This is a genomic window from Vibrio sp. G-C-1 (genome assembly GCF_021728015.1).
GTDB classification, from domain to species: domain Bacteria; phylum Pseudomonadota; class Gammaproteobacteria; order Enterobacterales; family Vibrionaceae; genus Vibrio; species Vibrio splendidus.
In genome coordinates, this window is the sequence record NZ_JAKKCR010000004.1 from 288,069 (window position 1) to 345,739 (window position 57,671).

The window sequence follows — 57,671 nt, forward strand, 5'->3', positions numbered from 1 at the left end:
GTACTGATCGTTGAGCAGAATAATCGCCGTCGCAAATGCCCCTAGCAACAAGTTGACCGCCATACCCGCCAATACAATTGGCAAGCCGCTCATGTTTTTGATGCCAACAATGGAAACGATAAGCCCCATCGCAAGCAGCGCACCAATTAGAGCAAACCAAACTGAATACTGAGCGACCAACATCGGCGCAACCACATTCAGAATAACCAGACCAAGCCATGCACCTGACGATGTACCTAAGGTTAGCGGGGACATCATGCGATTTTGTGTCAATTGTTGAAACAAGCTGCCGATGGTACCAAGTGTTCCGCCAACCAAAATCGCCATGACCAAACGAGGTAAGTTGACATAAATTAACGCCATCAGCTCGAATGATTCATCGACCATTGAGTTGAATGTCGCGATATCACCAATCTGGGAGACTTGCTGGAACAACTCACTAATAGGGCCAAATTCCGACTGCCCTAACCATAAATGAACAAGGACAGCACAAAGCAGCGCAGCCCCCATCATAAAACCACTGGATTTCATTACTGCTCCGCTAGCGTCAACAACGATTGCGCCATGGCTTCTGCGTTATACAAAATCGACATGGCACCGCCGTAACTCCAACTTGCCGCGACTGGGCTAAATTGACCATTGCGAACGAAAGGCATGCTCTTCCAAACCGGAGAACGGTCTAGCTTGTCTTGATATGGGAAAGGTTCAAAATAAAGCGCAATCCCCTTCTTCACGTTCTTAAGCTCGGTCATGCGTTTTTGACTGATGCCCCACTGACTTGCAGGAAGATCCATAGCATTCTCAAAGCCTAGCTGTTCAAGTGCGTACTGTGGAATAGAGTTATCGCCGTAAATGAACACCGATGTAGTGCTCGCAAAACGGAAAGAGGTCACTTTCGGTTTGTCGCCCGGATACGCTTTATCCAGTTCAGCCTTAAGGACAGCGATACGCTCATCCATTGCGGCCAGCTTTTGGTTCGCTTGTTCTTCTTTACCAAGCAACTGTCCGATCTTCTTGAAGTTCTCGATAGCAGCCGCTGCATTGCTGTGCAGGTCACTGTACGTTTGGTAGTAAAGCACGGGCGCAATTTCAGAAAGTCGTTCCTGAAGATCTTTCTGAGGAGAAGCGATAAGAATCACATCAGGGTTTAGCTTCTTCAAAGCAGAAAAATTAGGCTCAGTTCGAGTGCCAATATCTGCCACGCCTTCTGGAATCGCAGGTTGAACAACCCAATCTGTATAGCCAGCGATATCAGGCACTGCCACTGGTGTTATACCGAGTTCAATCACTTGTTCGGCTATGTCCCAGTTCAGCGCAGCCACTCTAACAGGCTGAGCTTCAAGGGTTTTAACACCCTCACTGTCTTCAACTTGAAAGTTGGCCATCGCATTAAACGATAAAGCGCTCGCCAATACGGTTACCACCAGCTTTGCATTCAAGCTCTTTGCTTTAGAAAAATGGGAAGCTATTCGTTGTAAATTCATACTGTTGCCTACTTAATCTAAATTCTATATTTCTTCAAACGACAAAAGCAGCCCAGTGAAGGCTGCTTTAAAATTAATAACCCTAACCTAATTAGAATTCATAGTTGACATTGAATTCAACGGTTTGCTCTTGTCCGTACCAACAGTAGCTTTCATTCCAGCAAGTGTAATATTCTTCATTGAAGATATTGTTGGCAACAATGTTAGCTGTTGCATTCTTTAAAGAACTGTTCATCTCACCTAAGTCGTAACCAAGTGACAAGTCAACTAACGTATATGATGGAACTTTGCCTTTGTTTTTATCTGACGTGTCGTTTAGTACTGTTTCACCCACATAACGTACGCCGCCACCAACTCTAAGGCCATTCATGACACCGTCACGTACAAAGTAGTTAGCCCAAACATTTGCCGTATGATCTGGTACGAAAACAGGTGTTTGTCCAATGTTTGAAGCATCTTTATCTTCAGTTATTTCCATGTCGGTATACGTATAGTTGGCCAACAAGTCTAAGTTATCAGTTACTTGTGCACGTCCCTCTAGCTCAATACCTTGTGAGCGAATCTCACCAACAGCTGTCCATGGCGAAGCTCCGTCAGGACGAACGCCCACATTCTTTTTCTTAACTTGAAACAGAGCCATGGAACCTGACAACATGTTTTCGTATGAGTCATATTTAAGACCAAACTCTACTTGCTCTCCTGTCTCTGGATCCAAGTTATTGCCGCTAGCATCCAGCTTTGCACTAGGTTCGAAACTAGTCGCAAAATTTGCGAATGGGGATAAACCATTATCAAATTTGTATAGAGCACCTAAGCGGTACGAAAAGTTAGTATCATCGGTTTTAGTTTTACTTGGAGTGCCACCAAATACTGATACTTTTGTCGTTGTTTCGACTTTGTCAAAACGACCACCAGCAATGAACACCCAATTATCAATCAACATCTGATCTTGGAAGTAAAGACCAAGTTGACTCATTTCAATGTCGTCATTTTGATAATACACTTTTGTGAAATCGTCCGGATTCAGCTTATCGTTATTTGGGTTATAAAGGTTAATTCCATCAACACCTGCAAAAGCGTCGTAAGCTACATCACCTTCAATGTTTCGATAATCTAAACCAAAGAGTAGATAATGATCCAATGAGCCAGTGGACACTAAACCCGATAGTTGGTTATCAACACTGATGCCCTTAGAGCTTTCATCAGTACTATATGCCGAGCGTTCCAACTCTCCAGTTGATGCATCAAAATTGCCACTGCTCGTACTTTCTTGATAGAAATCAGCCTGCATATAGCGGAAGTTTTGTAAGAAAGCCCAGTTAGAGTTGAAGTCATGATTGAATTTGTAACCAGTAATCAAGAAATCTCTTTCGATAGTGTTGTAATTAACATCACCAGCAAATGTCGACGGTGAGATTTTACCTGATTCAATCGCGGCTAATGGGAGTGTCACGTTTTGACCTAGTGCGGGATCATTCTGATAATAGAGATTGAAGTTAATAAAGGTTTTATCAGACACATACCAATCAATTGAAGGCGCAATTACATAGCGCTCTTCCTCTACACCGTCAACTTGCGTATCTTTTTTACGACCAAGAGCGACCAAACGATAAGCAACGTTGTCACTCAAAGCGCCCGTGGTATCAATTGATGCTTCAACTAGGTTATCTAAACCCGTTGCTAAACCAATTTTCGTAGATTCTTCGAACTTAGGAGCTTTCGCAATGATATTTACCATGCCTCCTGGTGGCATACTTCCATAAAGAACAGACGTTGGACCTTTAAAGATTTCTAAACGCTCCATCGCAATTGGATCAATTTGAGGTTTTACATTCCAGCCAGGAAGAATTGGCAACATCATTCCGTCGTAATAGTTATTTGAAGACTCAAAGCCACGAATTTTAACCCAATCACTAAGAACCACTGCACCACCTTTGTTCTCAGTTGAAACACCTGGAGCATAACGAAGAGCTTGCATAACAGACTTAACACCACGTTGTTCCATCTGTTCACTTTCGATAACGTTGAGAGTCTGCGGCGTTTCTTCTGGATCTAAAACGGTTTTCGTTGCTGTATTACGATAGGCTTTACCCATAATAGTGACAGTTTCTATATTCGAATCTGGCGCAGTAACGGTTTCTTCCGCCAACGCTTGCGCTGAGAACGCAGTCAGCAACGCTACTGCCAATGATGAATACTTAAAACGAGTGTGAGTGGTCATAATTCCCTCGGTACCAATGCTTAATATAAATAATAATAAATCTCATTTGCATTGTATGTATCTAGAGGTGGGATAATTAACAATTTGGTGCAAATTCAAAAAGAACTTGACCTATTTTTAGTAGAAAACGGTCAATTGGTGATTAAAAAGACAATTGACCCTATTGATAGGAAGGCTTTGCTAGAAGGGAATGACGAGGATATGACTACGATTTAATAATAGGGATCCAGTACTCCATTTCTGCATTAGCGGCATGAGCTTGATAGCCAAATGGGTACACTTCAAGCTCATAACCATCAAGACCACGATAGCCGGAACTTGGCATCCAATTCAGCACAAACCAACTCAAGGTATGTCGCAGGTTCTCGATAGGCCCGCAGTGCTTCACCACCGCATAGGTTTGCTTGGGGATGGTCAGCACTTCTAACTTTTCAGAAATTAAACTCGGTAGTTGCGGGATTGAAATTCCTTCCTGAAGTTCTACCCCTGCCCAATAGTGAATATTAGTCCCGTCAAAGCAAGACTGAGTCAGGTCAACCACGCCAATGAACTGGAGCACGTTGTCGTCAGGGATCTCAACTTCACCTTCTAAACGTGACCATAGCTGAGGGACTTTCTGAGCGAAGTCTTGCGTGAGTGAAAACAAACCACTGATTTCTGATGTCATACCTTTCACTAGGAAAGACTCTCTTTCATCAATGCGCACTTCCACAAAGCTTAACGCCCCTTTTTCAGAAGTACTCGCTGTTTCAGATACTTGTATCGGCTTTCTTAGCCCGACTCTTTTTCCTGCTTTTCTATACTGACTTGGGCTAGACCCAAACATCTGCTTAAAGGAACGACTAAAACTAATTTCTGAGTTGAATCCAAGCCCGAGTGCAACATCAATCACACGCTCTTTTCCATCAAGTAGCTCTTCTGCAGCCTGACTCAGCTTTAGCTCTCTCACATAGTTAGCCACAGTAAGCCCAGTCTCTGCTTGAAACACTCTTTGAAGCTGCCAACGAGACCAACAGCTTTGTGTCGCAATATCTTCTAACGATAGCGAGGAGCTAAGGTTCGAATGGATATAGGTTAAAACGCGACTGATACGACCAAATGCAGGTGTGTTCATATTTAAGCTTTCATATTCTCTATAGTTGGCAGCGATATATTCGATTCACCAATACTTTTATCATTTAAAGCGGCTTTTATCACTCAAAAAAGAAGTACTCATATGTGTTCTATAAAATAGCCAAAAGACAGAGACACCGAGTAGATGCTCCATTTTGTATGGTTATCCTCGATTATGTCCGTTATGATAACGCTACTGATTCTCATTTAATGGTTTATGATGCTTTCCCAGCTGCACAATATTATCACTCGTCGGAGAGCCCCGTCTCTACATCAGAAAATCTTCGCTCACTCAAAACAAGTGACACCTTATTTAAGTGGAAGCTTTGGTGCTCTGCATAGCAAGAGCATTGCAATAACGAATGATGATAGCCATAAAGAAATCAAACGAGTTTACGATGGCCTTGCACAAAGCCACCCTGAAGCAGGCAAAGCCTATTGGTTAACCCGAACGTGGGATCTGGTTTGCTGGCAACCAATCTACGTGACCTTTATATCTATCTACGGCCTTCACTCACTGCCTGATATTAAGAATATCGGCCAGTTTAGGTACAAAGAATTTGTCACGGGCTACCGTTTCTTTAATGGTGATCATCAACACGGTTCACCAGAAGAACTGATTCCACAAGCAGGCGAAGCTATTCTTGCACTCACAGAGTTTTATCGTAACCAGATTAGTGAGTGGACACGTATTCGTCCGGGGTTTACCAATCATCTACTTGCTGATCTGTTACTAGGCAGCTTGATAAAACTACAGCAGCACGAGCCGAGCCTAACCAACGATTATATCACTGAACAAGCTAAGCTTTGGTTAGAAGCATGCCAGCTACCTGAAAATCATTTAGACAGCCTTAAAATAGACGCTGATTCGGGGATGCTAAAACTGATCAGAATCAGCTGCTGCTTAGTTTATAAGTGCGACTCTAGAAAGTATTGCGACGATTGCCCAAGACACCCCGACAACAAAAAAACAGCTCAATAACACCCTCTATTTTTAAAAGCCAATAAAGCTCGTTTAATTTCACTGAAGCGCTTTATTGGTCTAGGCACAGGACTGACATGTTTCTGCTTTCAAACATCAAAATTGTTCGTGATGAACGAACGATTCTCTCAATCGAAGACCTCACGATTCCGACCAACGAACTGACCGTCGTTCTTGGCCATAATGGTTCGGGTAAATCTACACTCGTTAATTTGCTCTCTGGGCAGATGTCACCGGATCATGGCAGCGTGGAACTAGACGGCACTTCCCTCTCTTTATTCAAAAGCAAAGACTTAGCCAAGCAGATTGCGTATTTACCGCAAAAGCTTCCCGCTTCTGCTGGCTTAACAGTCGAAGAGCTGGTTCGTTTAGGACGCTTCCCATGGCGAGGCGCACTAGGTCGTTGGAATTCAGAAGACAAATCGATTATCCGACAAGCGATGGAAAGAACCGGTGTCACTGAATTCTCACAAGCTTTGGCGGATGATCTATCTGGAGGAGAACGTCAACGAGCATGGGTCTCTATGTTACTGGCTCAGCAGTCACCGGTATTGATCCTTGATGAACCGACTTCTGCATTGGATGTTCATCATCAGTTTCAGCTCATGGGCTTACTGTCTGAACTCAACAAAAAAGAAGATGTTGGGGTGATCGTTATTTTGCACGATTTGAACCTAGCGCTTCGTTACGCGACGCATATTGTCGCCCTGAAAAAAGGTCAGATTGCGTTCGAAGGCAGCGCGGATAAGTTACTCGATGAAGAGGCTTTGTCAGCACTGTATGAGTCCCCTATCCGATTGATCGATCATCCAGTTCCAGCCAATACTGCAGCAAGTGAGAAGGTTGCAGTCGTCTGTGAATAGTTCGGGCATTTCAGTTTAAATCTAAGCGTTAAGCTCTAAGCTCTAAGCTCTAAGCTCTAAGCTCTAAGCTCTAAGCTCTAAGCTCTAAGCTCTAAGCATAATAAAGGCCATTGAAATCATAAACTTCAATGGCCTTTTCGTTTTTCGCTAGCTAGCTAGCTAGCTAAATAATTAAATAATTAAATAACTAAATAACTAAATAACCAGATAACCAGATAACCAGATAACTAGCTAACCAGATAACTAGCTAAGCTGGGACTCTCTCGCTTCTTGGCTACTGAAACCACGTAAAATATTAAACAGGGTAATCAGTGTGAACAACATGATGACAAGCGATAGATGCCACGCTTCTCCTAGCCCTAATTGAACTAGCCCCATACTCACCATTGAAGACACCACCATCTGCCCGCCGCCAGACATCGCAGCAGCCGCGCCAGCGTTCTTCTTATAAGGCAACATCACCAAGGCCTGAGCACAAGGTAACGCAATACCATTGCCAAGGATCATCAAGAACTGGCCAAGCATTAAATACAGTGGCTCAAGTGGGCAAAAGAAAAGCCACAACGCCGCAGCAACATGTAATACAGGTGTGCATAACAGAGTTTTCTTGTTACCCAACATAGGGCGAATACGGTTACATAAGCTTGTTCCGCCCAGCATGCCTAATGCAGGAATCACCGCCCACATCGCGTATTCATCTGACGTCATACCAATCTGATTTTGCATGATAAATGGCATCACTGATACGGTGGTGATCATCAAGCTAAAGTTAAGCCAGCCAATACTCGCAAAGCTCATAAAATAACGAGAAGTGAGTAACTCTTTATATTGAGAAACCATTTTCTTCGGTGAAGGGATAGCCGAAACCTGAGTGACGGTTTCCTTAAACTTGAACGCCAACACCACCCAAGCCAATGAGACATAGCCAAGTAGCGAGATAAACACCATACTCCAGCCAAAGTGGAAGTTAATAAACCCACCGATAACAGGCGCGATCAAAGGTGTTATAGAGGCAACCATCGCAATATAAGACATCGCCAAAGGTAAGTCTGCGCCGTTGAATCTATCGCGCGTCGAGGCACGAGCAAGTACAGCGCAACAGCCAGTTCCTAGGCCTTGCAGAAATCGCCCCATCACCATATTGGTAAACGAGTGGCTGAAGAAAATGATCATCAATAGTCCCAGCATGGCGATTAATAATCCGCTCAGCAGTACTTTCTTGCGCCCGAGAGCATCGGAAATAGGGCCATAAATAAACTGGGAAGGCCCAAAACCTAATAGGTACACGCTTACCAAAAGCTGGGCTTGCTCTAGTGACACATCGAAGTCTTTGGCGATCCAAGGTAGTGATGGAAACACCAGTCCCATACTGAGCTGACCGATACTGATGACCAAGCACGCAAGTAAGATCGATTTAAAATCAAACCGACGACTCATCGTTTAATACGTCCGTTCGAAGAAAAAACGTGCGTATCTAAGCCGCAACATAAAAACAGAGAAAATAGCGGAAACGCTGCTGGCGAGTTGTTCATAATGCTCCGACTGGATCAAATAGAGAAAGGCACAGTAAACATACGTGAGCTTGTATAATCATACAATAGGTGTTCAACTAAATATGTGAATAGTCACTTTTCGGCAACCTCAGCTTTCCGCCTGCCCACGACAAGCGCTAGACTAACACTAGACGCTCATAATCAAGGGACTTCAATGAACACTCATCACCGTATTTTTTCATGTGCTTTGGCGCTGCTTGCCCTTGCTCCTATAACGTCAGCCTTTGCGTGGCAGGCAGAGAAGATCACCGACGGACTCGTGATCCCTTGGGGGTTGGCTTATATCAACGACAACTCCATGCTAGTAACAGAAAAATCAGGCGTCATTAAACACATTGATTTAAAGACCGGTGATCAAAACACATTGTTCAGGCTGCCAAATGTTTGGGCGAAAGGCCAAGGTGGATTATTGGATATCGCACTCTCCCCTTTTGAAAACGGAAGGTTCTACGTCACTTATAGTAAAGACGTCGATGGTGAAGGTGTAACGACACTGGCTTCTGCTAATTACAGCAATAATGAAGTTACCAATTGGACAGACGTGTTTGTGTCAAAATCCAGAACGGACGCAGGGCGTCACTTTGGTAGCCGTATCACCTTTGATGAGAACCACCTGTATTTTTCAATCGGCGATCGTGGTGACAGGGACAACGGCCAAGACACCATGACTCATGCTGGCTCAATATTGCGATTAAATGCCGATGGAAGCACGCCAAGCGATAACCCATTCACTGACAACAACAAAGTACTCAATGAGATTTGGAGTTATGGCCATCGTAATCCACAAGGGCTGTTCTATGATGCTCCGACTCAAAAACTTTGGTCGATTGAACACGGCCCGCGCGGTGGTGATGAAATTAACCTAATAAAAGCAGGTGCTAACTATGGGTGGCCAGTCACCTCACACGGAAAAGAGTATTGGGGCCCTATCAGCGTTGGCGAGTCTAAAACCAAAGATGGTATTGAAGCGCCTAAAAAAGTCTACGTTCCTTCAATCGCTCCGGGGAGCTTGATTGTTTACCAAGGCGATAAATACCCAGAGTTAAAAGGAAAGCTGCTGGCTGGCGCACTAAAACTTACTCACATCAATATTGTGACAGTCAATGAACAAGGTGAGGCAATCAAGGAAGAGCGTATTTTAGAAGACTTAGGCGAAAGGATAAGAGACATCGAAACTTCACCAAGCGGCGACATCTTTTTCAGTACCGATAATGGCAACCTGTACCGCTTGAAAAAGTAGTCAAAAGCTCGCTCCAATAGACACATGATGCTTACCGTGAGATTTATAAATATAAGCCGTTAAAATTGGGCTCAGCACCCAGTTAGCGGCTTCTAATTTGCAAAAATAAATGCGCTAAAACCGTGCAATTACTCCAAATTCGTCATCAATTTCGACCACCTTTTTCACAAAAACTACAACAAATCACCATACAACTGTAACTCCATGATATTTAAGGAATGCAAAGTTTGACTACCCCCAAGTTTCTGCAACCTTTCACTATGGATTCGATTGACTATCCCCTGATTTGATTTAGACTTCATCTCGGCTAGAAAGAAAGTTCTTTGTATATAAACATTTCGTTGGATTACTAGTAACCCCGTTGTGTTGTACGCAATAGCAATAAACTTTTCCGCGCTATCAGTGCCACAATTGGCTCATAATAAAAATTTAATTTTAGGATATCATCATGTCTAACACAGTTACTGGTAAAGTAAAATGGTTCAACGAAACTAAAGGCTTCGGCTTCATCGAGCAAGAAAACGGCCCAGACGTATTCGCACATTTCTCTGCAATCACAGGCGACGGTTTCAAAACTCTTGCTGAAGGCCAACAAGTTGAGTTCACTGTATCTCAAGGTCAAAAAGGCCCTCAAGCTGACAGCATCAAAGTACTTTAATTTAGTATTTTAAAGCTTTCTAAAAATAGCCAGCCTCTGCTGGCTATTTTTTTACCCGCTATTCAGAGATTTAAGGTAACAAGGCGCCCTACCACCGATGAAATAGACCTGTTAAAAGAAGCACTAGAAGAGCGCGAGCAGCGCAGAGAAAATAAAATCCCCTACTCCATGCTTCTAGATTTCAGCATCCTGAGCTATATGAGAGTCAGCGAAGTCTGTGGTATTCGTTGGGAAGACTTAAACGAAGAACTTAGAACAGTGATCGTACGTGACCGAAAAGACCCACGTAAGAAAGAAGGTAACCACATGGTCGTTCCTCTACTTGGTGAAGCGTTTGATATTGTGATGAAGCAAGAGCGTAATGGTGAGTTAATATTTCCATATAACCCACGCTCAGTTGGCCGAGGCTTCGTTGAAGTGTGTCAAAAGGTTGGGATCGATAACCTACGCTACCATGACCTACGCCGTGAAGGTGCAAGCCGCTTGTTTGAAAAGGGCTTTACGATTGAGGAAGTGGCTCAAGTAACTGGTCATAGAAACCTAAACACATTGTGGCAGGTTTATACCCAGCTGTTCCCACATAAATTACATGATAGAATTCTTTAGTCTCAACTAAGATGATTCCAGAAGAAGTTAGTTAATCTGCTTTAGATTGCTATGATGTCCGACTTATCATATACTTTGTTCATATTAAGAACTCTAAAGACTAGTCATACATCACCTTCATAAGGGGGTTATATGAAATGGTTTGGAAGCAATCTAATGGGTAAATTCATTCGTAAGTTACTAGGTATTGAAGAGCTAGCTTCAGATACCGCTCAATATGAAATCACGCCAGATATGGCTAATCCTGATACAGTGAAGATGAACATTACATCTTTTCGTAACAGCGAAGCAGTACAAGCAGAGCTAAAAGCCGCTCAACAGCTATATCGTTCTTAACTCACATAATCTCAAAGAAAAGAGGTGCTATATGCATCTCTTTTTTTGTTTAAGTATTTTTTATGCCTCGTCCTACATCTTTACTACTAATTCTAGCTGTTTGCCTATTGGGTTACTGGCTTTTAAGCAACCATCCAAAACAAAGATACCCACTTCGTAGAGGAGCCGGTTACCATACATTTTTTGCTTCTGGAGGAATGGGGTTACTGTTATTTGTCCTAGCGACATTTGTCTATATTGTTTCAGACTGTGTCCTGACCGCATTAGGACACTACTTCTCCCTAGGAGATATTGTCCTTAATAGTGTTTTTCAAAGTAATCCGTCTTTGACATCTATCGTCCTTTTTGATGTCGTAGCCATTTGTGGTCCGTTAACCTTCATCATAATCAGAATAGCTACAGGTAACTCAGAAAAAAGAAAACAATATTTCTTAAAAGCTTTTTCTGAGGATAGCGAGAGTACTGAGTTTACAAAGCTGTTCTTCCATTCTTATCAAAAAGGAGAACCCATCCTTTTTACTATGAGTGACCACAAAATTTACATTGGATTTCCAACAGAGATCCATGCTGAGTCTTTTAACGATATCAAAGTATTACCGATATATAGTGGGTATAGAACTCCTAAAAAAAGAAAGCTCAAACTAGTAACTCCGTATAAAGATGTAATCGAAGAGTTTGTAAAGAAAGATGGGAATGGTGCTCGGAACTTTGAAAAGAAGCTAACCAGTGATCATGAGACATATATGATTTACTTACCGATACGAGAAATCCTTTACGCCCACCCTTATAGTTTTGAAACAGCTAGGAAAGCAGAAGAAGCTGAAAAAGAGCTTAAAAGCAACTCATACTCTGGTAAAAGGGTGATTAAAGATAAGTCTAAATCATTAAAATGGAAGAAAAAACTAGCTGAGTATCTATTAAAAAAATAGGAGCCAAACGGCTCCTTTTTCATCTAACTAATTACTACTTTCTACGTGACACCAAAGTTTGTCACACAGCTCGGTAAGGTCATCCGTTAACATCCATTCTTCAGGGTGGCCATTCATATAACGCACAGCTTCTTTACAGAAAGTAACTTTGTCACGAATTGTGCCCGTGTTGCTTTTCCTTACCTCTTCAAAAAAACTTTTTTCAAGCCCTTCTGGCTTCTCGACACATTGCTCCAAATAACGACCAATACCAACTTTTTTCTTTGCGTAGCTTCTTTGAGTGAATGAATCAAAGTTAAGAGAGCACCCTTTTTTTTGGTTCATCACATTTAACCGCAGCTCTGCAGTTTTCTTTATCACTTCTAAAGGGATATAGTTTTCAATTTCTTTCAACTCTAATTGATAGAACTGCTCTCCCAAATGGTCTGTCAAATTCTCTGTTCGGTCACCTTTCCAGTCAATATCTCCATCGGCTAACAAGAAAATTTTGTTATTTAATAAGTAAGCACTTGTTGTTTCATCGCCAGATTCATCATGATTAAAAGCCCAATGCGTAATATTAGAACCTTGGTATTCGACAAATACAAAATGTAGATTTTCATGATAGCTCTTTAAGCGTGCAACCCTCTCAGAATTATTTCCTTTATCTTCTAACTCTTTAAGAAACTTGTTCATATAAGCGCGAAGATAGAGCTTGTCAGTCACACCTTCAATCCAAATAGAGCAGTTGGCAAGTAAAACAGATGAAGCTCGCACACCTAACTCATCAAGCAAATCTGTTAGTTCAGCTGAACTTCGAGTCAGGGTTTTCCCTTCATGCTGAGACACTTGATGGGTAGCTACATCGTTCCGCTCTAAAGCCAGATCCAAAAAGTGGTTGGAATGAGTAGTCATAAAAAACATGTGATGTGGCAAGTCAGCCAATGCTTCAATCAAGGTCCGTTGCATGCCTGCATGCAAATACTTTTCAGGCTCTTCTATGAAAAAAACCGTTGGCTGCTCTGCCATGAATACTTTATATGTAAGAATTATGATCGCTTGGATGCCATCACCAAGGTCATAAATAGGATACTCGTCCTTAACTCCCTCTTTAAACCAAACTACGTTATCGTCAATTCTTGGAGTTAAAGAAATATCAGCGCCATAAAAAAATTTTTCACTTAAAAACCCCTCAAAATGCCTTACCTTCTCACGTTGCTTATGCGTACCCAATAAACGCCGCTTTAAGTCTTTGGCTATATCATGACCAGTGAATATATCTTCTTGCTTTATACCACCGTTTTTAAAGTAGTCGGCTACGGTTCTCTTATGATAAAGGTCATCATCAGAAATATGACGAAGGGTTCTCAACGTAGGAATGTAAACAGAGTCTGCAAAATTAATTTTAAATTCATTAGTAATAAAGCTAAGTTCTGGTTTCGACAGTTTATCGATCACAATATGTTTATATATACTGTCAGCCGTGACACTATCACCTTGAATCATATGATTTAGATTAAGCTGTGCTTCAATTGCTCTCGCTACTTTAGCGATCCCTACAGAAGGACAGGCCGCCTTAACTCTGGCAATACTCTCCTTCAACTCAATAGAATTATTAGAATATTGCAATCTCATATCACGAACAGCAGCGTCATCTAGATTGTCTACTACCGTTCTTACTGGTAAAAGTTCAGTGTCTATATCCCAACTTAAAACATCATGTGATAATATGTATCGTAATGCACGGCTTTTACCTGAGTTATTAGCTCCAACTAAGAAGTTAAATTTTTTAACATTAGATAAATCCCAATCACCAGAACCTGATTGAAATTCAAAGTTTTCATTATTTTCAGATTTGAAATTAATTCGGTCAATTACGTCTGAGATATCTGCTTTATATTCTTCGATTGATTTAATCATTCTATGCTCTACTTTTCGACTTCTTACTGCGGTTTTTCTTATAACTATCGCTTGCTGACTCTAGCCAACCATCTTGTTCAAGGTTTTTTAAGAACCAATTAATAAAAGTATGCGAGTATCTATGACGATTATCCAATTGATAATGAAAGTCCCCATAACTACCCGATTGAATTTTATGCTTTGTGATAACAGCTAAAAATGACCAACGCGTGATATTATATTTTGCCTGCCTAGAATTGATTTCACCTCTTGCAGATTCAAGATGGAAAGGATGCGTCATTGCTGCATCTTTTGTTTGATGGACAATAATTGTGTCTTTCCCGCCAGGGCCATTTGATAAAGATAAATCTGCGTCAGACTGTTTCTTTGTCAAAGCCAACTTATAGTCCACTGAAATCGCAAATACATCGGAGTTGTGCTCATTTGTTAGCTCAGTAAACTTACCGAGAAATTCTTTAACTTGATTTGCTGTTAACTCGCCGTAGTGCTCTTTAATCACCGCGACTTCCGGTTCGCTACCATCGACGATAAGGCTAAGTAAACCAACACTCTGCCCTTCAAGGGGGCTATTGCCCATAATATCTTTATAACGTTTTTGATAGTTCAACACCGTTGCTTGAAACAAGAGAGATAATTTAGGCTGAAGCTCTGGGATTAATAAATGGATAGCCTGGTCTCGTAAATCAATCATTACCTCTAAGTTCTTTATGAGGTCACTATTTGATAACACGCAGCGACTCAAAGCTTTTCTGACAGGAATACTAAAATTCCCATCTTCAAAAATGCTAGACGTTCCATCAACTTTAACTAACTCCGCTTTCAACATAAGTTCCCATGCATTGACCATCATGATCGTGAAAGCTTCAACTCGATTACCAAGTGTTGGTCGGTTATACATTTCTAAGGCCAAAGTAAATGCTTCATGGCTTCGTTTCATCAACTGGCCGAATAGCACTTCGTCTGGAGATTTAATTTTTGCATTGACGCTTTGAGATAAAAGGTTCAGAAATTCGTCATTGGAAAGCTTATTCAACCCATCACATTTCCAAAGTGAACGGGTAACTTGTGTTAAACAACGCCCTTTCAACTTTTCATTGAAATACTTGTTAATAGTTCCCGCTTGGTACTCACTACCGCTCGCTACATCTCCGGTAGTAAATTCTTTTCCACTAGCGCCTAACTGACGAAGTTTTTCGAGCAACTTAAGTTGCTTCTCTTTTCTATTAGCCAAGACCATTCTCCTGAACCACCTTAGTTATAACCACATTAAAATTAAGAGTATCAATAAGACATACAAAAAAGGCGACCCTGAGGTCGCCTTCGTTTTTCTAAATCACCGCCTTCATGACGGTGGTAATAACTTTCCCGATTACCGCGAACTCGTCGAGTTTCTCCTCATTCACGATAAACGAATCATATTCTTCTTTGTTGTCTGAGATGACGTTATAGCCCTCGGCCATGATGTCGTACTTCAGGCGCTTTATGTAAACATGCTTACCAATGCGAACAACATAGACACCATGCTTTACTGGGTGATCGAGTTCTCGCGTATCGACTAATACTTCATCGCCGTCACTCAAAGTATCTTCCATTGAGTCACCGTGGCAAATGATGATACGAGCATCTTCTTCTGTCAGGCCGAAACGTCTTAACCATAAGCAAGGCAGGAATTCGGTTCTAAGTTGGTATTCGGTATCGTTTTGAGCACCAAACCCACAAGACGCATAAACGTTGTACACAGGTACAGCGCACATATCGCCTATTTGAGAAGTGGCTTTCACAGACTTAACATTCGAAATCTCTGTGACATTGCCATCGGTGATGTGATGAGATTTACTTAACCAATTGTTTCTCATGGTTTTATCATTCCAACAGAAAATGGACTTTGCAATAGCCTCTCTCCACAAACTCACAACCCAGTCTCCATAAAGAGACTAAAGAGCACATTAAAGCGTATTACCCTAGTAACGAAGTCATCGCATAACAAACTATAGCCGCAGTTTAAGGTCGGTATTGTATATGACTACCTGCGATAAACTGCAAACCGCTAAGAACTATAACACGCCATTACGGTGGTGGATATGATGCTAAGCCTTTGAATATTAGACATGTGTTAGACGCTGCGTTTAATTTTCAATATTTTAGCTCTCTAAGCAATATTTGAGAATTAAGCTCACTGCAATCACAGCCAGAATAAATGCCGCTAAAGTCACACTGAGCACTGTTTCGATTCGTAAAGAAACAGAAGCGAACAGAGTGGTAAACATCTTTCTAAAAATAGCCAGCCTCTGCTGGCTATTTTTTTACCCGCTATTCAGAGATTTAAGGTAACATCCCCCCACTATTTCTATCTAAGACACCCTATCAATGGCTCTCAAACCAACAATCTATAAGTTTCGTATTTCTTTAACCGATATGAATCGCGACTATTACGACTCTTTTAATCTAACGGTTGCTCAACACCCTTCTGAAACAGAACAACGCATGATGGCTCGTATCATTGCTTTCTGTATCAATGCATCTCCTGAACTTGAGTTCACTAAAGGGTTGTCTAGCATTGAAGAACCCGATTTATGGCAGAAGTCGTTAGATGACCAAATCTTAGAGTGGATTGATGTTGGTGAACCCGATCCAGAACGCGTTAAGAAGGCGACTCGCTTATCTAAGTCTGTGAGCGTGTTCAGCTTCAACACTAAGTCGAACGTTTGGTGGGAGCAGAACAAAGGTAAATTTGGTTACCTGAAAGCTCAGATCGTTCGTCTAGACAACGATGGTATTGAGCAGCTAGCAGCGATGACACAACGTACTATGGACCTTTCAGTAATGCTGTCGGGTAACTCTGCGTTCGTAAACAGCGACACGCAATCTGCAGAAGTAACGTGGGAAGAGCTACAGAGTAATGACTGAGATCCAAACTCAGACTGAACCTCAGCGCCAAACTAAGCTCGAAGCGTGTTTGCAGCTCGCAGGTCTCGATTCAGTCAAAGCGCTGACGACTGGCTATGAAAAAGAGTTAAAGTCATTTATTGATGAAAACCATGCTCTGTTTAGACACGCTTGCGAGAACAAGCCGGACAACTCTGCACGTCAGACGTTGCTCGGCCTGTTAACCAAGGTACATATCGATGCAAGCTATCGCTTTGAAAGCAATAAAGAAGCGAATGAGGCAATGCAAAATGTATTCGATACTACAGTGGGCACTGAGCACAGCGACAAGTTTCAAAACTCTAACGCTCAGCAGTTACAGTTAATCACTCATTTGTGGTTGTTCGTTCAGGGACGACTAGGAATGGATTACAGCCTTGCTAATGATCACGCAGCAGTAGCCGCTTCGTTGCTATCTCGCGTATCAAGAAACACCGATGATGAGATTCGCGTAGAGTTCATGGCAAGTTTTTATGATGGTTTGAACCTCTATCAAGCTGAGAATAAGCCGTCCGGTTTTGTTCATTACTTTAAACGTTTGTTTAATCTTACTTAAGCATTCCACCAGCTGCTGTACCCAAATTTGCGCTTTATAGATTCTGTAGAGCGCATCTAATTTCCGGTCCAACCAACCCACATCGAAAATGCAGATTCCCTATTACGCTCGTTCCTCACTTTAGGGAATGACGAAAGTAACTAAGTCACTCATTCTGCAAGATCATCAGTGTTTGCTTCTAATAGGCTGGCGTAGAATACACTCTGAACCCCCACCCTCGTATTTTACTCACTCGCCGTCATCCTCGAGAAGGAGGAACGACTGAGTTGAGGATCTCATACCAAGTCAGAAACTACACAGACAAACAGATTCCCTATTACACTCGTTCCTCGCTTTAGAGAATGACGACATTCGCAGTCATTACAGTTTACTTCATTGCAGGCACAAAAAAGCCCCCACAAGATACCGCGCTTCAGCATTGTTGTTTATCCGATTGCAATCCAAAAACCATACGTTAGAAACGAACAAAGTCTTGTTGTGATAATGATACTACTCATAACACGACGAATTAAAGCTACGTATATGGCAAGGTTACTTTACAATTATAACTTATCAATTTATTCAAAAAGTGCATATTTTTCAGATAATTATTCTCAAATGGAAATATCAGTTATGTGACGAGCAGAAGCATTTTCTCTTATGATGATAAGTACACTGATTTTTATAAAATGATAATAAAAAACCTGCAAATACAACTAACGTTAACTTTAAATTATCTTGTTTTATAAGCGGAGAATTAAAATGAAAATATGGTCTGTATCCTTTCTTGCAACTGCAGTAGCTGTCGCTCTAAGCAGTAATGCGATAGCTTGTACTGGGCTTATTGTTGGTAAAGGAGCCTCGAACGACGGTAGCATTATGATTGCTCGTAATGAAGATTTTAGCATTAACAACTGGAACAAATACCTAAAGTATCGACCTGCGCAAGATAACCAAGAAGGTGACTGGCAGTTAGGTAACGGGTTAATTGTTCCGATGCCAAAGCACTTCTTTGCTTACTCTGCGATACCAGACTGGGATGCGGATACCGTTAATCGCGACGGAAAATTCTATGAAGAACGTGGGATTAATGAACACAACGTTGCCATTTCAGCAACAACCAGCGCAGAAATAAACGACAAAGTCGCAAAGGTAGATCCTTTAATCGACAATGGCGTAATTGAAGCCATTATACCTACGTTAATCCTTCCTCAAGCAGAAAACGCAAAACAAGCCGTAGAGTTACTCGGTCATTACATCGAAACCTATGGTGCTGGTGAAGGAAACAGTCTCTATATTGCAGACACCAATGAGGCGTGGTTATTTGAAATTGGTTCAGGTCACCATTGGATTGCTGTAAAAGTGCCTGATGACAGTTACGCCATGATTGCAAATGGCTTGCGTGTACATGGTGTGAACTTGGCAAACAAAGAGGTACTGCATTCAAAAGACATATTCGAGTTTGTAGAACAACACAAACTGCTTGATAACGCAGATGAAAAATCTTTCAATTTTGCAAAAGCATTCGGAGTTATTGGTGATGAGTATAATATCGATCGTGAATGGTTAGGCCAAAAAATACTGACACCTTCGCTGCCTCAACAAAGTCGCATGACGCAATACCCTTTATTTATGAAACCTGATACAAAAATCTCAGTTGAAAATGTGGCAGAGGTACTTAGCGCGACTTATAAAGACACGGTTTTGGAAGGAAAATCGAAACGACCAATTAGAGTTGAGCGTCAACTAGAGTCGCATATTATTCAGCTTCGCCCTGAGATGCCAGAAGAGCTTCAAGGTATTATTTGGCAAAGCTTCGGCGTGTTACCAGAATCTGTTTTAGTACCGTTATACTCAACCCTACAAGATTACCCAAAAGCGTACCAAGTAGGCGATGATAACTACAGTGATGACTCTGCTTATTGGCAGTTCCGTAGTTTAACCGCCCTCGCTTCTACAAACCCAGATAAGTATTTACCAGTACTAAAAGCAACTTGGGACAAAGAAGAAACTCAACTATACAAGCAGGTCGCACACTTAGATAAAACGTTAACAGACATGTATAAAGTAGATAAACAAGCGGCTCTGAACATGGCTGCAGACTACTCATACGGACAGCTTAAGCGTACCTTAGATATGGCAACTGAGCTTAGATACAAAATGATTACAGATTTGACTAAAAGCACAGAGAAGAAATACTCAGAGGAAGAGTTTAAGAAAATAGTAAATCTGTAGGCTTATGAAGCAACCAATAAAAACGGAGCATAATGCTCCGTTTTTTTATCTGAATAGGTTTAGTTCTAACGCAGGCCGTGTAAGAACTCATGGCGCGTTGCTGGGTTTGATCTAAAAATCCCCCCCAGAGCTGTTGTTGTCGTTTCACTGGTTGCGTCCATCACACCACGCGATTTCACGCAGTAGTGAACAGCATCCATGGTGACAGCAACATCATCCGTTTCTAGTAGCGTTTGTAATGCAACAAGAATTTGCTGCGTCATGCGCTCTTGAACTTGAGGACGCTGAGCAAAGAAACGAACGATTCGGTTGATCTTCGAAAGACCAATGATCTTACCTTGCGGAATGTAAGCCACTGCAGTTTTACCATCAATGGTGACTAAGTGGTGCTCGCATGTACTGGTTACGGTAATGTCTTTTACACGAACCATTTCACGAACACCCATCTTGTTTTCGATCACGGTGATTTTAGGGAAATTGGCGTAATCCAAACCAGAGAAAATCTCATCCACATACATTTTTGCAATACGTTGCGGTGTTTCTTCCAGACTGTCATCTGCAAGATCAAGTTCAAGGAGAGTGAGAATCTCACGCATATGGTGTTCGATTCGTTCCTTTTTCTCTTCTCGGCTAACCTGATTAGGACGCATTGGTGTCTCTAATCCGCGGCTTGCTAGCGCATCTTTAACCAACTTCGCTGATTCGCTAAGACCTGACATTGAACTTCCTCTTTTAATACCCCTTCTGGATGGCAAACAAGGATACTCGGAATTTTGAATAAATACACCCATATTTTAAGGGAGGTCATTATTTACGGGGCTTAAACTATGCTAAAGTGGCTGCAATTTCGTTGGCAAACAACCGTGATTTGATAATTATTGAGCCACCATTGCCAACCACTAAATCAAAATAATAACGACCAAAGGATTTCAATTATGGGCTGTTGCGACGCTCCGGGCTTGATGCCAATTGAAGAAGCACTAGATAAGCTGCTATCGCCAATTAAACCTATTCAAACGACCTTATCATTGCCATTAGCAGAAGCATTGGGTTACGTACTTGCTGAAGATATTCTATCCCCTATTTTCGTCCCTCCTTTTGATAACTCAGCAATGGACGGCTATGCATTGCGCTTAGCAGACTTAGAGAACGATAAAGTTCTTCCATTAGCAGGCAAGTCTTTTGCAGGCCAACCGTTCGAAGGTGAATGGCCAGCAAACACCTGTATTCGCATTATGACAGGCGCCAAGATCCCGGAAGGTTGTGACGCCGTAATCATGCAAGAAAATACGGCCGTAACTGAGGCTGGTATTGAGATTCAACAAGACGACATCAAGCCGAACAATAACATTCGCCCTACTGGTGATGATATCAAGCAAGGCGATATCGTACTTAGCCGTGGTGAGCGTTTAACACCTCGTGACATCCCAATGATTGCTTCGTTAGGTGTGAGCCACGTGACAGTGTTACATAAACCTAAAGTCGCTTTCTTCTCTACTGGCGATGAGCTAAAGCCATTAGGTCAACCGCTTGAAGACGGTCAGATCTACGACAGTAACCGTTACGGTATTAAACCATTAATCGAAGCATTTGGTTGTGAAGCTATCGACTTGGGTATCATCCCAGATTGCCCTGCAACGCTTAAAGAAACGTTCGAGAAAGCACAGCAAATAGCAGACGTGGTTGTGACTTCTGGTGGCGTGAGTGTTGGTGAGGCGGATTACACCAAAGATATTTTGGAAGAGATCGGCCAAATCGGATTCTGGAAACTGGCAATCAAACCGGGCAAACCGTTCGCATTCGGTGAATTAGATAACGCATGGTTCTGTGGCTTACCGGGTAACCCAGTGTCGGCAATGATGACCATGTATGTTTTGGTTCAGCCTATGCTGGCTAAACTGGCTGGCCACACCGCATGGACAGCACCAGAGTCGATCCCTGCTATTACCAAATCTGCATTCAAAAAAGGCCCAGGCCGTACTGATTACCAACGTGGTATCTACTCGATTGAAAACGGTCAGTTTGTAGTAGAAACAACAGGTAACCAAAGTTCAGGCGCTTTCCGCTCAATGAGCTTAGCAAACTGTTTTGTGGTACTAGAGCGTGAACGTGGCCGTGTTGAAGTCGGTGAAACGGTTCAGATTCAACTGTTTAACTCGACGCTTTACTAACGAGGCTTGATGATGGAAATACTGTCTGATGCTGAAATGCTTCGCTACAACCGTCAAATCATTCTTAAACAGTTTGACTTTGAAGGCCAAGAGGCTCTGAAACAGAGCTCAATCTTGGTACTGGGTGCCGGCGGCTTGGGTTGTGCCTCTGCGCAATACCTTGCGACGGCGGGTATTGGTAAGCTGACACTGATCGACGATGATATTGTCGAGCTTTCAAATTTACAGCGACAAGTACTTCACACCGATGCTGATATTGGTAAGAAGAAGGTCGATTCTGCCGCTGAATCGTTACAGATACTGAACCCTCACCTGACGATTGAAACTGTTGACCACAGGCTTGATGACCAAGCACTTGGCAAGTTGATTGGAGCACATTCACTTGTTCTTGATGCCAGTGACAACGTTGAAACGCGCAATCAACTCAACCGCTTGTGTTACGCCTCTAAAACGCCACTCGTATCAGGTGCAGCGATTCGCATGGAAGGTCAGATTAGTGTGTTCACTTATCAAGACGCAGATGCACCGTGCTACCAGTGTTTAAGCGCTCTATTCGGCAACGCTGCTCTAAGCTGTGTGGAAGCTGGTGTGATGGCGCCTGTTGTTGGCATGGTGGGCGCAGCTCAAGCTTTGGAAGCTATCAAGGTTATTGCTAAGTTTGGACAACCAAAGCAAGGCAAGCTTTTAATTCTCGATGCCATGTCGCATAGCTGGCGTGAAATGAATTTAATGAAGATGCCTAATTGTTCGGTGTGTGGATAAGCTAAGTCCTATCCCCTCTTATCGAAAACCTAAGCCTTGACTAAAAGTCAGGGCTTTTTTAGAGCTCAACATCAGCTTCTCAAATCGCTTTATCAATTTGAAAGACTCTATGAGAGATTAATTTCATTTGAGTTCTCATTTTGAGAATATAATAAAAACCCCAGCACCCAAAAATATAAACAATAAAAATCAACAACTTAAAATTGGCACGTAACTTGTAAAAGTATCTAGACCTTCCATCACAAGGATGTAGATATGAGAATTACAACGTTAAGTTTGCTAATAAGTGCGCCTCTAGTCGCCAACGCAGCGCCATTCGATACCTGCCCTAGTCAGGCATACCTCTTTCAGTCGAAACCCGTTGAGGTTTGGGGTGTAAACCTAGTAACAGGTTCAACCACTCTGTTAGAAGACGATACGGGTATGAATGCCAATATCAATGGTGTTGGTTTCGACTTTCAAGACAGATATATTTATGGCTATGACACCACCAACAAACGCTTGGTGCGCTTAGGCCAAGACTTCCAAGCGGAGGTCATCAATACCAGTGGATTGCCCACCGATCACACCTTCTATGTAGGTGACGTATATGATCACGTTTACTACTTATACCGTACAGGAAAAGGGCTATTCACCGTTGACCTATCGCCTTTAGATACCGACCCAAACGCGACTGTTACGGTTAACAAAATTGTAGGCAGCCCGGCAACTGTAAAATTGACTGATTTCGCCTTTCATCCAAGTGATGGCTCTTTATATGGTATCGATAATAACTCTGGTGGCTTATACAGCTTCAACCCTACAACTGGTGCCGAAACCTACATCGGAGACACCGGCGAGTTAGGTACGTTCGGTGCTGGCTATTTTGATGTCAACGGCTACTACTACGTATCTCGAAACCAAGACGGTAAAATTTACCGTATCAATCTGTCTCCAGACAACGCGACCAATATCGCTGCTGGGATTGTTCCGGCGGTTGAATTTGTATCGAATGGTCCAGCTTCTGGTCAAAATGATGGCGCTCGTTGTGCGAACGCGCCTGTTGTAGATGAAGATTCAAACATCGACTTCGGTGACGCGCCAGATAGCTACCTGACTCTTCTCGCAAGTAATGGCCCTCGACATGAACTTGATGGCATCACATGGTTAGGTACAACACCTCCAGATGCGGATTTGGATGGTTATGTCACACCACAATCAGACGAAACCGTTGGAGTGGACGATGAATGGGCCAACGGTGGTATCGGTTTTGTAACCGCACTTGAAGCCGGGTTTGATTCAAAAGTAGTAATTGAAGCTTCAACAACTGGTTACCTTTCAGCTTGGATAGACTGGAACCAAGATGGCAGCTTCGATGGTGCTAACGAACAAGTATTTACCGACTACCAACTGGATGCGGGTGAAAACGATCTGTTCCTTAATGTTGATATCAACGCATTGACCGGTACTACATGGGCTAGATTTAGATTCAGCCAACAAACCAACCTGAGCTACTTTGGCGGTTCAACCTCTGGTGAGGTGGTCGATATTCAAGTCGATGTCCTTAACGATGGTGCCACCGCTCGTTACTTCCCAAGTGCTTCTGGCTACGCAACGCTCGCGTACGAAGATAACTGGCCATATAAAGCAGATTACGACATGAACGATGCTGTTCTTATGTATCGCATTACCGAGATCCTTAAAGATGGAAAGGTCGTTAAATCCACCATCGACGGACGCTTAGCTGCTGTCGGGGCATCGTACAGAAATGGTTTTGCTGTTCGACTTCCTAACCTAGACCCGAGCTTGGTGAGTAGTGGTAGCTCTTACATGAAACACAACGGTGTATTCACTGACCTTGACCTAGAAGATGGACGTAGCGAAGCAATCTTTGTTATCGCCAATGACCTGACAGAAAAAATCAGCACTGGCTGTACCTTCTACCGCACCAGTAATGGATGTAAAGAGGATGAGCAGTTCTCATTCCAAATTGGTATTACTTTAGCCGGTGACGGTGTAAGTACTGGCAGCTGGACCGATATGCCTTACGACCCGTTCATCTTCGCAACGCCTGGTTATTATCACGGTGAAAACCTACCTCTACATCCAGGACGCAGCTGGGAGGTTCATTTGCCGGACCAAGCTCCAACAGAAGCATTTGATACCACGAACCTCTTTGAAGCTGGATTAGGCGTCGATGACAGTAATCCATCAACAGGTAAATACTTTAAAACAGCAGAAAACCACCCTTGGGCTCTCATAGTAACTTCGGATGACGAATGGGAGTGGCCTCTAGAGTACGTCGATATTGTTACCGCTTACCCAGAGTTTAAAGAATTCGCAGAATCCGGCGGTGAAACGAACCAAACATGGTACCAATCACCTGCAGACAACCAACGTTACGAACCATAAGGAGAGACGTTATGACTATTCACACTAAACAATATCGAGACAATCATTGCGTTGATTCAAGCCGCAATCTCTCTGAGGAAGAACGTATGTCTGTACAAAGCACTTGGAACATGAAGAAGTCACTAGCCGTTATTTTAGCTACAGCTCCATTGGTATTAGCCGGTTGTGGGGGCGGTGGTGGTGGCGGCGGAAGTGCATCTACTCCATCGCCATCGACACCCTCGACACCTGCAACCCCGTCGACTCCGGTAACAGCAACACCATCGCCGTCTCCCGTGACAGGTGCGGTAGCAGCGCAAAGCTATACGATGAGTGATTTAGTGGTACCTGACGGCTTTGACTACAGCTCTGTTGACCAGTTTGATCTCGACATCGACATCAGCAGCATTTCGACAGACCGTTCTTTTGTGACCGTTTATAGCCGATTTAGTACAAGAGATGACTCAACCTTGAAGCCGGATTACTCCAGTAAAGTCATTGCAGGTCCATTAGATAATGGTGTGTTCGCCTCCAACTTTGCAGCACCGGTAAACCATGAAGCACTCTTGATAGAGATTTGGTTCTACGATGGTCAACCTCCATTACAACAAGTGGTTTCCAGCGGCGATTCTCAGATTGTCTGGCAGTAAGTCGTTAACAACAGGTAAGTCGTTTAACAGCAGCTAACTTGTCGTCAGCGAGGTCTATGACGAAACAGATTCAAAATTGATTCTTGTAGGTAGAAAGTGAGCAGAAATGCTCACTTTTTTGTTTTCGCCGAAGTGCGGTTAATTCAGATTTCTTAGCCAGTAACATTCACTTTACCGCCAATCTCACTTATATTTTCAATATAACCTTCAAAGACTTACTCTCATGAAACAGTTAAAAATAGGTCTATTTATATTGATGTGCGGTGTGGGGGTGCTATTGGCCCTCTCCTATTTCCCGCTAACATCTGAGACGGGACAACGCATTCAAGCCAAAGTAATTTCGAACACGCTCACTCAGTCCTTAGATGGGCACAGGCGTTATCTTACGGTTCAGACAAAAGATAATGACGTATTTCGCGTCTCTATTACTCCAACCACAGACTGCCCTATTGATTCTGTGGTCGCGCTTGATACATTAAACAATCAAATAACCGGACAAAGCAGTTATCAGTTCATCCACTGTCGAGCCGCACAGTAGCTATCGATACAACAACGGTATTCGTAAAAGCAACAGTAATCTCTCTAACAACAAGAATCGCTCTAACACTGTATTCGCTAAAACAGTAGTAATGCATAACAACAATAATCGCTAAAACAACAAGAATGGATATAACAATAATGAATCAGCCACTCATCTCACCACAACAACTTCAACAACGTTTGCTAGCAGAAGACAATATCATCCTCCTCGACGCCAGTATCGAGTTTCAAATTCCAAGCGAGTCAGAGAAGATCAAAGGACAAATGATTCCTGGGGCTATTCGTTTTGACTACGACAAAGATTTTTGTAACAAGCACACTCTGCTTCCTCACATGTTCCCGACCGAAAAACACTTCAACACACGTGCACAAGAAATTGGCATCAATCAAGACAGCACGATTGTGGTTTACGATAACGCCGGAACCTTCGCTTCGCCCCGTGCGTGGTGGATGTTTATGGCAATGGGACACAACAACGTATACATCTTAGATGGTGGTTTACCTGCGTGGATCGAAGCTGGTTACGCGACAGAGACTGACTATCGAACCGAAGTGAAAACGGGCAACTTTGAAGGCCATATTCAAGACAACTATTTTGTCAGTGCTCAGCAGATTGAAAGTTACTCAACTGATAAGAGCGCAAACATTGTAGACGCGCGTTCTCAAGCTCGCTTCGATTCAGAAGTTCCTGAACCACGTGAAGGCTTACGTAGTGGCCACATCCCAAACTCAGTTTGCTTACCTTTCGCTCAAGTATTAAATGATGGCAAATTAAGAACTCAACAAGAGTTAATTGAGATATTTTCCACCATAGAGATCGCCCCTTCTCAACCTATGTTCTTTAGCTGTGGCTCTGGAGTAACAGCCTGCATCATATTATTGGCCGCTAAACTCGCTGGCTATACAGGTGAAATGGGCGTTTACGATGGCTCATGGACTGAGTGGGGCGCTAACGAGAAGCTACCTATCGCCGTAACTGAAAAGTAATTCAACTTCACTTAGTGCTACTGTTAACCATACTGCTAGAACATACGACGTGCGCATAACAAGCTTATTCACAGTGAGAATAAAACCTCATGGAGTAAGCTTTTTACTCTGTAGCTAACGGCTACCTCCGCTTGAAGCCAGAGCTCGATTAGCGTTACTGCTATAAACGACGACCGTTTGCTAACTATAAACTGTGATTGACCATGGGTTATTCGTTATCAAAATTCTGAATACTAATATTTCGCTCAAGAATCTCTGCTCGTAGTCGTTACACTATTTAATCATTAATACTTTCATTATTGATATTTGTATCCTTCGTTGCATGAATCACGCTGACAATCCACTAGTTTGTCACTTGCTCTCTGTTTAAGTAGTAATTAACAAAAGGCATCTCATGGCTCTATTTAAGAAAAATATCTGGTCGCTGTATGTTCTGATCGTACTGCTTACCCTGATACTTTTCGCTGTGTTGGGCGTAAGCAAGTGGCAAGCAAACAGAGATGACTTCACGGAGCAACAGCACATTCAGGTAGAACTTTTTTCTAGCTCTGTTAGCTCGCTGATGACCAGCCAAGAAGCACTACTTGAAGTTGTAGGGCACCAGTTAGCCCAACAATCTGATTTTACTCGCACGGCTTCTATCCAGATTCGACCAATATTAGATAAGCTACTTGATACTCACCCCGCGATAGCCGCATTTGGGTTACTTAATCCTGAAGGTGATTACCTTTCAATTAGCTCAAACCTACAGCTGTCCGATCAGCATAATTTGCTTAACGACTCATACACCAGAGATTCATTTCTCGAGGCCATGTCTAGCGAAAAAATGGTGTTGGGACGTACCTATTTCCAAGACTCACTTAACAGCCTAGTAATTCCTCTAAGAAAGTCGATTTCAATCGATGGCAAGCATGTCGATGCGGTCATGACTGCGGGTTTGCGTTTGGACAGTACGATCGTATTTGAAAGCAACGCACACACAGGTAGCTACAACACGTTAACTTTGCTTAGAACAGACAACTATCGTCAGTTCTTTTCTAGCGACATCGAATCTCTTGACGCCTATTTGGAACCTGTTGCTAACGACCTGATGAAGCGCATTACCAAAAACTTTTTAGAACAAGTGAATGTCAGCGTCAAAGAAGCAAAAACCGGTAAAGACACGTACTCTTTCAGTATCAGTGACGACACATACCACTCGCTCGTTAGCGCTAAATACATTCCAGACTACAAGCTTTGGGTGGTCGGCCGTACGGATCTATCGCACGTCGATGGCATATTCGTAAAAGAGTTTGGCATTCTTTTTGTTGCCTTTATTTTTCTTCAATTTGGTTTCTACTTTTTAGTAAAATCGATTGCCAAAAACGAACAACGTACCCGAAGCCAACTCATCTACCAAGCGAATCATGACCCGTTAACCTCTCTACCTAACCGTTTATACATGCGTAGAAACATTAGTAAATGGATTGAAGATGAGTCAGAGCCGTTCTCACTATTGTTTATCGATATCGATAACTTCAAGTGCGTCAACGATACCCACGGACACGACTTCGGTGACAAGGTGCTCAAGCAAATCGCTTTACGTTTGATGAGATTCCGCTCTCGAGTCAGCCTATTGGTGCGCGAATCCAGTGATGAGTTTTTATTCTTAACGCCTTTATCGAATGAAGTTGAAATTAAGCGACTCGCCAAGCGAATTATTGAAGTGCTGTCTCAACCTTATGAAGTCGAAAGCGCGCAGTTCTTGTTAGGTTGTAGCATCGGCGTAGCGCGTTTTCCTGAACACGGAAAAGATTTAGATAGCCTGTTACGCTCTGCCGACATTTCGATGTACAAAGCGAAGCAGCAGCAAAACTCGTACAGTATTTTTACAACGGAGATGCAAGACGCCCACCTCTACAAAATGAAAGTAGAACAAAGGCTACGTATCGCAATCGAGAAACAAACTCTGTTCATGGTCTTCCAACCACTGGTCCGTGCTAATGAAAGTATTCACGGTGTAGAAGCACTCGTTCGCTGGATTGACGACGAGCTGGGTTTCGTTCCACCAGATGTCTTTATACCTGTGGCTGAAAACACTGGCTTAATGCAAAAGATCGGCACTTTTATTATTGAGTCCAGCATTATGCAGATTGCCCATTTGCACCGAACAACGGAACAAAAGATCGGGCTTTCGATCAACATATCTGTTCGACAGTTTTCTCACCGATCTTTCTCTGAGCATTTATTTACAACTCTGGAGAAGTATCAGCTCTCTGCAAGTTGTCTAACATTAGAGATTACCGAAAGCTTGTTTATTGAAGACGTAGACATAGTGAAGCCTATTTTCGAAGCCTTACACGAAAAGAATATTAAAATATCTTTAGATGACTTCGGTACGGGCTATTCATCACTAAGCATGTTGAAAGCACTCCCTATCGATGAACTAAAAATCGATAAGAGCTTTATTGAGAACATTGCTGTCGATCAGCAGTCACTCACCATGGTGCAAAACATCATCGCAATCGGTAAGAACTTCGGCATGGTGGTATTGGCAGAAGGCGTAGAATCGAATGAGCACTTCGCAATTCTAAAGGCATGTGGATGTGACTTAATGCAAGGCTACTACTTCTCTCGCCCTATTCCTTATGATGAGCTGGCTACTCACCTAAACCAACAGGTGACCGAGTACGCGGAATGTTCTATTTAAAAACGTGAGTAAATAGACGAGCAAGATAAGGTAGGTGGATAAATACCTACCTTATATTTGGGGTGTCTTTTGATGGGTTATTTATTCATTTCACTCTTTATTCATTTCATTATGCATAACATCGATCAACTGCCCGGAAGGGTCTCCTGATAATTCCCAAGTGAAAATACCACCTAGGTCAGACTTCTTCGCCCATTCTGCTTTTGCTTTAATGGAACGCTGATCTTCAAAAGATATGAATACTTTTTTATCTGGGTTCCACAAATAAGGTGCTTGAGCTTGTTCATCGTACTTGTACTCATAACCTTGTTTGCTGCTGTAGTTATTCATAAGATCCCAGAACATGAAGTAACCATTTTCACCAGTACCAAACTGCGCTCCTTGTTCAGAAACTAGATCACCTTTAGGCAGCTCTCCAGCAAAGTCTTTTGTCCCTTGCCAGCCTCGGCCATAGAATGCTGCTCCGATCACGAGCTTCTCACTAGGAATACCTTGCTCAATCATTTGATTAATGAAGACATCAGCTCCCATTCCCCACCAACTGCGCTCTGTGGCATGTAAGTTGGTTGTGTGACCAGTCTGAGTTCCCCAACCTCCGAGGAAGTCATACGTCATCGCAAACATGTTCGTCAAATATGGGCTAGCTGCGTTCCAATCAATTTGGGCTGCCTTAGCACCCACACCAACAGCCGTTGAAAGCTCGTAATCTCTTTGAGTCGTCTTTGATAGAGCGTCCAAGTCACTTCTAATTGTTTTTACTAAAAGTGTAAAAGCTTCACGCTCTAGCGCTTTTTGCTCATCCGTTAGTTTAGTCTCTGGGTTCCAAGGCGAAGTGGTTAAGCCGCCGCCTCCTGGGTATTCCCAATCAAGATCAATACCATCAAAGAAGTCATATTTTTGGATCAACTCAACAGCCGTTTTTGAAAAGTGCGCAATGGCTTTAGGGTCTTTCGCCATCGCATGGAAAGGTTCAGACATTGTCCACCCTCCAAATGAGGGCAAGATTTTGATATTTTTATTGTCGGCCTTCAGTTGAGCTAACTGGGCAAAGTGACCTTTATAGGCGACATCAACATTCACATCTCCGAAATCGACTTCTAACGCAGCTTCTTTATCCACAATGATCGCGGTATATGGTTCTTTGTCCGTACATTGCTGCTTAATTTGTTTTTGGACAGGCTCACCAGCACCGCTATGAGGACCACACATGCTTAAGAAGGCGTAAATAATATGTGAGAGCTTGTCTGCCGGTATGTCGTCAACGGTATAAGGGTTGTCTTTATTCAGATATTGCCAATCTGCAAAATACCCAGCGACGACTTTATCATCAGCATGTGCAGTAGGCGTGAGTATACAAGCAGCGGCTATTAAGCTAAGCGCACTGATAGAATTAAATTTAAAGATAGAACTTGATTGGTCACTGTTACTAGAAATGGCTTGTGTGATAAATGACAGTTTCATAATTATCTCCTTTAGTGTGGCTTAACATTAAAGAGTGATAATTCTTTCAACCGCTGAACAAATTCACTATTCGAGTCATATCTAATAGTTATCCCCTTTATTGCACTGGTTTCATTAGGGGGAATGACCATCATTGATCAAATAGTGAATTCAACGAAGCATGAGTATCTTACTATTTACTGCCGTTTGGTTTATTCACGCTAAGTTGTTCATCTAAGTTAAGTACTGTCAAAGCATTGCTTACACTAGTCGCAATCACATCAACTACGCCAGTTCTTAACGCACCTAATAAAGCTAATGGCTTACTGTTCTCGGCAGCGATGGCGATTACATCAGCGATAGGACGGAACTCTTCCAAGGCCAGACCAATCACACGGTCACTCATTACTGTATTTGCAGCTTTACCGTGAACGTCGAAAAAGTCATAGCCAGCAAAGTCACCGACGACACCTTGTAGTAAACGAGACTGTACTACCTCACCCGCGGTAAACCAGCCTAGGTCGACCATATAGCTGTTTTCACTCATATCACCGATACCCACTAATGCGACATCCGCTTTACGAGCTAGATCGAGTGTTTGCTTAACAGTACTGTTTTCCATGAACGCGGATTTTTGTGCTTTGTTTTCAGCATAAGCAGGCGCGTACAAGGTTTCAGAAGATCCGCCGTACTTTTTCGCTAGTTGTCTGCATATATGGTCGGCGTTAAACATACCGCCTCTTGGGTGAATGCCGCCGATACCACATACGAATTTACAATCACGTGGGGTAATTACGCCAGTATGGTGAGCAACAGACGATACGTTTCGACCTTGTCCTACTGTCACCACCATGCCGTTTTTCAGTGTACTGGTAAGATAGTTAGACACCAAACCAGCTACCTGTAACCGCTGCTTCTCTTCATTCGGTTGGTCTAATGCTACCAGCGCACGCTTAACACCAAACCTTTCGATGAGACGTTGTTCAATTTTGGCACTGAAGACAGGGTGATATTTCACGGTAATCTCTACAATCCCTTCGTCTCGGGCTTGTTTGAGCATTCGACCAACCTTTGCACGAGAGATAGAGAACTTTTTAGAGATCTCTTCTTGTGTAGCGCCATCTTGATAGTAAGCAACGGCGACTTCAGTGAGGAGATCAGTGTTTTCTTCGGAAACATCTTGGATATTCTTACTCATATACCACTCAACCAATATTTAACAATTATTTTACCTGCTGTACTTCCTAATATAGGAGAGCTCAGTAAGTGATGCACAAGCTTACACCCTGAACATATGTAACAACAAGGAACATTTGCTCAGCATCATAACCATAGTTTCATTGTTGATTAATTCACCTCACTTTGTCTGTTAAACGTTTGCTTGCATACCCCATGATTACTAGAGCGAAATATATTTGACTGAAGTCACCATACGGCACTATTTACCGTTGACTTTGGGGCTAGATCGGATAAATATGGCTACATCATTTACTCATCGAGCGAACAAATGTTCTGTGCAAATGTTCGTTCGGAGAAAAATTTAAATTAATGTAAGTTAGGCTCACTGGTACAACCATGAGGAACTTCATTAGTTCGCTTGCAAATGCCCACACCTCTCCCATTAAAGGGGTGTTCTGCGATACATAGGATGATCAAAATGAGCAATAAATTAGAGCAACTTCGTAAACTAACAACTGTTGTAGCTGACACTGGCGATATCGAAGCTATCAGCAAGTACACTCCGGAAGATGCAACAACTAACCCTTCTCTAATTCTTAAAGCCGCTCAAATTTCTGAGTACGCACCTCTAATCGATGCTTCTATCGAATACGCTAAAGCGCAAAGCGCTGATAAAGCACAACAAGTTCAAGACACTTGTGACATGCTTAACGTGAACATCGGTAAAGAAATCCTTAACGTTGTACCTGGCCGTATCTCTACTGAAGTAGATGCTCGTCTTTCTTACGACATGGAAGGCAGCGTTGCTAAAGCTCGTCAACTTATCAAAATGTACAACGATGCTGGCATCACTAACGACCGCATCCTTATCAAGTTGGCTTCTACTTGGGAAGGCATCCGTGCTGCTGAAATCCTAGAGAAAGAAGGCATCAACTGTAACCTAACGCTTCTATTCTCTTTCGCTCAAGCTCGTGCTTGTGCTGAAGCGGGTGTATTCCTAATCTCTCCTTTCGTTGGTCGCATCATGGACTGGTACAAAGCGAAAGAAGGTCGCGATTTCGAAGCTTCAGAAGATCCAGGCGTAATCTCTGTTTCAGAGATCTACAACTACTACAAAGAGCACGGCTACAAGACTGTTGTGATGGGTGCAAGCTTCCGTAATATCGGCGAGATCCTTGAACTTGCTGGCTGTGACCGTCTAACTATCGCTCCTCAACTTCTAGCTGACCTAGAAGCAGCTGAAGGCGAAGTAGTAGAGAAGCTAATCGACTCTAACGGTACTAAAGAGCGTCCTGCTGCAATGACTCACGCTGAGTTCCTATGGGATCACAACCAAGACCCAATGGCTGTAGAGAAGCTAGCTGAAGGCATCCGCAACTTCGCCGTAGACCAAGGCAAACTAGAAGACATGATCGCAGCTAAGCTGTAATCACTACCGAATAAATAAGAGGAACGAATTTCGTTCCTCTTTTACATCTATCCACGAATTTTTAATTTCGAATCAATTTTGGAAGCAATTATGAACCGCAAACATCTAGCTAACGCGATCCGTGCTCTAAGCATGGACGGCGTACAACAAGCAAACTCTGGTCACCCTGGCGCACCTATGGGCATGGCTGACATCGCTGAAGTACTTTGGCGCTCTCACCTAAACCACAACCCGTCAAACCCAGAGTGGGCTGACCGCGACCGTTTTATCCTGTCTAACGGCCACGGCTCTATGCTGATTTACTCTCTGCTTCATCTAGCAGGTTACGAGCTTTCAATTGAAGACCTTAAGAACTTCCGTCAACTGCACTCTAAGACTCCAGGTCACCCAGAGTACGGCTACGCACCAGGTATCGAAACAACGACGGGTCCTCTAGGTCAAGGCATCACCAACGCTGTTGGTATGGCGATGGCTGAAAAAGCTCTTGCGGCACAGTTCAACAAAGAAGGCCACGACATCGTAGACCACTACACTTATGCATTCATGGGTGATGGCTGTCTGATGGAAGGTATCTCTCACGAAGCATGTTCTCTAGCAGGTACGCTAGGTCTTGGTAAGCTGGTTGCTTTCTGGGATGACAACGGCATCTCTATCGATGGCGAAGTGGAAGGTTGGTTCTCTGACGATACTCCTAAGCGTTTTGAAGCTTACGGCTGGCACGTAATCCCAGCAGTTGATGGTCACGATGCTGACGCTATCAACGCGGCTATCGAAGCAGCTAAAGCGGATCCTCGTCCGACTCTAATCTGTACTAAAACTGTAATCGGCTTTGGTTCTCCAAACAAAGCAGGTACGCACGACTGTCACGGTGCACCATTAGGCGCTGATGAAATCGCAGCAACTCGTAAGCAACTAGGTTGGGAGCACGGTCCTTTTGAAATTCCGTCGGAAGTTTACTCAGAGTGGGATGCGAAAGAAGCAGGCGCAGCTAAGGAAGCAGCGTGGAACGAGAAACTTGCAGCTTATGAAGCAGCATACCCTGAGCTGGCAGCTGAATTCAAACGCCGCGTAAACGGTGATCTTCCTGCTGAATGGGAAGAGAAAGCATCGGCAATCATCGCTGATCTTCAAGCTAACCCAGCAAACATCGCATCACGTAAAGCATCTCAAAATGCACTAGAAGCGTTCGGTGCTATGCTACCTGAATTCATGGGCGGTTCTGCTGACCTTGCGCCTTCTAACCTGACTATGTGGTCTGGTTCTAAGTCTCTTGAAGCAAATGACTTCTCTGGTAACTACATCCACTACGGTGTACGTGAATTCGGTATGACGGCTATCATGAACGGTATCGCTCTGCACGGTGGTTTCGTACCATACGGCGCAACGTTCCTAATGTTCATGGAATACGCTCGTAACGCTATGCGTATGGCTGCTCTGATGAAAACTCAGAACATCCAAGTTTACACGCACGATTCTATCGGCCTCGGCGAAGATGGTCCTACTCACCAACCAGTTGAGCAGATCGCTTCTCTACGTCTGACTCCAAACATGAGCACATGGCGTCCATGTGACCAAGTTGAGTCTGCTGTTGCTTGGAAACTGGCAATCGAGCGTAAAGATGGTCCTTCTGCACTTATCTTCTCTCGTCAAAACCTTGCACAACAAGATCGTGACGCTGAGCAAGTAGCAAACATCGCTAAGGGTGGTTACATCCTGAAAGATTGTGCAGGCAAGCCAGAGCTAATCATCATTGCAACGGGTTCTGAAGTTGAGCTAGCGGTTAGCGCTGCTGCTGAACTAACAGCTGAAGGTAAAGCGGTACGCGTAGTATCTATGCCTGCAACTGATGCATTCGACAAGCAAGACGCTGAATACCGTGAGTCTGTACTTCCGTCAGACGTTACAGCACGTATCGCAGTAGAAGCTGGTATCGCTGACTTCTGGTACAAGTACGTTGGCTTCGGTGGCAAGATCATCGGTATGACAACGTTCGGCGAGTCTGCACCAGCAGGCGAGCTATTCAAGATGTTTGGTTTCACTACTGAAAACGTAGTAAACACAGCGAAAGAGATTCTTGCTTAGTCTGCTAATCCGTTAGCTGATTTCTAAGCACATAATAGAAAGCCCTACTCTTTTGAGTAGGGCTTTTTTGTATCTGTTGCCTGTTAATCTGTTCTTTTGGCTCACAAAAAAGCCCTGCTAGCTTCGCAAGGCTCTTTCTTGTTTCTTAATTTCTCATTCGGGTTTGAATTTGGCAGCTACTTCTCTTCGAAGCGCTTCGCCAAGTGATAGAACTCATTCACTTGCTCTTTTAGCTCAGTGGAGTGGTCTTTCACGGAATGCGTTGCCACTAAATTTTGCTCTGCAGTAGACGCGATAGACTGCATATGCAGGTTTACATCACTCGATAGCTGACGCTGTTTATGCGCGGAGCTTTCAACCGACTGCATCAAATCGTTCATCGATTGCATTAATGTTTCGACTTCAGACAAGCGCTCAGCACTCACCTTCGCAACATCACCACACGCGTCCGTTTGCTCTCGGTTCGCCAGAATATCTTTTTGCCACCCTTCAATCGTCGTTAGCATGGTATCGATGCTATCTTTGATCTGAACCGTCGCCTTTGAGGTTCGACCCGACAACGCACGGACTTCGTCTGCAACGACAGCAAAGCCTCGTCCTTGCTCGCCCGCTCTAGCCGCTTCAATTGCTGCGTTTAGTGCCAACAAGTTGGTTTGTTCGGCGATTCCACCAATCTCTTCCATTATCTTGCTTACGCTCTGCGCTTGATCGCTCAGTTGGTAAGTCGTTTGAGTCGCCTTTTCGGCCTGAGAAGCTAAGCTTTCTAAATTTCGATGGGTTTGATTAATGCTCTCTTTAGCACCAGCACAGGTTTGCAAAGTTACATCAACAATCTGGTGCGCTTCTTCTGTACGAGAAGAGACCTCATTCGCGGTGACTTCAACCTCTTCAGTCGCCTCTCGCACTTGAAGAATGTCTTTTGTTTGTTGATCTAAAGCTTCAGATACTTCAAATGACGTGGCATTCAGGTTGTCCGCCAAATCCTGTAGTGGCTTGGCTGAGTCTGTCATGCGACCTAGTACCGTGCGGATTCGTGCAGACAATAGTTTTAAGTGAAAATCGGCAACAGAGAACTGACTATTACCTGAATAGACAAGGCGACTGACACTATCGAATTTAGATTGCAGCTTTTTTAACTGCAATGGAGTATCAATCAGCTCTTGTCGGAAAAGCAATGCTAATGCGGAAACAGGAAGTAAGCTCAACAACCACTGCGATACTTGCCCTACTTCGATTAGGTTTGAAATCAAAGGGGCTGCTAAAGAACCGAGTAACACTGCGTAACGAACACTGTCACTGATCTGCAACGACCATTGACGACCCGACTTCTCAGCCTTCAATAAGCTTTGGTAAGCCTTATCCGCGACTTGTACCCATTCGTTTTTAGGCTTAACACGAACCGATTGGTAGCCACTCACTTTCCCGCCATCATAAATAGGGGTAACGTAAGCATCAACCCAGTAGTAACCACCAGATTGGGTTTTATTTTTTACGATACCGCGCCACGCTTTACCCTGCCTTAGGTTAACCCACATATCGGAAAAAGCCGCTTTCGGCATATCATTATGCCTCACGATATTGTGGTGTTGCCCTAGCAATTCTTGTTGGCTGTATTCTGCGATGCGACAAAAAGCATCATTACTGTAAGTAATCACACCTTTAAGGTCGGTAGTCGAGACAAGTTGTTCGTTTTCGCTTAGAAGCGTTTCACGAGATTGAGAAGATGAACTGACAGTCATTTATATTAACTTTTGTTAATTATTGTTTTAGGCGAGGAATATATACAATTATTAAAGTTATGACAAAATGTGAACGTCACATTTTATGTAAATGCCTGCTATTTATACAAAAATACGCCTGACACCTCACAAAGCTCAAAGCTTCACGCCTTTTCTTTTCTCTTCTCAAATTCACGGTCATGACTCATCTAAGTTCACTGCAGTGGTAAATTTCACGGTTCTCATTGAAACAGAGGTATGGAACTTGCGAATGTTTAAATCTTTGCGCAGTACTCGTTCAACAAAATCTTCGTAGACTTGAATGTCTTTGACCGTCACAATCAACATGAAGTCAAAACTGCCCGATATCTGATAGCACTGCGTGACCTCTTCTGCCTTTGAAATAGAATGGCGAAAGATTTGGTAAATATCCCCTCGATCACGCTCCATTTCCACGGATACAATCAAAGTCATCTTACTGCCGGTCAGTTCTGGGTTGATGATAGAAACATCACCGACAATCACACCCTCTTCTCTCAGCCGTTTCACTCGCTTTAGGCAAGCCGGAGGCGATAACCCAACCATCTCAGCCAATGTTAGGTTTGGGATTCGGTTGTTCTTCTGCAGTTCAACGAGAATATTTCTATCTATACGATCAATTTCCATAATTTCTCAAAACTCTATTTTTGTGACTGATAATTTCAAATATTACGACAAATAAAAAATTTGAGTCGAATATTGGTGTGGATTTTGAAATAACCATCACAATAATCAAGGTAAGATCTTCTCATTCCAAACAATCGAACCATGGTCGTAACTATGAAATCAATCTATCAATTTTTTAAAGAACTCCTCAGAGAGATTTTCGATGTCACCTCGACTCTTTTCCGAATCATGATTCCAATCATCATCGTGATAAAGGTCGTTGAAGAACTTGGCGGCGTCGTGATTCTGAGCGAATGGCTAAGCCCAATAATGGAAAGCGTCGGATTACCGAAAGAAATGGGCTTGGTATGGGCAACAACGATACTTACTAACATCTATGCGGGACTGATTATTCTTATTAATTCAGATGCTCCCTTAACAGTTGCTCAAGCCTCGGTTTTAGGCAGCATGATGCTACTAGCGCATTCATTACCGATTGAGGGTGCAATAGCTAAAAAGGCAGGCGTGAGTTGGCTGGCTACCCTATCAGTGAGAGTCGGTGGTAGCTTGGTGCTGGCATGGTTACTCAATCTCAGTTATCAATACGGGGATTTGCTCAACTACCCAGCAACCGTGCTTTGGCAGCCTGAAGTATCTGGAGACTCGAGCTATCTTGGATGGGCTATTGAGCAGCTAAAAAGCTTTGCCGTTATCTTCATCGTGATTTCAGCACTATTACTGCTACTCAAGATTTTAAAGATTCTAGGCGTTGAAAAGCTCATGGCAATATTGTTAAGACCCTTCTTGAGACTGCTAGGAATTAGCAAGGACGCAACCAACTTAACGATAATCGGAATCACGCTTGGTCTTTCGTTTGGCGGCGGCTTATTGATCAATGAAGCTAAAAAGGGACATATCTCGGCGAGGGATGTTTTCACCGCAATCATGCTGCTCAATCTACTCCACAGTTTGATTGAAGATACACTTTTGATCATGTTAATTGGGGCTGACTTTTACACCATATTTTGGGGAAGGTTAGTATTCTCAGTGCTGGTTATCGCCTTAATATCAAACGTCATTAAGCGCATGAATCCACGTACTTGTGAACGTTATTTTTATCGTGATGTCTCTCAGTTATAAGTAAATCGCCAACGAGAATAAAAGGAAAAGAGCTCAAATACGGGCTCTTTTTTACGACTTGGTGCTCCTATCACCTCCGCTATTGTTAAATTTCACGCCCTTGAAACACTGAAAATCATTCTCAGCACCCTAATTGTTGATATTTCGAGTGAAAATAATTTCAGCATGAGTATTTACTAATAACTCAATTATTACATGCATTTTTTTAAACATAGATAATAAAACATTTGTTTGATTAATTTTAACTCCACACCTTGTATAAAGCGTTCTGAAGCAGAATAACCATTTACCTAACGATGATATTAAATATTAAAACTATCAGCTATTAATGCGCCCAACCCTACTAAATAACTGACAATAAAATAAATAACACCCCTTATTTGATATTAACTCTTAATGTTGAAACCTGAACGAATAATGATTTGTAATGATTATTCGTTTGATTGGTTAATTTTATAAATATATTTTGTTACATAATCAAAACTGATGGCTTGATATAAAAATGTCACACAAAACAATGGCTTTAATGGTTCTAATTTTTTCCTCACTGTCACAGGCTTCCACTATTGAGAACGACGAACTATTGCTGAAGTCATTGATTGAACGAGGCGTTATCTGTCCTGGCTTAACCTATGAGGGCAATCAAGAAGCTTTGCGTATCTATCTCAACGCTAAAAAAGTAAAGAGTACTCAGTTTTATTCAAAAAATAGAAAAGAGACAACCAATACAAAAGAAATAGAAAGTATAAAAAATATGGAAAGTACGAAACATACAACAAACACACGTCAATTAAATAAGACACCACAAGAGTGTATTAGACCAGACTCGGACAACTGATTCGAATAAGGCAGTTGATACTGATATCGACATGGAAATATAAAAAGGAAATATAATGAAAATGATGAGAAAAACATTGTTGGCTTCAGCAATGCTTACTCTATTTAGCGTCAGTAGTTATGCAAAAACACCTATTGATTTAGGCGTTGTTAATGAAGACAAACTTATTGAAATGCTAGTTAGACAAGGCTTAGTCGACCAAGATGCAACCGATGTGGCAAAACACGACGCACTTGACCGTTACTTAAAAAATAAGATCAATTCAGGTTTTAAAGGCGACGCTCAATTCGGTAAAAAAGCACTTGAGCAACGAGCGAAAATACTCAAAGCCATCGAAAAAGGATCCGGTGTTAAAAAAGCGAGTGTCTTTGCTTTAGAAGTCGGCACCAAGCGTACCGATAAAGTACTCGCTCTGTTGGTCGATTTCCCTGATTTGAACTGGGATAACAACAAGCTGACCGAAGAGCACACGCAAATGCTCTACGAGAGCTACAACCCTGAACATTATCAAGAGTTGTTGTTTTCAAATTCTGGCTACACAGGGCCAAATGGCGAAAACCTAATCTCGATGCGTCAGTATTACCAAAGCGAATCAGGTGATAGTTATAGCGTTGCAGGTCAAGCGGCAGGTTGGTATCGCGCCTCTAAGCCTGCGTCATTCTATGGTGGCAACTCCCCTACCACCGACAACGACTTAAACGCACAGGAACTGGTTCGTGAAGCACTGAATCAATTGGCTCAAGATCCTAGCATCAACTTAGCCGATTACGATATCGAAGATCGTTACGATTACGACGGTGACGGAAACTTCCGTGAACCGGATGGTGTGATTGATCACCTAATGGTATTCCACGCATCTGTTGGCGAAGAAGCCGGTGGTGGCGTATTAGGTCCTGATGCTATCTGGTCTCACCGATTCAACCTTGGTCGCACACATGTGCTTGAAGGTACCTCTAGCTCGCTTCCCGACCGCTTTGGTGGCCAATACGCGGCATTTGATTACACCATTCAACCGATTGATGCCGCAGCTGGTGTCTGTGCTCACGAGTATGGCCATGATTTAGGCTTACCAGACGAGTACGACACGCAATACACAGGCAAGGGTGAACCAGTATCTTACTGGTCAATCATGTCTTCAGGCAGCTGGGCTGGCAAAATTGGTGGCACACAACCAACAGCATTCAGCTCTTGGGCAAAGCACTTCCTACAAAAATCGATTGGTGGTCGCTGGGTTAACGATGATCAAATCTCGATTGATGACCTAGAAGACAACCCACAAGTTTATACGCTGTTCCAAACCACGGATAACAGCCGTCCGAACATGATTAAGGTCGATCTTCCTGAAAAGCAAATCGAAAGTCTGAAACCCTTTGAGGGAGAGTATTCATTCCACTCTCAAAAAGGCGATGATCTGAAAAATAGCATGACTCGCAAGTTGGTGATTCCAGCGGGTGATTCTGCATTGCTTTCGTTCAAAACGTGGTATGAAATTGAGAAAGACTACGACTTCGCTCGCGTGCTAATCAACGGACAAGCAATAGCTGGCAACATCACCTCAATGGATGACCCATACAATACTGGCCTCGTTCCTGCTATTGGCGGCGAATCTGGCGGGTGGATTGACGCTGAGTTTGACGTATCACAATGGGTAGGCCAAGAAGTAGAGCTTTCGTTTGAGTACATCACCGATGGTGGCTTGGCGATGGAAGGCTTCTATTTGGATAACCTCAGTGTGATCGTGGATGGTGAAGTAACCTTAATAGACGATGGAGAAAGCAACTCCACCTTCGCCCTAAATGGCTACAAGCTAAGTAATGGATTCCACCAAGCGCAACACTACTACCTACTGCAATGGCGTAGCCACATGGACGTTGATGAAGGTTTAGCCAACATCAAACGCATGGGCCAACTCATCTCATTCGATCCAGGTTTGATCATTTGGTACGTAGACGAGTCGCTGACTGATAACTGGGTAGGTAAACACCCAGGTGAAGGTTGGTTAGGCGTGGTCGATGCAGACCAAAATGCCATGACTTGGGAAAAATCTGGTGAAGTCGCTCAAACTCGTTATCAAGTTCGTGATGCTGCGTTTTCACTCAAAGATCATACCCCAATGCGTCTTGTGAACAGCGACGATGATGTACTTGAAGATACCAGTTTGGTTGGCAATGCTAGCTTCTCTGACGACCAAGATTACACCTCTCCACAAGCGCCTGATTCAGGACGTATCCTAACGGAGTTTGGCTTAGCCGTTGATATTGTGAATCAGAGTGACAACAACGAATACGGCGTGGTTCGCTTATCGAAAGTAAGCCAACACAACGTCGCCCCTACTGCGAACTTCGAGCTCAATGTTACTGCCCTGAACGTTTCTGCACGTAACTTCAGTTCTGATCAAGACGGTGAGATCGCCAGTTATCTATGGGACTTTGGCAACGGCACAACAAGTAACGAAGTGGCACCAACTTGGTCTTACGAGCAAGCCGGTGAATACACGGTGAACTTGACTGTTGTTGACGACAAAGGCGCTACCGATTCATTTAGCTCCGTAGTGAGTGTTGAATCTCCAAACGCCCTTCCAGAAGCGAGCGCGAAGTACATTCACTTGGGTCGTTGGGTAACCATGTGGTCTACAAGTTCAGACAGCGATGGTCGTATTGTTGATACCGAGTGGACACTTCCAAACGGAAAGGTGAAACGAGGTCGCACATTCACTTCAATCTTCCCTTCATACGGAGAGCACGAGGTGACACTGAAGATAATCGATGACCAAGGTGGGATTACGACTAAGACAATTTTAGTCGACCTGTAGCTCATCTTGGGTCTTAGGTTTTAGGTTTTAGGTCTTAAACGATAGACCATCAAAATAAGTACGCGGCTCTATCACGCGTACTTACAAGCAAGCTTAAGCACTGTTGTCTTCGAGCATGAGCCAAGACAGCAGTTTTAAGGAAACGTTATTATTTAAGCCGTAAGCAAAAGCCCTACCGATTTGGTAGGGCTTTTTATTGGTCGCAGTTCGAGATGCTAAGGTTCTAATCACAGTAACAAATTTACTAAACCGCCATTCTACGAGCCATTACACAGGCTGCTTTTGAATGCGTGATTTACGAGCACTAAATACGAACAGCAAGATAACAGCTAACACGAATGGTAATACGTAGATATTGAGGTTCTGCCACCCTGCTGTCGACTCTAGCCAGCCAGAGAGCATCGCTGTAATAGTCACACAGCCAAAGACAATAAATTCATTAAACGCTTGTGCCTTAGCTTTATTCTGCGATTGGTAAGATTGGCTAAACAAGCCTGTTGCCGCGATGAACATGAAGTTCCAACCCACACCAAGCACAACTAGAGCCGCTCTGAAGTGCCAAATAGATTCGCCATGAATGTTAATCGCGATACTGACGACGAACAGAATCCCGCCCGCCAAGATCATCATTCTTGAGCCAAACCTCTCGATAAGTGATCCGGTAAAAAATGCAGGTACAAACATGCCCAACACGTGCCACTCAATCACGCCAGCAGCTTTCGTAAAGTCAAAACCACAGCCAATCATTGCCAATGGTGTTGCCGTCATCAAAATGTTCATCACGGCGTAAGCAACCATGGCTGCAAAGACCGCACCAATAAAGTTCGGCGCTTTAACGATCACACCTAAAGGATCGGCTTTGGGAGCCTGACTATTAAAAGAGACTTTAGGAAACTGAATGGTTTGTAAGATGAGTAACGCAAGAATGTTCAATCCAATCAAAGAAGCAAAAGCACCAATGTACAAGCCATCTGCTGACCATTGTTGAGACATAATCGCCAAGTTTGGCCCCAATACTGCTGCTAAAACGCCACCAGCCATCGATATAGATATCGCTCGATGACGGGCATTTTCATCACACACCTCGATTGCAGCAAAGCGATAAAGCGTGCCAAAACCTATGCCTATCCCAAGTAAGAACGTGGCGAAACAAAACAGATAGAAATTTTGCTGAGACAGTGCGTAAGTGGCAAGGCTAGCCCCTGTAATGCCAACCACATTACCAATACTAAATCCTCGCTTTCTCCCTAGCTTGCCTGAAATTAGAGACGCAGGAATAGTGGCTGCCATCAAACCCAAAAACTGCAGTGCAACCGGCAAGGTAATCATGCTCACACTGGGCGCAATCTGCTTGCCGATCAAGCCAATCACCGAGATCAGTAATATGTTACCCGTCATCAACAAGGCCTGACACAGTGAGAGCAGCCAAACATTTCTATTCATCTTCGTTCCTAAATATGAGCACAGTTGGTCAATAGACCAAATAATCAACAAAGTCGCAACACTTTGTTACTCATAGCAACTCTACAAAGCGGCCAATAGACGAATATCAATAGTTACCACCATATGACTTTGATTAGCGTTACTTGAGACGCTAGAGTTGAAATTATCATTACTTAAGATAATAATAATTTTCTGTTATTTATAGGCTTTAGCATTTGAAGGTGAGTATGATCAATCCACTTTGGCTCAATACATTTAAGACTCTGGTTGAAGTTGGACATTTCACCCAAACCGCAGAAAAGTTGTACATGACACAACCAGGAGTGAGCCAGCACATCAAGAAGCTTGAACAAGCTTGCAATTGTGACCTGCTTTCTCGGGAAAATAAAAGCTTCGAGCTGACCGAACAGGGTCGGATTATGTATCGCTATGCGCTCAAGCTAGAAAAAGACCAAGAAGATTTATTCGAATCTCTGAGTTTTGATAATCCTTATGCTGGGCAATGTCACCTGTCTTGCTCTGGTTCACTCTCTTTACGTCTGTATCCCAAGCTTCTTGAACTTCAGCAGCAACACCAAGATCTAAGCATTAACTTAGAAGCAGCTCCAAACAAAAAGATATTGAACGACCTAATCCAAGGTACCACCGATATCGGCATTGTTAGGCACTCCCCAAACGACAGTTACTATCAAAGCCAAGTCATTGGTAAAGAAGCACTCTGCCTCATCGTTCACAGCAGTCTGGCTCACTTAGAGATAACGCCACAAGTACTGCACGACATTGGCCTTATTGCGCATCCAGATTCTGCTCACTACCTGTCTTTGTATTTCGATCTGTGTGGAGACAAGGATCTCGCGAACATCAACGTTAATGAAATACCAAGATCTGGCTACATCAATCAGCTTCACCAGATCTTGCTGCCAGTATCGAAAGGGTTAGGCTTTACCGTCTTACCGGCTGGCGCAGTTGAGCACTTCCCAGAAAGAGACAAGTTGCACGTTGTGCCACCCAAAGTAGAGGTTGAGGAAATACTGTATCTGGTTCAAAAACGAAACAGAAAACTGCCGCACCGATACGATACAGTTATCGATCTGATCAAACAAAACGTGAGTGGTTAGAAGCGTTGATTAGTTGATTAGTTGATTAGTTGATTAAATTTAAAGCCTTTAACCCAAAAGGTTAAAGGCTTTAATACTGAAGTGCTTGTTATTCAGACAGTAATAGCGATAAGACAACAACTGTAATATACCGACGAAGCAAAGCGGCTTATTCCAAGGTGTGGAGAACCTCGCACGCTCGCTCGAAGTCATAATTATCTAACGCACGTTGTACATCGTTAAGCGCAGCAGAACTTGGATACTCTGCAAGTAACTCGGCCACGTATTGCGTTGCATCGTTATCATAAGCTTCCAGCAGCGAGAGCAGCTTAGCCCTTTGATCTTCTTTGACCACGGTTCCCATCGCACTCGCTTCACTCATGTATTCTACTTGTGGCTTCACAATCAGGCTTTCCGTTGCTGTAATAAGCTCAACTAACCTCACCTCACCTTCTCTGAGGGCTTGATCATCACACAAACGATTGTGAGCTTGATCTTCTAACTCCCCCATCAAATCAGCAAATCGGAGGCCGCCAATCGACGCTGCCATACTTTTCAAAGTATGCAGGTTTCTTTCAAGCGTAATCCAATCGTCTTGTGCCAAATTATCAAACGCATCAACCATCATACTTGGCGCACTGTTATGGAACTTCCCAACCAGTTTGTTTTGAAGTTCCGCATCATGATGAGTGAGCTGTTCAAATCGTTGCTGAGAAAACACACTGATCACATTAATGCTGTTAGGTTGACTTGTTAGGTCTTCGAGTTGTTCTGCCTGCCCATCTAACGACGCTACCTTCCCTTCTACCATCACCTCCGGCACGATGTATTTGATGATCAAAGAAGTCGCTTTATCGATGATAATCGGCTTGTCTAAGAAGTCCGTTACACCTGCGTCTCTTGCTCTTTGCTTCGCATCAGCAAACACATTGGCGGACATCGCGATAATAGGAACCTGCGAATCAAACTCACGGATCTGACGCGTCGCTTCAAAGCCATCCATTACGGGCATTTGAAGATCCATAAGAATCATTTCATAGTCATTATTTTTGGCTAGTACTACCGCCTCTTTTCCGTTCTCGGCCAAATCAGCATTCAACTTCGATCGCTTTAAAAATGCCAATGCTAGGTCTTGGTTTAATTCATTGTCTTCAACCAGTAATACCTTTTGCCCTTTGAACTCTATGTGATAATCCAGCTTGAGCTCTTGTGATTTAAAGTGCGCCAGTTCTTCTGTATCTGACCTAGGCAAAGTGAGAACGAAAGAGAACTCACTGCCCTTACCTAAAACACTTGCGACTGAAATTTTACTGCCCATGGCTTGCACGAGCTTTTGACTGATATTTAGCCCTAAGCCAGTACCTCCAAACTTTCTCGTGGTAGTACTATCTGCCTGACTGAATGCTTGAAAGAGCTTGTGCCTATTTTCTTCTGAAATGCCTATTCCAGTATCGGAAACAACCACCTTCATACTCACGCTGCGATCATTGGATTCGAGATGAGTAACATTCAAAGTCACGTTCCCATGCGATGTAAATTTGATGGCGTTACCAATCAGGTTAAGAATGACTTGGAATAGTCTTAACGGGTCGCCAATCAACGGAGTATCTAGCTCTGGATCTATCGACATAGACAACTTAAGTTGCTTCTCATCCGCTTTCGATTCCATCAACTCAATGACATCTTGGAATGTCGTCACGGGATCAAATGGGATGCTATCAATGACAAGCTGTCCCGCCTCTATCTTAGAGAAATCGAGGATGTCATTAATAATGCTTAACAGTGAATGCCCCGAACGGTGCACTTTCTCAATATAGTTTCGAGCAACAGGATTAGATATTTCGCCAATGGCCAGATAAGACAAACCAATTATTGCGTTCATTGGCGTTCTAATTTCATGGCTCATATTGGCTAAGAATTCCGATTTAGCTTGGCTCGCCAAGTCGGCTCTCTGTTTCTCTTCTTCCAATTGCTCGTTAAGGCGCTTCATTTCAGATATATCGAATGCCCAAAATAGTGTGGCGACTTCCCCATCAAGCTCAAGCAAGTAGTAACTCACAAGAGCCACAAAACTACTTCCATCAAACTTCCTAAGCACTAATTCTCGGTTTACAACTTTACCTTTGAGGTTGAGCTCTTTGTATAGCGAATCACGATCAGACAGAGAGTTATAAATAGTTTCAACATTTATAGAGTGCAACTCTGTCTGTTCTACTCCAAACAGACGCTTCGCAGTATCATTCGCATAACGAACCTGTTCCTCGACAACCACACTCGCTGCTATTGGTGAAGTGTTCAAAATGTTATAAAGCTGATGTTGTGCTTTGCGAAGCGCTTCTGTCGCGTCATTGGCAATCGCTATTTGCTTTGTGAGTTTTCTATTCCAAAATACGATGATTAAGACGATCACCAACGAAAAAAGTGAAATGGTATAAACCAACTCATAATCAACTTTCTCAATCGATTTTGGCGCAGCCCATTTAGCGGATATTTTTTGGTGATCTTCAGCGGAAATACTGCCAATCGCTTTGTTCACAATAGACAAGAGTAAGGGTTCTGACTTGATGACGTGGAACGTTGGCGACAAAAAGAAATCCAATCGACCAATAATACCAATCCCTCGATAGCCAAATGAATCGATCAAGTAATTGAGGATGTCGACGGTATCAATTATAGCGTCAAGGTCACCAGAATCGACCCGTTCTAAGCCGTCATTGGTTGCAGCTACAAGAGACCAGTTTATATCTGGGTAACTGTCTACGATGGCTTCTGTGTTGGCGCCTCCCTCTAAAATACCGATTTTCCAACCAGCAGCCTCTTCTAAGACAAGGCTATTCACATCTCGCCTAGAGGCAATGGCCAAACGACTAGAAAATAACTGTTTGCCCGCTTTCACGTTTTCGCCAAGTGAACGATTTTCCACAGCAGCGGAGACAAGGTGCACTTGTCTGTGATCCACGAGTCGTCGAGTCTCTTGCCAACTGCCGACATCGACATGTTTCATGCGTAAGCCTGTTTTCTGTTCAATCAGCTTAAGGTAATCATCGATCATCCCGATGTATTCCCCGGAGCCCGACACGGCCTCATAAGGCAAAGAGTTAGGATCAATACCGATTTTCAAAACTGGATTAGACTTTACCCATTGACGTTCATTTTGGTTGAGGTTCAGAAGTTCGCCAGTCAAGTTGTTTGATTGGTAAATATCTGAGATATAGCGCTGTGCTCCTTCTCCAAACGTATTAAATTGTTCAATCGCAGGAAAATAAACATAGTTTCCTTCCACTGAGTCCACATCAAAATAGAACGTCATAAACCCGGCATTACTGCTACCCGTTTGTGTTTTATATCCAGCGCCTTTCGTCACCGATGACAATTTCGAGGTGTTTTTCTTGTCCAATGATAACGTTGATACATCTCCTAGGAACCAAGATTCAAGCGGTCGCTTATTATTATCAGCCAGTGCAGAAATAACCATGAAGGTATTATCTGCATCAAATATGTCAAAAATCTTAGGTAATTCGTCAAAGCGATCATTGACGATAAAGTACGCTGAGATTTGAGCAATAATATCGGCCTTTTTCAGAACCGGAGTCAGGTCGTTCTTAATTTGTCTTCTAAGGATTGGTTCAAACTCACCGTCTTCCCTTTTCAGGTTTGCCAATGCGGCATTAAAACGGTCTCTTAGCTCAGCCCCCCTGAAATCCACGTAGATGGGATAACTGACTTTATAATCTTCATGGAGCTGAATCTCGCGCATTTCAATAAACCGGGTATTGGTGACAAACCAGGTTAATACGCGCCTTTCTACCATCAGGAGATCAACATTTTGAGCTCTCAGTTGGGAAAACGCCGACTCTAAGCTGTCGAGATCATCTATCCGATCAATGCTCAATTGGCTTTCCAAGACTTCTACTGAGTTTTTAATCGGCGATGTTTCATCGAACAGTAAAGCACCCAATGACAAATTTTTTGCCGACTTCAAATCCAGCTTACGCCTCTTTAATGATACTGGGACAAAATCAACATCCATCACCTTGTCACTGACAAAGTGCAATGAAGAGTCATCAAGTTGAACGCCAGAAACAAACGATATTGAGCTATTGTTATCGATGGCTTGCCTAGCAGCACTTCGAGGAAGAGTGACAACGTCACCAAGTCGAAAGCCCATATCATTCAAAGCTCTTTGCATCAGGTCATGCTCTAACCCTACTGACGTACTGTCTGGATACATGTAAGGCGGATTCCCGAACCCAAATACACCTTTCACTGGAGAGCGGTAAGGCGAACCATCTAACCATTTAGATAGAATTCGGTTCTTTTTACTTATATCAAACGTTGCAATCTGTTGATTCAATAAATTAAGTAGCTCATTGTCATTTGAACGAATAACCATGGCTGCTTTGATGTTCTTCCAGCGATCAAGTACATGGTTGACCGCTAAATTCTCGACTCCGCTTTTATGAGCAAGATCCATTGTGGTCACAGGCTCAGCCAGCAAACCATCAACCGAGCCGTCTTCTAATGCGCGAATAGCATCAATGGCCGTATCGAACTCAACTCTCTCAATCGAACTAAGCTGCACGCCAGATCGCTCCAGGTCGATACTATCTCGAACCATGGCAATTCGCCTCTTGCCCTCTTGCTCAATTTTATTGTTGAGGTGATCATCGGTAGGAAGAATGACGGCAATTTGGTACGAGATATAAGGATCAGTTTGAAGGAAACGTCCTCCTTCACTGGGATCAAACTGTTGAAACGGAAACACATCGCCTTTCCCGTCTAACAGGGCTTGCTTTGCTTCAGAGTGAGAGTCCACGCTAATGAAATTAACTTTGACTTTAAATCGCTCTTCAAGATCATTAGCCCAGTCACGAATGATGCCATCAACTTTTCCATCGTCACCGATAAATGAGTAAGGATAATGGCTGGACAGCGCAATGAATGTCACTTCAAGTTTAGTATCTTGCCATCGGTTTGCTTCTTGATCGGGTGCCGTTTCTGCATTCGCGCTTGTCACAAAACTCGCCAAGGCAATGAGCAGAAATAGGGATTTAACGTAACGATTAATCAGCGCAACCCAACGATCACTCATCTCTAAATTTCTCTTTAATTGCTAGAATCTCAGGTAACTTTAGAAAAAACATATCGACGATAGTCGGATCAAAATGCTTGCCTTTCTGTTCTTCAAACAAGCTCAGCGCCTCATCGACACTCCAAGCCTTCTTATAAGGACGCTCTGCTGTCAGGGCATCAAATACGTCAGCAACGGCCGCAATTCGTCCAACCAATGGAATATCTTCGCCGGCTATCTGGTTTGGGTAACCACTGCCATCCCACTTTTCATGATGATACTGCGCGACTTGAATGGCCATACGCATCAGTTTGGAATCGCCCTGCCTACCAAGGATTTCAACACCGAACTCGACGTGTTTCTGCATGGTAGTCCATTCATCGGCATCCAATTTTCCTGGCTTCAGTAACACACAGTCAGGAATGCCAATCTTGCCAATATCATGCATTGGCGCGGCATCACGCAAGGTCTCGGCATCTTCGTCTGTCATACCCAAGGCTTTGGCTAATATCTCGCAATAATGGCTCATGCGCATAACGTGCATGCCCGTCTCGTTATCTTTAAATTCAGCCGCTCTACCCAATATGTTGAGCGTTTCCAGTTTGCCGAGATTGATCTCTTGGGTTTTCTCTTTCACCTGACTAAACAACGCGCGTTGTTGGTCATAAAGAGCAATATGGGTTTTTACACGTTGTAGTGCAATTTCAGGTGTAATTGGCTTCGTTAAATAATCAACAGCACCTAAGGACAAGCCTTTTACTTCGGCTTCAGGGCCAATCTTCGCGGTAACGAATATAATGGGGATATGCGCAGTATTTGGCTGAGCTTTCAATTGACGGCACACTTCGTAGCCATCGATGTCAGGCATCATGATATCAAGGAGAATAAGGTCTGGCTGTGGCACCATCTTCGCTATTTTGATACCGATAGTACCGTTAATCGCGACCTTAACTTGATAGGTATCTTTGAGGATTGCCGTTAACACATCTAAGTTACTTGGGGTGTCATCCACGACTAACACTATAGGTTTACGACTCATTGACACCTCTTATAAAAATCAAACAGTTATAAACATAGTGTAGATGGGTTTTCGTACCTCTCAACATGAAAATGACAAATGATTGTTAAAAATGAAGAGTCGATCTTCGAGTGACATCAAACTAACGGTTTGATCCTCGTCTGATGTCAAAAATACGGCAGAGATTAGCGTATAACACAAGAGGGAATATGCTTTCTTGGACATATGAACCATACGAAAAGAGCTCCTCATATGGGAGCTCTTTTCATTTCAGCAACTAGGGGGTTAAGCAGACTAGAGACCCAGTAATCTAACGACCTGAATAATACATACAGATTCGAACGCCATCGAACTCACGAATCTCAAATGGGATCTCGTAGATCGATTCCATCACTGATTTTTCAACCACTTCCGAAACCTTACCCGACTTAACCACTTGGCCCTTCTTCATCGCCACAATGTTATCTGAGTAACAAGAAGCAAAGTTGATGTCGTGAATCACGATCACCACCGCTTTATTAAACTCATGCGCTAAGCGACGCAGCGTCTGCATGATTTCAACCGAGTGTTTAATATCTAGGTTATTCAGAGGCTCATCTAAGAACACGTAATCTGTATCTTGCGCCACAACCATCGCGATAAACGCCATTTGACGCTGACCGCCACTCAATTCATCAAGGTATTTGTTTTGAATGTCGGTAATGCCAAGGTGCTCTAGCGCTGTATCGACGATCTTATGATCTTCGTCTTTCAAGCGACCCTGTGAATGCGGAAAACGACCAAAACAGACCAACTCACGAATCGTAAATCGCATATTGATGTTGTTTGATTGTCTTAACACGGCAAGGTGCTTGGCTAGCTCTTTGGTATCCCATTCAGCCAGTAATTTATCGCCGATAACGACCTCGCCCGCATCACTTTCGGTTAAGCGACTCGCCATAGAAAGCAGTGTACTTTTACCCGCACCATTTGGGCCAATGATAGAAGTCACTTCTCCTTTTGGGAACATAGCACTGGCATCATCAACCACGAGTGACTTGCCATACTTCTTAGTTAAACCTGTTAATTTAATCACTACTTACTACCTTTACTGAATTCTGGTGCGTAACAACAAGAACATAAAATACAAACCACCGACCAAGTTAATGATCACACTCACTGTGGTTTCAAACGCCATTACTTTTTCTATAAACCACTGGCCTGAAACCAATAGAACGACCGCTAACAAACTGCTTGCGATGATAAGCACACGATGTTGATAAGATTTGAATATCTGACGAGCTAAGCTCACGGTGATTAAACCAAAGAACAGCACTGGGCCAACCAAAGCAGTTGATACCGCGACCATCACTGACACAATCACCAAGGTAATTTGAGTCAGTCGCTTGGTATTCACCCCTAAGCTTGTTGCGTTATCGACACCAAGCCAAAGCACATCAAGCTTAGGCGCTAACAACCACAGGCCAAGCAAGCTCAAACCTAATGGAATAAGGCTGAGGTAAACCAGTTCGCCTTTCACGTTATTGAAGCTTGCGAACATCACATTCTGCAGCACCGCGAATTCATTGGGATCAATCAACATCGCAAGGAAGTTCGCTAAGCTCGAGAATACGCTGCCACACACGATGCCTATTAAAAGCAGTGTGAAAACGTTATTTCGCTTGCTCTTAAAGTAGAAATGGAACAAAGCAAACGAGAACAAGATCATCACAGTTACAGACATCGAAAAGTTTGCGATTGAATCAATCACCCAGAAACTGGTACTGCCAAACACAAACAGAAGTACCGTTTGAACCAGCATATACAAGCTATCAAAGCCCAAGATGGATGGGGTTAGAATTCGATTATTAGTAATGGTTTGGAACACCAATGACGATGCAGAAATCGCCACCGCCGCCAACACAATTGACAGTAGTTTAGGTAGTCGCAGAGACAAGAAGAACTCATAGTTATCCCACGTAAGTCCCTGCCCCACAAATACTGCCGCCATACACAAAGACGCGATGGCCAGAATCGCAATTTTTACTGAATCACGCATTCGACTTGTCTCTCATGATTAGGTAGATAAAAATCAAGCCACCAAAGATGCTGATTACCATCGAGATTGGAATCTCATAAGGGAAGATGACGATTCGAGCTAACAAGTCACAAACCAATACCAAAATCACGCCCCAATAGGCTGTCCAAGGCAGAATCTTCTTCATGTTATCGCCCATCATCAGCGACACGATATTCGGCACGATAAGGCCAAGGAATGGGATAACACCGACGATCATCACTACAGAAGAAGCACAGATAGCGACCAATGCAACACCAATGAAGACGATCTTCTGGTAATTCAAGCCGATGTTTTTCGCAAAGCTCTCGCCAATACTCGCCGCACTGAACTGACTCGCGAAGTAGTAAGCCAACACACAAGCAGGCACTGCGAGGTAAAGAATTTCATAGCTGCCTTGCAACACACTCGCAAAGTTCGCCATTGTCCATGCCGACATGGTTTGTACTAAGTCGTACTTATAAGCAATAAAAGTTGTTAGAGACGAAACAACGTTGCCATACATAATGCCAATCAAAGGCACCAACACCGCATTCTTGAACTTCAGGTGTTGTAGAAAACGAACCAATAGCATGGTTCCGAAAACCGCAAACGCGAAGATAAAGCCTAAGTAGCTCCATTGCGCAGCATTGCCTAGCACTAGAATGCCGACTATGTAGCCCAACATCGCACAGTCAATGGTGCCCATAGTCGAAGGTGCGGCAAACTTGTTCTGCACGATCTGTTGCATGATCAAGCCAGCGACACTCAAGCCCGCACCGGCAAGCACAATCGCGAACAGTCGAGGGATTCGACTAACAACATAAATAGAGTTGGCGTGTTGGTTGCCATTGAAGAAGTCGCTAAAACTGATCTCAGCGACTCCAATCATCAATGACATAACGCATAACACAACAAGAAATACAGCAGCGGCAATGGGTTTCAACATAGAAATAATACTAAAGGTAGGGCTCTTTGAGTCCGTATGAAAAGTGAAAAAGGGCTTATAAGAACGTTCTTATAAGCCCGAAAATCTGATGACTAATAACTATTGAATCGTACGTTCAATGTCACCTAACATTCGGTGAATCGCTGTCACACCGCCACCAGCCAGATACCAAGCGCTTGAATCAAGGTAAACGATGTTGCCTTGCTGCGCTGCAGGTGTCGCCGCCACTAATGGGTTATCAAACAACTGTTGTGCGCGACCTTCTGATTTGCCAATCGCTTTTTCGCGGTCAAGAACGTAAAGCACTTCAGGTTTTGCGTCAGCAATGTATTCGAACGAGATTAGATTGCCGTGAGTCCCTTTAATTGGAGCCACTGTCGCACTCTTTGACTCCTCGAAGCCAAAATCATCAAAAATGATCGAGAAGCGACTGCCCTTATTGAACATCGCAATGTTGTTGCCGTTGTTCATCAGCATCATTGCAGACGTTTCGTCAGACGCGACTTTGTCGTTTACCGCCGTGATCGACGCTTGAGTCTCTTTGATGATCGCTTCTACTTCAGCTTGCTTACCAAAGATGTCACCTAGCGCGCGCCAGTTTTGCTGAGCATCAGCCCAGTATTTATCACCTTCAATAGAGAACATGACCGTTGGAGCGATTTGTGCCAGCTTGTCGTAAACCTTAAGCATGCGGTTTTCCGCGATAATGATGTCAGGCTTCAACATGTAGATAGCTTCAAAATCAGGTTCACTCAATGATCCTGTATTTGCTGTCGTTTCTTTGTACGAAGCTAGGTAATCGGGCAGCAAGCTATGAGGCGCACCAACTGGCTGTACACCAATTTGATCAAGCACATCCAAGCTACCAAAGCCAAGTACCACAACGCGCTGTGGTACTTCAGTAAACTGCGCCGTGCCCTTTACGTGTTCAATGGTCACGGTTTTCGCTTGAGCGGTCATCAGTAATGATGATGCAAGAACGATGGCAAGCCCGCTTAACAACTGGCGAACTGAATTGATTGTTTTCTTCATGTTTCTTCCTTTGCCATTGATACTAACCACCACTCATGACAATGAAAGTCACATTACTCATAGGCGAGTATGGGGCATACACAACGGCTAAATAACGATAATTTAAAGTCTGTCATTGCTTTGATAACAGACCCGTAACGCAAGTGAGAACTATTATCAATTATATTTGCGTTAAACTGGCGACACAACAACTTTATTATTCAGAAATGTAAAAGTGAGTATTCATATTTTGCGTAGTCAGGAGAGATACTAGGGATCAGAAATAACAAAAAGACGCGAAGAGGAAAATGATCATCAATCTGAAGAATAAACTGATGGGGAAAAGTGCTCGAAAACCCTGTAATTACAACGCTAAACTCCAGAATCACAACGCTAAATCTCAGAGTCATTAATTGAAATTTACAATGTAAAGATTATATATAACAGAGACTTAATCATCACTAAATTAGCTGAACAAATAAAACCACTAATGACAAAGAACACAAAGCGGTGCAAAGCCAAACATCGGTCAGGTATCATGGTGAATTATCGGTCCTTCGCTCATTTAACTCTCAACAAGCGACGGCAAATCAATCAAAAATATTTTTAAATTTAATTAAAAATAGAGTTGCAATTCAAAAAACTAGGCGTATAGTGCGCCACTTGGCTCTAATCTATAGAGCTGTTAATGCTAAAGTAAGTCCAAGTTCCTCAAAGACAGTTCTCGATTTCCTCGTTACACCATCTCTGCGTCAGCTTTCACCTAGATAGTCATTCAATAGCTTTTAAATTCGATCCTCACTACCGATCTATCGTCATTCGCTCTTTTGCTAGCGAAGTCAAAATAGATCGATCACTTAAATATAAATGTAATAAACACAAGGCACAGTTATGTCACGCAGAACAACACGACAAACCCATTGGTACCAACTATCACGCGACAAATCAGTCAATAAACTAAAAGGTAATAAATGCTCAAGATTAAAATAGACTTACACAAAGAAGAAATTTCATGGGTCACAGAGATTCGACAGCTCAATAGCGATATACTCCACCGCCACATATTGCCCAAGCTACAACATCACAGTTATCTCATCGATTTTGAATTTAATGAACGAGAAAGCATCGGAACTATTGTTTCAGGCAACGGAAACACCCTAGGACATTTCACACTCCTATAGCATTTCCCATAGGCTACAAAAAGAAACACCGTTTAGTCCCAAAGATGTAAAAGATGTCACCCTCAATTCGCTCTAGCAGAACAAAATAGAGTAGAAGTAAAACAAAACAGAAACCTAGCCCTTTTTGCATTTCACACGCGGCTAACGCTAGCTAGGTTATCGTACTTCTATTGAAACCAACTTATATCAAACTCTGAATCACCAATGAGTCATTATCAGTGCATTCATGGACTAATAAGTTAACGGTATCGACCTTAACTTCTGATCAAGAGTATATAAGTGTTCTGCAGCTTGCATGTGTTGAGGGTAATCACTGAATTTCTCACGATTCTCCTCATTCATCTTACATGTCTCATCCACTAGCATTAATTTCCAATACAGCTTTGTTGTATGCAGCATCGCCAGTAAAGGTTTGAATACCTCTTTTTCATAAGCTTGAATCAATTCTTCAATCAACTCATCACGTTCGTCTTCACTTGCGATTGAACCATTGGTTGCCGACAACACTTTTTGATACTTCAGATTTTGTTGCAGCTTATCCATAACCGTTTGGTTTTGTTCCGCTAACTCAACAAGTTTCGACTTAATGATATTTACCCAATTGGCTTGGCTCAGTACCGCGTCATCAACACTGGTAAAGTCTTCTCGTATCTGTCGCTCCACGTCTTTTTGAGCTTTCTTTAAAACGGCGCGCACCTTTTGAAAAGGCAGCTGATATTCCTTACTTAGATCGATAATCAGTTTATGAAAACCACCATTTGGAAGGTGTAAGTTTTCCTTAAACGTCGCCATTGCAGCTTCTTGCTGATCGGTAAGGTGAGTCATTCTGTTTCCT

Annotated in this window: 43 protein-coding genes and 2 pseudogenes (1 of these 45 only partly in view); 24 read left to right on the top strand and 21 right to left on the bottom strand. The window is 43.1% G+C overall.

Annotation, left to right across the window (positions count from 1 at the left end):
• The 4 genes from fhuB to L3V36_RS08555 form a co-directional block, all read right to left on the bottom strand.
• On the bottom strand, positions 1 to 531 hold the 5' end (the start) of the coding sequence (gene fhuB / locus L3V36_RS08540) for a Fe(3+)-hydroxamate ABC transporter permease FhuB (protein WP_208775431.1). The gene continues 1,464 nt to the left of window position 1, outside the view; 531 of the gene's 1,995 nt are visible here — the first part of the coding sequence; the start codon lies at positions 529 to 531; the stop codon falls past the left edge of the window.
• On the bottom strand, positions 531 to 1,484 hold the full coding sequence (locus L3V36_RS08545; protein WP_208775429.1) for an iron-siderophore ABC transporter substrate-binding protein: 954 nt from the start codon (positions 1,482 to 1,484) through the stop codon (positions 531 to 533). The genes fhuB and L3V36_RS08545 overlap by 1 nt, the downstream gene beginning before the upstream one ends.
• A 91-nt stretch (positions 1,485 to 1,575) precedes the next feature.
• Positions 1,576 to 3,705 (bottom strand): TonB-dependent siderophore receptor, encoded by a 2,130-nt coding sequence (locus L3V36_RS08550; RefSeq protein ID WP_108092252.1) that lies wholly within the window; start codon positions 3,703 to 3,705, stop codon positions 1,576 to 1,578.
• Positions 3,706 to 3,910: 205 nt separating this feature from the next.
• Positions 3,911 to 4,819, bottom strand: coding sequence for a helix-turn-helix domain-containing protein (locus L3V36_RS08555; protein WP_108092253.1), 909 nt, complete (start codon positions 4,817 to 4,819; stop codon positions 3,911 to 3,913).
• A gap of 219 nt (positions 4,820 to 5,038) precedes the next feature.
• Here L3V36_RS08555 and L3V36_RS08560 point away from each other — a divergent pair, with 219 nt between their 5' ends.
• Positions 5,039 to 5,800: a siderophore ferric iron reductase gene (locus L3V36_RS08560; protein WP_108092254.1), complete on the top strand. Its 762-nt coding sequence runs from the start codon at positions 5,039 to 5,041 to the stop codon at positions 5,798 to 5,800.
• A 77-nt stretch (positions 5,801 to 5,877) separates the two neighbouring features.
• Positions 5,878 to 6,663: an ABC transporter ATP-binding protein gene (locus L3V36_RS08565; RefSeq protein ID WP_108092255.1), complete on the top strand. Its 786-nt coding sequence runs from the start codon at positions 5,878 to 5,880 to the stop codon at positions 6,661 to 6,663.
• Positions 6,664 to 6,906: 243 nt separating this feature from the next.
• Here the strand turns inward: L3V36_RS08565 and L3V36_RS08570 are convergent, their stop codons facing one another.
• Positions 6,907 to 8,100, bottom strand: a complete 1,194-nt coding sequence (locus L3V36_RS08570; RefSeq protein WP_004731540.1) for a multidrug effflux MFS transporter — start codon at positions 8,098 to 8,100, stop codon at positions 6,907 to 6,909.
• A gap of 270 nt (positions 8,101 to 8,370) precedes the next feature.
• On the opposite strand from L3V36_RS08570, the gene L3V36_RS08575 reads away from it, so the two are divergent.
• The 5 genes and pseudogenes from L3V36_RS08575 (at position 8,371) to L3V36_RS08595 (ending at position 11,985) form a co-directional block, all read left to right on the top strand.
• On the top strand, positions 8,371 to 9,456 hold the full coding sequence (locus L3V36_RS08575; RefSeq protein WP_108092256.1) for a PQQ-dependent sugar dehydrogenase: 1,086 nt from the start codon (positions 8,371 to 8,373) through the stop codon (positions 9,454 to 9,456).
• Between the two features lie 448 nt (positions 9,457 to 9,904).
• The gene (locus tag L3V36_RS08580; RefSeq protein ID WP_004731543.1) at positions 9,905 to 10,114 is read left to right on the top strand and encodes a cold-shock protein; all 210 of its coding nucleotides are present in this window, start codon (positions 9,905 to 9,907) and stop codon (positions 10,112 to 10,114) included.
• A 78-nt stretch (positions 10,115 to 10,192) separates the two neighbouring features.
• Positions 10,193 to 10,720 (top strand): annotated as a pseudogene (locus tag L3V36_RS08585) (site-specific integrase); the annotation flags it as partial.
• Positions 10,721 to 10,852: 132 nt separating this feature from the next.
• Positions 10,853 to 11,056 carry a hypothetical protein gene (locus tag L3V36_RS08590; protein WP_133151843.1) on the top strand — a complete coding sequence of 68 codons (204 nt, stop codon included), beginning with the start codon at positions 10,853 to 10,855 and terminating at the stop codon, positions 11,054 to 11,056.
• Between the two features lie 62 nt (positions 11,057 to 11,118).
• Positions 11,119 to 11,985 (top strand): hypothetical protein, encoded by an 867-nt coding sequence (locus L3V36_RS08595; protein ID WP_133151842.1) that lies wholly within the window; start codon positions 11,119 to 11,121, stop codon positions 11,983 to 11,985.
• Between the two features lie 27 nt (positions 11,986 to 12,012).
• On the opposite strand, the gene L3V36_RS08600 is transcribed toward L3V36_RS08595, so the two are convergent.
• The 3 genes and pseudogenes from L3V36_RS08600 to L3V36_RS08610 all read right to left on the bottom strand — a co-directional run.
• Positions 12,013 to 13,884, bottom strand: coding sequence for an AAA family ATPase (locus L3V36_RS08600; protein ID WP_208775428.1), 1,872 nt, complete (start codon positions 13,882 to 13,884; stop codon positions 12,013 to 12,015).
• A 1-nt stretch (position 13,885) separates the two neighbouring features.
• Positions 13,886 to 15,115, bottom strand: a complete 1,230-nt coding sequence (locus tag L3V36_RS08605) for a DUF3644 domain-containing protein (protein WP_237296651.1) — start codon at positions 15,113 to 15,115, stop codon at positions 13,886 to 13,888.
• Between the two features lie 97 nt (positions 15,116 to 15,212).
• A pseudogene (locus tag L3V36_RS08610) lies at positions 15,213 to 15,695 on the bottom strand (S24 family peptidase); the annotation flags it as partial.
• 556 nt (positions 15,696 to 16,251) lie between these two features.
• On the opposite strand from L3V36_RS08610, the gene L3V36_RS08615 reads away from it, so the two are divergent.
• From L3V36_RS08615 to L3V36_RS08625, 3 genes are all read left to right on the top strand, one after another.
• Positions 16,252 to 16,791, top strand: a complete 540-nt coding sequence (locus tag L3V36_RS08615) for a YaeQ family protein (RefSeq protein WP_004731545.1) — start codon at positions 16,252 to 16,254, stop codon at positions 16,789 to 16,791.
• A complete protein-coding gene (locus tag L3V36_RS08620) occupies positions 16,784 to 17,365 on the top strand; it encodes a hypothetical protein (RefSeq protein WP_208775423.1) in 582 nt (193 codons plus the stop codon). Before L3V36_RS08615 ends, L3V36_RS08620 begins: the two co-directional genes overlap by 8 nt.
• 741 nt (positions 17,366 to 18,106) lie before the next feature.
• On the top strand, positions 18,107 to 19,579 hold the full coding sequence (locus tag L3V36_RS08625; RefSeq protein ID WP_208775422.1) for a C69 family dipeptidase: 1,473 nt from the start codon (positions 18,107 to 18,109) through the stop codon (positions 19,577 to 19,579).
• 65 nt (positions 19,580 to 19,644) lie between these two features.
• Here L3V36_RS08625 and folE read toward each other — a convergent pair whose 3' ends face one another.
• On the bottom strand, positions 19,645 to 20,298 hold the full coding sequence (folE, locus tag L3V36_RS08630) for a GTP cyclohydrolase I FolE (protein ID WP_004731548.1): 654 nt from the start codon (positions 20,296 to 20,298) through the stop codon (positions 19,645 to 19,647).
• Between the two features lie 216 nt (positions 20,299 to 20,514).
• On the opposite strand from folE, the gene moeA reads away from it, so the two are divergent.
• The 7 genes from moeA to L3V36_RS08665 all read left to right on the top strand — a co-directional run bounded on the left by moeA (position 20,515) and on the right by L3V36_RS08665 (position 29,748).
• The gene (gene moeA / locus L3V36_RS08635) at positions 20,515 to 21,750 is read left to right on the top strand and encodes a molybdopterin molybdotransferase MoeA (RefSeq protein WP_208775420.1); all 1,236 of its coding nucleotides are present in this window, start codon (positions 20,515 to 20,517) and stop codon (positions 21,748 to 21,750) included.
• 12 nt (positions 21,751 to 21,762) lie between these two features.
• Positions 21,763 to 22,512: a molybdopterin-synthase adenylyltransferase MoeB gene (moeB, locus tag L3V36_RS08640; protein WP_029405930.1), complete on the top strand. Its 750-nt coding sequence runs from the start codon at positions 21,763 to 21,765 to the stop codon at positions 22,510 to 22,512.
• Positions 22,513 to 22,767: 255 nt separating this feature from the next.
• Complete coding sequence (locus tag L3V36_RS08645) at positions 22,768 to 24,903, top strand: LruC domain-containing protein (RefSeq protein WP_065681729.1); 2,136 nt, start codon at positions 22,768 to 22,770, stop codon at positions 24,901 to 24,903.
• 11 nt (positions 24,904 to 24,914) lie between these two features.
• On the top strand, positions 24,915 to 25,532 hold the full coding sequence (locus tag L3V36_RS08650) for a hypothetical protein (protein ID WP_017086406.1): 618 nt from the start codon (positions 24,915 to 24,917) through the stop codon (positions 25,530 to 25,532).
• Between the two features lie 223 nt (positions 25,533 to 25,755).
• On the top strand, positions 25,756 to 26,070 hold the full coding sequence (locus L3V36_RS08655; RefSeq protein WP_004731558.1) for a hypothetical protein: 315 nt from the start codon (positions 25,756 to 25,758) through the stop codon (positions 26,068 to 26,070).
• A gap of 140 nt (positions 26,071 to 26,210) precedes the next feature.
• Positions 26,211 to 27,059 (top strand): sulfurtransferase, encoded by an 849-nt coding sequence (locus L3V36_RS08660; protein WP_061025367.1) that lies wholly within the window; start codon positions 26,211 to 26,213, stop codon positions 27,057 to 27,059.
• A gap of 394 nt (positions 27,060 to 27,453) precedes the next feature.
• Entirely contained in the window at positions 27,454 to 29,748 is a 2,295-nt protein-coding gene (locus tag L3V36_RS08665) for an EAL domain-containing protein (protein WP_208775418.1), read from the top strand.
• A gap of 90 nt (positions 29,749 to 29,838) precedes the next feature.
• Here the strand turns inward: L3V36_RS08665 and L3V36_RS08670 are convergent, their stop codons facing one another.
• Positions 29,839 to 31,209 carry a glycoside hydrolase family 18 protein gene (locus L3V36_RS08670; protein WP_208775416.1) on the bottom strand — a complete coding sequence of 457 codons (1,371 nt, stop codon included), beginning with the start codon at positions 31,207 to 31,209 and terminating at the stop codon, positions 29,839 to 29,841.
• A 172-nt stretch (positions 31,210 to 31,381) separates the two neighbouring features.
• Positions 31,382 to 32,386: a sugar-binding transcriptional regulator gene (locus L3V36_RS08675; protein WP_017082016.1), complete on the bottom strand. Its 1,005-nt coding sequence runs from the start codon at positions 32,384 to 32,386 to the stop codon at positions 31,382 to 31,384.
• Between the two features lie 459 nt (positions 32,387 to 32,845).
• Here L3V36_RS08675 and tal point away from each other — a divergent pair, with 459 nt between their 5' ends.
• Together tal and tkt are read left to right on the top strand one after the other, a co-directional pair.
• Positions 32,846 to 33,796 carry a transaldolase gene (gene tal, locus L3V36_RS08680; protein WP_108092258.1) on the top strand — a complete coding sequence of 317 codons (951 nt, stop codon included), beginning with the start codon at positions 32,846 to 32,848 and terminating at the stop codon, positions 33,794 to 33,796.
• Positions 33,797 to 33,886: 90 nt separating this feature from the next.
• A complete protein-coding gene (gene tkt / locus L3V36_RS08685) occupies positions 33,887 to 35,878 on the top strand; it encodes a transketolase (protein ID WP_004731573.1) in 1,992 nt (663 codons plus the stop codon).
• Positions 35,879 to 36,054: 176 nt separating this feature from the next.
• Here the strand turns inward: tkt and L3V36_RS08690 are convergent, their stop codons facing one another.
• Together L3V36_RS08690 and L3V36_RS08695 are read right to left on the bottom strand one after the other, a co-directional pair.
• Positions 36,055 to 37,617, bottom strand: a complete 1,563-nt coding sequence (locus tag L3V36_RS08690; protein ID WP_208775415.1) for a PAS domain-containing methyl-accepting chemotaxis protein — start codon at positions 37,615 to 37,617, stop codon at positions 36,055 to 36,057.
• Between the two features lie 177 nt (positions 37,618 to 37,794).
• Positions 37,795 to 38,262, bottom strand: a complete 468-nt coding sequence (locus L3V36_RS08695; RefSeq protein WP_208775413.1) for an Lrp/AsnC family transcriptional regulator — start codon at positions 38,260 to 38,262, stop codon at positions 37,795 to 37,797.
• A gap of 153 nt (positions 38,263 to 38,415) precedes the next feature.
• On the opposite strand from L3V36_RS08695, the gene L3V36_RS08700 reads away from it, so the two are divergent.
• From L3V36_RS08700 to L3V36_RS08710, 3 genes are all read left to right on the top strand, one after another.
• Positions 38,416 to 39,381 carry a hypothetical protein gene (locus L3V36_RS08700; protein WP_029406437.1) on the top strand — a complete coding sequence of 322 codons (966 nt, stop codon included), beginning with the start codon at positions 38,416 to 38,418 and terminating at the stop codon, positions 39,379 to 39,381.
• A gap of 502 nt (positions 39,382 to 39,883) precedes the next feature.
• Positions 39,884 to 40,219, top strand: a complete 336-nt coding sequence (locus tag L3V36_RS08705; RefSeq protein WP_208775412.1) for a hypothetical protein — start codon at positions 39,884 to 39,886, stop codon at positions 40,217 to 40,219.
• Positions 40,220 to 40,274: 55 nt separating this feature from the next.
• The gene (locus tag L3V36_RS08710; RefSeq protein WP_208775410.1) at positions 40,275 to 43,031 is read left to right on the top strand and encodes an immune inhibitor A domain-containing protein; all 2,757 of its coding nucleotides are present in this window, start codon (positions 40,275 to 40,277) and stop codon (positions 43,029 to 43,031) included.
• 267 nt (positions 43,032 to 43,298) lie between these two features.
• On the opposite strand, the gene L3V36_RS08715 is transcribed toward L3V36_RS08710, so the two are convergent.
• Entirely contained in the window at positions 43,299 to 44,474 is a 1,176-nt protein-coding gene (locus tag L3V36_RS08715; RefSeq protein ID WP_208775408.1) for an MFS transporter, read from the bottom strand.
• A 227-nt stretch (positions 44,475 to 44,701) separates the two neighbouring features.
• On the opposite strand from L3V36_RS08715, the gene L3V36_RS08720 reads away from it, so the two are divergent.
• Positions 44,702 to 45,592, top strand: coding sequence for a LysR family transcriptional regulator (locus L3V36_RS08720; protein ID WP_017082005.1), 891 nt, complete (start codon positions 44,702 to 44,704; stop codon positions 45,590 to 45,592).
• Positions 45,593 to 45,740: 148 nt separating this feature from the next.
• Here the strand turns inward: L3V36_RS08720 and L3V36_RS08725 are convergent, their stop codons facing one another.
• The 6 genes from L3V36_RS08725 to L3V36_RS08750 form a co-directional block, all read right to left on the bottom strand.
• Positions 45,741 to 50,663: a transporter substrate-binding domain-containing protein gene (locus tag L3V36_RS08725; RefSeq protein ID WP_208775407.1), complete on the bottom strand. Its 4,923-nt coding sequence runs from the start codon at positions 50,661 to 50,663 to the stop codon at positions 45,741 to 45,743.
• Positions 50,656 to 51,681: a two-component system response regulator gene (locus L3V36_RS08730; RefSeq protein WP_017094731.1), complete on the bottom strand. Its 1,026-nt coding sequence runs from the start codon at positions 51,679 to 51,681 to the stop codon at positions 50,656 to 50,658. Before L3V36_RS08730 ends, L3V36_RS08725 begins: the two co-directional genes overlap by 8 nt.
• Positions 51,682 to 51,970: 289 nt before the next feature.
• On the bottom strand, positions 51,971 to 52,735 hold the full coding sequence (locus tag L3V36_RS08735) for an ATP-binding cassette domain-containing protein (RefSeq protein ID WP_017094730.1): 765 nt from the start codon (positions 52,733 to 52,735) through the stop codon (positions 51,971 to 51,973).
• A 12-nt stretch (positions 52,736 to 52,747) separates the two neighbouring features.
• On the bottom strand, positions 52,748 to 53,698 hold the full coding sequence (locus tag L3V36_RS08740; protein ID WP_004731594.1) for an iron chelate uptake ABC transporter family permease subunit: 951 nt from the start codon (positions 53,696 to 53,698) through the stop codon (positions 52,748 to 52,750).
• Positions 53,691 to 54,644, bottom strand: a complete 954-nt coding sequence (locus tag L3V36_RS08745; RefSeq protein WP_017094729.1) for an iron chelate uptake ABC transporter family permease subunit — start codon at positions 54,642 to 54,644, stop codon at positions 53,691 to 53,693. The genes L3V36_RS08740 and L3V36_RS08745 overlap by 8 nt, the downstream gene beginning before the upstream one ends.
• Positions 54,645 to 54,743: 99 nt before the next feature.
• Positions 54,744 to 55,676, bottom strand: a complete 933-nt coding sequence (locus L3V36_RS08750; protein ID WP_004731599.1) for an ABC transporter substrate-binding protein — start codon at positions 55,674 to 55,676, stop codon at positions 54,744 to 54,746.
• 950 nt (positions 55,677 to 56,626) lie between these two features.
• Here L3V36_RS08750 and L3V36_RS08755 point away from each other — a divergent pair.
• Positions 56,627 to 56,836 (top strand): hypothetical protein, encoded by a 210-nt coding sequence (locus L3V36_RS08755; protein WP_004731601.1) that lies wholly within the window; start codon positions 56,627 to 56,629, stop codon positions 56,834 to 56,836.
• A 231-nt stretch (positions 56,837 to 57,067) separates the two neighbouring features.
• Here the strand turns inward: L3V36_RS08755 and L3V36_RS08760 are convergent, their stop codons facing one another.
• Complete coding sequence (locus tag L3V36_RS08760; RefSeq protein WP_017094727.1) at positions 57,068 to 57,661, bottom strand: hypothetical protein; 594 nt, start codon at positions 57,659 to 57,661, stop codon at positions 57,068 to 57,070.
• Between the last annotated feature and the right edge of the window lie 10 nt (positions 57,662 to 57,671).

What these genes read in the sequence shown, in the direction of transcription:
- L3V36_RS08655 (WP_004731558.1), top strand. Translation starts at nt 25,756, where the DNA reads ATGAAACAGTTAAAAATAGGTCTATTTATATTGATGTGCGGTGTGGGG.
- L3V36_RS08760 (WP_017094727.1), bottom strand. Translation starts at nt 57,661, where the DNA reads ATGACTCACCTTACCGATCAGCAAGAAGCTGCAATGGCGACGTTTAAG.
- L3V36_RS08550 (WP_108092252.1), bottom strand. Translation starts at nt 3,705, where the DNA reads ATGACCACTCACACTCGTTTTAAGTATTCATCATTGGCAGTAGCGTTG.
- L3V36_RS08600 (WP_208775428.1), bottom strand. Translation starts at nt 13,884, where the DNA reads ATGATTAAATCAATCGAAGAATATAAAGCAGATATCTCAGACGTAATT.
- L3V36_RS08570 (WP_004731540.1), bottom strand. Translation starts at nt 8,100, where the DNA reads ATGAGTCGTCGGTTTGATTTTAAATCGATCTTACTTGCGTGCTTGGTC.
- L3V36_RS08595 (WP_133151842.1), top strand. Translation starts at nt 11,119, where the DNA reads ATGCCTCGTCCTACATCTTTACTACTAATTCTAGCTGTTTGCCTATTG.
- L3V36_RS08665 (WP_208775418.1), top strand. Translation starts at nt 27,454, where the DNA reads ATGGCTCTATTTAAGAAAAATATCTGGTCGCTGTATGTTCTGATCGTA.
- L3V36_RS08755 (WP_004731601.1), top strand. Translation starts at nt 56,627, where the DNA reads ATGCTCAAGATTAAAATAGACTTACACAAAGAAGAAATTTCATGGGTC.
- L3V36_RS08745 (WP_017094729.1), bottom strand. Translation starts at nt 54,644, where the DNA reads ATGTTGAAACCCATTGCCGCTGCTGTATTTCTTGTTGTGTTATGCGTT.
- L3V36_RS08715 (WP_208775408.1), bottom strand. Translation starts at nt 44,474, where the DNA reads ATGAATAGAAATGTTTGGCTGCTCTCACTGTGTCAGGCCTTGTTGATG.
- L3V36_RS08690 (WP_208775415.1), bottom strand. Translation starts at nt 37,617, where the DNA reads ATGACTGTCAGTTCATCTTCTCAATCTCGTGAAACGCTTCTAAGCGAA.
- L3V36_RS08590 (WP_133151843.1), top strand. Translation starts at nt 10,853, where the DNA reads ATGAAATGGTTTGGAAGCAATCTAATGGGTAAATTCATTCGTAAGTTA.
- L3V36_RS08625 (WP_208775422.1), top strand. Translation starts at nt 18,107, where the DNA reads ATGAAAATATGGTCTGTATCCTTTCTTGCAACTGCAGTAGCTGTCGCT.
- L3V36_RS08575 (WP_108092256.1), top strand. Translation starts at nt 8,371, where the DNA reads ATGAACACTCATCACCGTATTTTTTCATGTGCTTTGGCGCTGCTTGCC.
- L3V36_RS08660 (WP_061025367.1), top strand. Translation starts at nt 26,211, where the DNA reads ATGAATCAGCCACTCATCTCACCACAACAACTTCAACAACGTTTGCTA.
- L3V36_RS08555 (WP_108092253.1), bottom strand. Translation starts at nt 4,819, where the DNA reads ATGAACACACCTGCATTTGGTCGTATCAGTCGCGTTTTAACCTATATC.
- L3V36_RS08720 (WP_017082005.1), top strand. Translation starts at nt 44,702, where the DNA reads ATGATCAATCCACTTTGGCTCAATACATTTAAGACTCTGGTTGAAGTT.
- L3V36_RS08705 (WP_208775412.1), top strand. Translation starts at nt 39,884, where the DNA reads ATGTCACACAAAACAATGGCTTTAATGGTTCTAATTTTTTCCTCACTG.
- L3V36_RS08750 (WP_004731599.1), bottom strand. Translation starts at nt 55,676, where the DNA reads ATGAAGAAAACAATCAATTCAGTTCGCCAGTTGTTAAGCGGGCTTGCC.
- moeA (WP_208775420.1), top strand. Translation starts at nt 20,515, where the DNA reads ATGGGCTGTTGCGACGCTCCGGGCTTGATGCCAATTGAAGAAGCACTA.
- L3V36_RS08545 (WP_208775429.1), bottom strand. Translation starts at nt 1,484, where the DNA reads ATGAATTTACAACGAATAGCTTCCCATTTTTCTAAAGCAAAGAGCTTG.
- L3V36_RS08620 (WP_208775423.1), top strand. Translation starts at nt 16,784, where the DNA reads ATGACTGAGATCCAAACTCAGACTGAACCTCAGCGCCAAACTAAGCTC.
- L3V36_RS08560 (WP_108092254.1), top strand. Translation starts at nt 5,039, where the DNA reads ATGCTTTCCCAGCTGCACAATATTATCACTCGTCGGAGAGCCCCGTCT.
- L3V36_RS08670 (WP_208775416.1), bottom strand. Translation starts at nt 31,209, where the DNA reads ATGAAACTGTCATTTATCACACAAGCCATTTCTAGTAACAGTGACCAA.
- L3V36_RS08740 (WP_004731594.1), bottom strand. Translation starts at nt 53,698, where the DNA reads ATGCGTGATTCAGTAAAAATTGCGATTCTGGCCATCGCGTCTTTGTGT.
- folE (WP_004731548.1), bottom strand. Translation starts at nt 20,298, where the DNA reads ATGTCAGGTCTTAGCGAATCAGCGAAGTTGGTTAAAGATGCGCTAGCA.
- L3V36_RS08645 (WP_065681729.1), top strand. Translation starts at nt 22,768, where the DNA reads ATGAGAATTACAACGTTAAGTTTGCTAATAAGTGCGCCTCTAGTCGCC.
- L3V36_RS08695 (WP_208775413.1), bottom strand. Translation starts at nt 38,262, where the DNA reads ATGGAAATTGATCGTATAGATAGAAATATTCTCGTTGAACTGCAGAAG.
- L3V36_RS08725 (WP_208775407.1), bottom strand. Translation starts at nt 50,663, where the DNA reads ATGAGTGATCGTTGGGTTGCGCTGATTAATCGTTACGTTAAATCCCTA.
- moeB (WP_029405930.1), top strand. Translation starts at nt 21,763, where the DNA reads ATGGAAATACTGTCTGATGCTGAAATGCTTCGCTACAACCGTCAAATC.
- L3V36_RS08730 (WP_017094731.1), bottom strand. Translation starts at nt 51,681, where the DNA reads ATGAGTCGTAAACCTATAGTGTTAGTCGTGGATGACACCCCAAGTAAC.
- tal (WP_108092258.1), top strand. Translation starts at nt 32,846, where the DNA reads ATGAGCAATAAATTAGAGCAACTTCGTAAACTAACAACTGTTGTAGCT.
- L3V36_RS08650 (WP_017086406.1), top strand. Translation starts at nt 24,915, where the DNA reads ATGACTATTCACACTAAACAATATCGAGACAATCATTGCGTTGATTCA.
- L3V36_RS08580 (WP_004731543.1), top strand. Translation starts at nt 9,905, where the DNA reads ATGTCTAACACAGTTACTGGTAAAGTAAAATGGTTCAACGAAACTAAA.
- L3V36_RS08565 (WP_108092255.1), top strand. Translation starts at nt 5,878, where the DNA reads ATGTTTCTGCTTTCAAACATCAAAATTGTTCGTGATGAACGAACGATT.
- tkt (WP_004731573.1), top strand. Translation starts at nt 33,887, where the DNA reads ATGAACCGCAAACATCTAGCTAACGCGATCCGTGCTCTAAGCATGGAC.
- L3V36_RS08615 (WP_004731545.1), top strand. Translation starts at nt 16,252, where the DNA reads ATGGCTCTCAAACCAACAATCTATAAGTTTCGTATTTCTTTAACCGAT.
- L3V36_RS08710 (WP_208775410.1), top strand. Translation starts at nt 40,275, where the DNA reads ATGAAAATGATGAGAAAAACATTGTTGGCTTCAGCAATGCTTACTCTA.
- L3V36_RS08700 (WP_029406437.1), top strand. Translation starts at nt 38,416, where the DNA reads ATGAAATCAATCTATCAATTTTTTAAAGAACTCCTCAGAGAGATTTTC.
- L3V36_RS08675 (WP_017082016.1), bottom strand. Translation starts at nt 32,386, where the DNA reads ATGAGTAAGAATATCCAAGATGTTTCCGAAGAAAACACTGATCTCCTC.